This window comes from Flavobacterium sp. MEB061 (assembly GCF_000834715.1).
Classification (GTDB): Bacteria; Bacteroidota; Bacteroidia; order Flavobacteriales; family Flavobacteriaceae; genus Flavobacterium; species Flavobacterium pectinovorum.
Window position 1 is genome coordinate 1 of sequence record NZ_JXQR01000002.1, and the last position, 57,671, is coordinate 57,671.

Sequence of the window (57,671 nt, forward strand, 5' to 3'; positions counted from 1 at the left end):
GCCAATATTGCAATAGGCTCCTTATACAAACATTACAAATCCAAAAACGATTTACTCTACCATTACCTAGAGATGCAGGAGACAGTGTTCTTCTCCAATCTGGAACTGTATGTAAAAGACACAAAAGATCCTAGGGAAAAACTATTAAAATTGATCGATTACCGTATCGCTCTGCAGGAAGATTCCAATTTTTCAGGCTGTCATTTTATAAAAATAAACGCAGAGATGGGAAGAAAAAATCATCGTGTAAATGAACTCGCTGCCAACCATAAAGAAAAACAACGTGCTTTTCTATATAAGATTATAGAGCAGATCGCAAAAGGACCGCATCAAAAGGCTGCTTTAACCGATACTGTATTTTTACTGCTGGAAGGTGCCGTGGTATCGGCGGCCATACAGGGCAATACAAAAGACCTGCAGGCTCTCAAAGAGATTGTGCCGCAACTGATTTAATGTTTTTTCGATAAAAATAGATAGACCTTTCTATATATTATGACACCACACACAAAAAAATGGACAGCGCTGGCTGTCCTTTTATCTGCACATTTACTTACCATCGTTGACATTTTCATTATCAATGTCGCCATTCCCTCCATACAGCAGGGAACCCGTGCCACCGATAGTGAAATACAGCTGATTGTTTCCATATACATCATAGGGCTTGCCTCTTTTTTGATAATAGCAGGAAAAGCAGGGGACCATTACGGCAGAAAAAAACTCTTCTTGCTGGGGATATTTCTTTTTATGCTTACCTCCATTGGCTGCTGCTTTGCCAAACAACCCGGGGTACTCATTGTAATGCGGTTTCTGCAAGGCGTAAGTACCGCTTTAATGTCCCCGCAGGTATTGTCATTTATCCAGGTACTTTTTGCAGATCATAAGGGCAGGACTTACGCTATAGGCCTCTACGGAATTACTATTGGTATTGGCACTATGCTGGGGCAGTTTCTGGGCGGCTACCTTGTCGGGCTGGAACCCGTATTAGTGCAACAGTCCTGGCAATATATTTTTATGGTGAATGTTCCCATTTGTATAGCGGCAATCGCGCTGGGCAAAGCCTACCTTCCAGAGTCAAAAGACCCATCGTCCCTCGGAATGGATTATGCCGGTTCATTCCTCCTTTGTACCGGCCTTGTATGCCTGATTTTTTCGGTAACCATTGGGCGTGATCTGGGTGCAGCCTATTGTTTGGTTTCACTACTGCTTTCATTAATCATACTTACGGCATTTGTCTTTCATCAAAGGGATAAAAACAAGAAAAGCAAGACAACATTACTAAATATTACGCTCTTTAAATATAAAAATTTCAATATGGCCCTGGCTGCCGTCGCCCTTTTCATGCTGATGCTTGACTCTTACTTTTTCATACTCACTTTATTTTTACAGAAAGGATTGCAGCTGTCGCCCATGCAGGCGGGATATTTTGTAGTAGCCCAGGGATTGGGTTTTATTTCAGCCTCGCTGCTTACCGCTAAATTGCTTTTACGATATGGCAAAGCGGTTTTAATTTTTGGTGTACTAATGATTATTGGGGCTATAATTTTACAGTTATTCACGTTTTACCACAACGGATTATCCTTTGTAAGATTTGCAACAATGGTGCTGCATGGCTTGGGTGTAGCTCTGGTTTTACCATTCTTTGCCAGTATTGCCATGGGTGGGTTAACGGAAAATCTGGCCGGCAACGCATCAGGGCTATATGCTACGGTACAACACCTCTTTGGGGCATTTGGAATCGCCTTTACAGGCGCCGTATTCTATCATATGGTTAAGGGCGGTGATAACTTCGGATCTTATTACAACGCCTTTTTGTATGGGATGGGGATTAATATCATATGCCTGATCGGGGTACTTTTACTGCTTGTCTTACTGCCCAAATCAGCACTTCCTGAAGGTGATTAAAAAACTAAAAAAAACATTTGAATAACATCTTCCACTTTCCTGGGATATTGTCACAGCAACACGAGAGGACCTTACGGTTCCCGGTAATGATGCCTGTGCCGTATTAGAGACAAAAGACTGGAAGAATAAAAATACTTTTAATTAAAATGTCAGCCACTAAAAACGGGTTCAATTCCCTAGCCCCGATAGCAGTGGAAATCCTTTTGTGTCAGGGTTCGGCACAAAAGATTGAAACGTATAGCGGGAAGAGCTCCTAAAAAATAGAATTAAAATACAATTGACGATGCAGATCACTGTGAATTAGATTCTGCTAACAATTCTTCATATCCCATTAATTCAGCCTAAAACTAACCTAAACCAAAAGAAACTTTTTTATTTTCCTCTACACTCCCGACAAGGCTTATCGAAAGCACCTCTTCAAGCAGGGATTTGAGCCTCTCAAAACAGCTGGGCTTTACCGCGTAGAAGGTAGCTCCGAGCTCTGATGCCCTGCGGATATTCTCCGGATCACTGCTGGTGGAGAGCATCACAATATTTACTTCTTTCAATTCTCCCTCACTGCTTCTTATCTCGGCAAGGCATTCCAGTCCTGATTTGCCGGGCATATTGATATCCAGGAAAATAAATTCAGGAAGTTCCGGACCCGATAGCGCAAGAAGGTCATCCATTAAATGCATGCCGTCGGGGACCTGCTTTAAAATAACATCGGGGTCAATTTCGAGAACCGCATCAGCAAAGAACTCCCTGTCATCGCTGTCGTCATCGGCCAGGTAAATAAATCTATGGGAATTATGCTTTTCAAACGCCATTTTTACTAAAATTTACATTAAACGATAAAATAGTAAGCTGCTTCGGATCAACGGTATTCCAAAGCCAGGGCCTGCGCAATTTTTAAAACTGCAAAATGATATTCAAATTCGATTTTGGGGCGTAAAGATAATTCAAATTAGGAAAAAACACATTAAAAAAACAATTTTTAACATTTATTGATGTACCCCTTCTCAGCAAAATTTTCGCTGTTTACAGGCTTTCCCGGTGTACGAAAAATTTGATTTCGCAAATTTGTTATAAATTAGAACATACAGTAAATTACTTTTTAAATATTTAACGTTATGACATCAGAGATTATAATCCAATGCAGCGAGGCCATTGCGGCCAAAAGCTGGAATATCGCTTTTGCAGAAAGCGCATCAGGGGGAGAATTAAGTGCTGAGTTTTCTTTAACCCCGCTATTGGGAAAAATTTTAAGGGGGGCGGTATTGTCTGGTATGAAGTTTTTGTTAAAGAGCAGATACTTCTGGTCCCGCATGAACTTATAGAGCAGTATACGCCCGAATAAGCAGAGGTCACCAGTGCCCTTGCCCAGCGGACAGCGGTCATATTCAATGCCGATAGAACCGTGGCCCTGACAGGGCTTACCACTCCGGGAGGAAGCGAGACCGCGGAAAAACCAGTCGGCACTATCTTCTTGTCCATCATTAAGCCTGCAGGGACAATAGACCACAGGGAGGTTTTCCCCGGCAGTCCCGAGCAGATTATCCAGCAGGCAGCCGATAAAGCCGCAGCATTGATCATTGAAAAAATAAAACCAGAGTAAATCGGATCACACGCGCACAAATAAATCAATACCTGCAGCAGCAGATTTCAGTATCTGCCCTTCGAATTAAAATGTAGAAAAAAATCTGCACCAGGTGCAGATTTTTCTGTTAATGTATGTTTTATTTCGAGGGATCAAGCACTACCTTAACGCAGCCATCCTCTTTTTTGTTAAAAATATTATAGGCATGGGAAATCTCAGATAAGGGAAGCCTGTGGGTGATGATATCATCAAGCTGCACTTTTCCCTGAACTACATATTCCAGAAGTTTGTCGATATGTTTATGCGCGGGTGCCTGTCCGCCTTTTAAGATTATCCCTTTGTCAAAGAACTGTCCCAGCGGGAAGTTATCGTAATTCACCGGGTAAACGCCGAGAACCGAAACAATACCGCTTCTTCTAACGGCGCTCATGCAGGCTTCGAGTACTTTAATGGAGCCTTTTTCAAAATTTACAGTCGCTTTAATTTTGTCCGTAACGCTTCTGTCGGGCTCAAATCCGACAGCATCAATACATACGTCCGCTCCGCGCCCGTTGGTAAGGGATCTGATATGCTCCACGACATCCTTGGGATCTTCCCATAAAATAGTGGTAGATCCTGTTGAAACCCTTGCCTTATCCAGACGGTACTGCAGCGTGTCCACGATAATCACCTGCGCGGCTCCCCTGAGCCAGGCACTTTTGGCTGCCATAATCCCGACAGGACCGGATCCGAAAATAGCAACGGTCTCTCCCCCGTTCACTTCTCCCCAGTCTACGCCCGTATATCCGGTCGGGAAAATATCGGTAAGGAAAAGCACCTGCTCATCGGTTAGGTTTTCCGGAACCACGCGCGGTCCATAATTGGCATATGGCACCCGCACATACTGCGCCTGTCCTCCGTCATAGCCTCCATAAAGATCCGTATAGCCAAAAAGTGCCCCTCCTTTTTCAGTTAAAATCCCCCCTTCAGGGCCATAATGCTCGGGATTACTGTGCTCGCAGTTTCCCGGAACGTCATGATTGCAGAAAAAACAATTCCCGCAGGCAACAGGAAACGGAACAACCACCCGGTCACCTCTTTTAAGATGGGTGACAGCCGATCCTGTTTCCTCGACAATTCCCATAAATTCATGGCCAAGAACCATTGGTGATGTCGGCATTGCGCCTGAATATATGTGCAGGTCCGATCCGCATATGGCCGTAGAAGTAACTTTCAAAATAATATCGTCCTGTGCATTGATTTTTGGATCCTCTACCGTATCGTATTTAACGGAGCCCGGTCCGTGAATAACTGCTGCTTTCATGATGGTCTTTTTTAAAATTAATAGACAGCTAAGTAACTATAATTTAGGTCATTAATTTTACAGGATAATTTCAATTTCTTACAAATAAAGCACAATTGAGGACTCTTGATTTATCAAAAAAAACCTGCACCATTAAAAAATGATACAGGTTTCTTAAAAATCAAATCTAATCTTGGAATTGCAATTTGAAATTATTTTTGATCTTCTTCTTTTGCGTCGAAGTTGATCGTATTGTAAGCAGCTTCTGTTAGTGTAACATCGGCTTGTTTTTCTTCAGCGAGCGTTTTCTCAAGAAGCAGTACAGCGTCATCCTCGCCCAGGGTTGTAGCAAAGGCAGCCAGTGTTCCGTAGGTCGCAATTTCATAATGTTCAATTTTTTGTGAGGCCGCAATAATTCCGGCATCTCTTACAGGTCCTGCTTCGGTCTCCTCCATGATACTCTCGCCCTCTTTTATAAGTCCTTCCATCGCGTCGCATTTTTTGGCAGCTGCCTTCTCTCCTACCGATTTAAAAACTTCTTCAAGTCTGGCTACCTGCTCCTGGGTTACTGAAAGGTGCTCATTAATAGCGGTAATAAGATTTTCAGACGTGGCATTTTTGGCCATTTTTGGAAGCGCCTTAACCAATGCTTTTTCAGCCCAATAGATATCTTTTAGCGAATCTACAAATAATTCTCTCAGCCCTTCTGCAGCAGAAGGTTTTGCCTTCACGGTCCCTTTTGGCGCTGTTTTGGACGCTGTTGATTTGGCAGCAACAGTTCCCGTTTTACTTTTTGTATCAGCTGTTTTTTTTATCGCAGTTTTCATAATGATATTTTTAAAGGTTATAAACCAAAATTACAATTCACTGAACTATAATTCCTTACAGCTTTTTTCCTGATCTTTACAGTATTTAAATATTACCAGCAGGATCTTTCGAATAAAATTTTTACCCAAGTGGGGATTTTTGCAGTACTGGTGCTACAGTGCGTCACTTGGCTGCTTGGCAGTGCTATACTCTATTATTTATTAAAAACGCCCGCCAAAATATCTAAATTTGCTCAGTTTTCTGCTCTTGTGGCAGGTCGGAATATAACTCAAATAAATTGTCTTCAGGATCCCTGAAGTGTACCGTCCTAATTCCCCAGGCAGCCATATCTCTCGGCTCATTAATGAACGCTAAACCGCGCGACTTTAGTTCCTCGAAACTTTCGTCCACACTCTGCACCTGCAGAATAATAGCGGTTTTATCCTGTGCCGCTGTGTCTTTCGCCGGCTGGAAATCCTCTACTGCCATAGCCATAAGCTCAGCCTTAAAGATGGAGATACCCGAGGCAATTCCAATATTGAAACTGGCAAAGTTCTCTCCGGGCTGGCCCCATGTGCATTCCAACCCCAAAACTTCATTGTAATAATTATACATTTGGTCGAAGTCATTTACCAAAATCCTAATACTGCTAAATTTCATTTCTTGTGCTTTTAAATTATATGCGCAAAATTACTTATCCTTTAAGGTCTGCAATTGTAAAAATCGGTCGTTTTTATCACACGACAGCTCACTTGGACTGCTTCCGGTATGTTTTTTAAGTGACTTGATGAAATGAGACTGGTCAAAATAATTTTCCTCAGGATAAAGTTTTCCCTGTTGCAGATCTGGATACGAGGCAGCGCATTTTAAAATATTGGAATATGCCTTTAAGGACAATCCGAAACGCTGCGAGAAATAGCGGTTGATCTGCCGGGCCGACCAGAAAACCTCCTTGGAATAATTTTCAATGGTAAGTCCGCCATCACTCTGGTATAAAAGGCCAAAGAGTTTCTGTTTCTTTTTGTCAACTGCTTTGCCGCTCTCTAAAATGCAAACCATCGTTTTATTAAAAAAATCAACTGTAGGTTGAAGCTCGCTAAAATTGTTATGCGCCAGCTGCCAGTAATCATTTTCGAGTTTCATCTCGCCGTTGCAGATCGGTGCTATACTGTGCCCGAAAATATAATCAGCGGCCAGCAGCTTAAAGCGTATTGCAAAAATTTGCGTATCGGGATCAATGCAGACCTCTACCTGTTTTGTCCAGAGTCCGGTGAGTGATACTTCACTTAGAACTCCGCTTTTAAAGTGAACAAGAAGGTCAAAACAGCCGTCAGGCAGAATGGTATAGTGATGATGCTCTGGCCCGGAATGATCAAACCACCAGTAGCATTTGACTAAATCAACCAAGCGTACATCAGGCTGAAATTCTTTATAGATCATGTTTTAATTTTTTTATACCCTTACAATGCAGAGGCCAAATTAAACAAATTTATTGAGACATGATGCTAAACCAAGCGCCTGCATACATGAAACTGGCGACGGTCCGGATCAAACGAAGAGAAAGTTACTTGCGGGCGCTCTGCTGTTAATTATATAATCCGGATTTTCAATTCTGTAAATCGAGGTGCCCTATTTACGCGTAATTTTAAATTACAGAAAAACGTCGATTCACTAAATAAAGCATTTATGGAAAATTTAATCACACAGGAAAATCTTGAAGAAATCAGAACATTGATAGAAAGCAAAATTGCCGATGTACCAGGAGAACTGATACTACTGGGCGCAGTGGGAACATTGCTTGTATCTTCCTATCTGAACAAAAAAGGCAATGTGCAGGCTGCATCAGCAATAGGGTCACTGGCTGTGCCTATAGTGGGTATTGGTCTGGCAAAATATAAAGATGTACTAAAATCTCAGATAGAAAATTTTCAGCAGCCCGATAAGGAAGTTGCCTGAAAATTTCCTGCCGCATACTATAGTAAATGTTATACAAAAAAAAAGCACCTCTCAAAAGACAGGTGCTTTTACATTTTCTTTTGGAAATTAAGCCACTACAACGTTTACCGCATTTGGGCCTTTTTTACCCTCAGCGATATCATAGCGAACTTCATCGTTCTCACGGATAGTCTCCGATAGACCTGTGGCATGGACAAAGATTTCACTCCCGCCGTTTTTCGGTGTTATAAATCCAAAACCTTTTTCTTCATTGTAGAATTTCACTGTACCTTCCTGCATCTTTTTAATTGTTATAATTTTCAAATAAATGTAAGTTATTAAAATTACAATACGCAAAGCACATTCCACTGATTGTGGGTGTTATGAAAATTATATAACATGGTATGGAAATTATATAAACACATCCTTCGACTATTTTGCATTTTTGAAATGTGTCATTTGTTACATTTCACTACTAGTTTTAAGACAGGGAAAATCTCCAGATAATGTATAATTATAATTTTTTGACAGATGCGATTACTTATTTTCACCAAAAGCAAAATAATTATCCTGTTGCTGATTTGCACCTCTCCTGCACTATTTTATTCACAGGCTCAAAAGCCGACACCTAAAGTTATGTTTGCCATTGAAACCTATGCCTACCTTAAAGGACAAAGTGCAGCTCTGAGAACGATAGCCAAACAGTTTCCAGACCTGGTTCCCAAAGTAAGGGCTGCGGAAAATAATGCTGAAAATCCATTTATAAGGGCAGAACGAAATATCGAACGCTTCCTGCAGGATGAGCTTACAGCGACCGAATTTAAGATAGTAAAACGAAATATAGATTCGCTGATCAATGTACAGCTTCAAAACCCAATCGAAAAGCAGAAATATGCCATTGATTTTCTTGAAAAAGTGAGCAAAGGAACTCATCATATTGCTGATACACTGGTATCAAAAGGCATATTGTCATTTGCTTACCACGATTCGCCCCATGAAGAAATCAATGATGGCCATATCAAAACATTTGTAACTAAAAACCACCCTAAAGCGGAACAAACTGCGCTAAAGGTTCCCATACCGCACAGCTGGCTGGCAGAAGAAGCCCATATGCCCGAGACAGTCCAGCAGTTTACCAGTTATTACGGAACGGGCAATGAAAAAATCACCATTGTAGTATTTGACCTTTCAGGGCAGCCTGAGGTTATTCTAAATGAAAAATCAATACTAGAGATGATACCTCCCGAATCTGCGCTTATCCGCACCGATAATGTAAAAATTGACGGTATTCCCGGTATGATGGTCGATGTAGAAAAATCTCTTGGCAATGCTGATGACCAAATGAAAATAAGGATGCTGCAGTTCTTGTTTACCCAAAAACAAAAACTGTACTGCCTGCAGGGCAGCATCGGTCCGGTGGCATCAAAGAAAAATCTTGACTTACAAATTAAAAAATATGAACCGTTATTTCGTCTCATCGCCTCTAAGACGGTGATAGAGGACTAAATTTTCAAGAGCATTAAATAATCTGGAATTTAAATTTTATCGAACTTCCATATTAGATTTAATTTCTTCAAAGACAAAATTGAACCCGATGGTCACTAGCCCCGATAGCAGTGAAAATCCTTTTGCGCCGGCGTTCGGCACAAAAGATTGCAACGTATAGCGGGAATAAGCTCCTAAAAAATAATAATAAACTTAAAAAATAATGTGTAACCTAAAAACAGCATTGTTTACAATTCACCGTAATGATCATTCCCAGTAAGATTCCAGTACCAATTCTTTATTCCCCGAATAAATCAATTCTGCACAATTTCACCCGGCTATACATCAAAAAAGAGAAAACCTGACCTGATGCAGATCAATAGATACATAGTTCAAGAAAATAATTTTGTAAATCCAAAATCAAATATTGTAAAACAAATTTTAATTTGCTGATTAATTTTATGGTGATGCACAAGAGCTTGCCACGGCATATCTCTACATCACTCAGTAAATCAGACTCAGCTATATCCGTCACAGCAATCAAAATATATTGCTTAATAGATGAAAATAGCCGGATCCGAAAAAAGAAATTAACTTTTTAATATAAGGAAATCATGGGAGATACTAAAAATTATGCGCTGATTACCGGAGCAACCGAAGGGATCGGTTATGAGCTTGCCAAGCTTTTTGCCAGCGATGGATATAACCTTGTTATTGTGGCAAGGCACGAAGATGAATTGAAAAACAAAGCTGCCGAGCTGAGCAAACACAATATAGATGTAATTGCCATTGCAAAAGACCTGTTTAACAGAGAAGATGCCTTTGCCCTATGCGCGGAAGTCCAGTCGAGAAACATTACCGTTGATGTGCTTGTCAATAATGCTGGACAAGGAGTTTACGGGCTTTTTAAGGATACTGACGTGGAGCGCGAACTGGGAATTATTGACCTGAACATTGCCTCCACTGTTATTCTGACAAAACATTTTGCAAAGCAGATGATATCGCGCAACTATGGTAAAATACTCAATCTTGCCTCCATAGCCAGCAAGACCCCGGGGCCATGGCAGTCAGTTTACCACGCGACTAAAGCTTTTGTTTACTCCTTTTCCGAAGCGATCAGGCATGAACTGAAAGAAAATAATATTACTGTCACTGCCCTTTTACCCGGAGCAACCGATACTGACTTTTTTAATAAGGCCAACATGCTGCAAAGCGCAGTAGTGCAGGACAAATCCTCACTGGCTGATCCGGCCGATGTGGCAAAGGACGGGTATGACGCCCTGATGTCCGGGGAGGATAAAATTATTTCTGGTTTTAAGAATAAGGCCATGATCGGTATGAGCAATATTCTGCCCGATACTACTGTTGCCGCAATGATGGACAGACAGCAAAAACCTGTTGATGAGCAGTCTGATTCTAAAACATAAAAATGTTCTCAAAAAAAATTGCTTTATTATCAACTAAAAGTACGCTCTTATCACAAATCCACCATAAAAGATGTGTAATTTGTCCTTTCACACCACAGCCAAAAGGCGCCAATTAATCCAATTGGTGCCTTTTTAAGTTGTATATCCATATTACTAGCGCTTAAAAAATTAAAAATAAACAACAAGATGTAATTATTTATTGGGCACCCTAACGACAACTTATTTGTTCTTTTTGATCAAAGCCGGACCAAATGCACCGCTTACCACAAGATCCCCATTTCTAAGGGGATAAATAAACTGCCCGCACGTATTTATTTTATAAGTTTTAGGCAGGCGGATTTCAGCCACCTGCTTACCGCTGTCCCAGTCCTTGCCAATAATAACCTGCTCACCATTCTCAAGTGTATTCAGATAAATTGCATTATCTTTTCGTGAAACAGGACTTAATGTCCAGGTCAGGGATCTGTCTGTATAGAGCCATCTATTCTCCAGCGTGTTGGTTTTGCTGTTCCATGAAAAACATTGGGCACCTTTAGGCCCTTTACGTGTATATCCCATCGATAATAAGGTAAGTGGGAAAACCTGTGTTTTATCAATTAATACAGGATCGGGAAAGTCCGAAGCGAAAGCTAAGACTCCATTTTTATAAACCTGTAATGACCACTCTATGGTTGTCGCCACCGGAAAATCTATTTTTAGGGCAGAAGCCATACGCTTGGTTGCAGCACCTTGTACCTGCTTTGCATCCTTAGGAATTTTATCTCTCCAGAAAGCCATAACCTTAACGGGATTCCCTGCGTCGCTTAAAACCACAAGATGATCTTCATTGTCTCCAAATCCCATAAGTGTTGGTGTTGCGCCTGAACCATGCGAAAGCCAAAGCGCATTTTTGGTTTTGTCATAAGGATAAGGCTCTTTCCACGCGCCGTCCGCTTCATCCAGAGATAATTTCTTGCCTGTCCATACCATTTTGCGCATATATTTATCGGTTACTAAATAAATTCCCCCGTTATCGTCTAAGGTTACTCCGTTATCCACAATCTCTCCCGGAATTGCACATGCCCAGGCTTTCTTTAGATCCCTGCTTACGATTGCCACAATTCCCGGCATGGCCAGACTAAACTGTATAAAAAAAACGTCAGCAATTGAATGCTGACGATCTCTCTTAGTAAATGAATTACAAATATTTAGAAACTAAAACTTAATCTCGCAAAAACAAAACGTCCGTTTTGACCAAATTGAGATACATTTCTGGAATATACAAATTGATTTTGATTGGATAAGTCGATAGCAGTTGCGGCCGGGGCATACGTGACATTTCCAACTGCATCAACACCATTAGCTCTTCTTGCCGTTTGTGGCCCTAAATTTTTGTCCGGATAAATGTCAAGAATATTATTGGCACCAATTACGACTTTGGTAATAGCCGAAATTTTAAAACCAACAGAAAAATCAGTAATAATTTTACCTCCCCAAACAGGATGCTCATTTTCTACGGCTTTGCCATTTACAATAGTCGCGCCTACAAAACCATCACCATTTACATCCGCCACGTTTGGATCTGTAACTTCTCCAAAATAAACATTTCTCAAAAAGAAATCTAATTTTTTATAAGTAAGATTGTTGGTCAGGTTTACTTTTACTCTTGGTATCGCTTCTTCCAAATAAATTCTGGATGATTCAGAAAAATAAGTATTTACCTGACCTGCAGCTTCAAGGACTGGTGAGGCATGAATTTGACCTACCTGACGGGTCTTCGAAAAAGTTCCTGATAAATCATTTTTCAGAGTCATATTTTCATTTAAGTTAAGCTTGTTGGTAATCACAACATCAATTCCTTTTGATTCGGTATCGATGGCATTGGCAAAGAAAGTTGCCGCATTCGCACCCGCCTGATCATATAAAGGCTGCGTAACTGGTGTTGGAGTAAATTGATCTGTAAGTACAACTCTGTCGTCTATTTTTATGTAATAAGCATCGGCAGTTATGGTAATATTCGCAGAAGGAATTTTAGCCGTAAATCCGGCGCTGTAACTTGTAGATTCTTCCTGTTTCAGTTTAGGAATTCCCAGAAGTTCGGCAATTTTAGAATCATTACTGAAAGTTCCTACTTCAAAAGGAACGCCTCCTGTAAATTGTGTAGCTGTTGATTCGTAATAAATTTGGTGTAAAGACGGCGCCCTAAATCCAGTTGAAAAAGCACCACGTAAATTGATATTGTCTGTTAATTTATAACGAGTTGCTATTTTATAATTGGTTGTATTTCCAAAATCAGAATAATTTTCAAAACGAACAGCGCCATTCAATAACCACTTATCTGTAATGTCCCATTCTAAATCTGTGTAAAAAGCATAACTGTTTCTGTTTTCTTCTTTTGCATTTTCTGCTCTGTATCCCGGAAAAACCTGAGCTCCTCCAGGCCTTGCAGCGCCAAAGAAGTCAGTAACCCGAATATTGGCTGGAGTTGTTCCTGTAACGACATTTCCATTTATATCATATTGACTGTAAGAATCAGGAACTCCGGCATTAATTCCGTATATTTCATAACGGTATTCAGCACCAAAAGCAACGTTTAGTGTGCCGAATTTTTTACTCATATCAAAATTCGTAGTGTTTTGGGTAAAACGCAAACCTCCAGCATCAAATTCATCGGGAGAGCCCTCTCTTAAGGTTGCATTTACGGTGTTTTCTATATTATAATCAAAGGCATTTCGACCATACGTATTACTTAAATCAAAATTCCAATCTTTGAAAATGGTTCCTCTTAGCCCTGCTGCCGCAGAAAGATCATTTATTGTCGAATGAATTTCAGGTAAAAAACCATCTAAATACAAGCCTGTGTACGATCTGGATTGATTAGGTCTTCTGTAAAAGCCGGCAGATTCACCTTCTCTGTAACTGGTTCCTCCAAATACATAAACTTCCAATTTGTCATTTATAGGATAAGCAGCATTCAAAAAGAACTGAACACTTTCAAACGAAGACTGGCCGATTCTCATATTAAAATTCTTTCTTTCAAGATTTCTATACGCCAGTTCTCCATCGGTGGCATCAAAGTTTAAAGCGGTTTGCAATTCCGGAATAGTGGTCGCATTGCTGATCGCAGTTTGTTGTGCCCCTGTAAAGTAGCTTACTTGCGGTGCATATCCTTTTATTGTATTGATGATTTGAGTAGAATTGGGTGTGTTAGAAATGTTGCCAAAAAGAGAATTGATATTAATTCCGTCTTCGGAAGCTCTTTGTTCAATAGCGTTATAAGCATTGTAAATTGTACCTGTTGCATCATTAGCCCTGCTTGTTGCATCGCGTAATTGTAAACTTCCTGTTAAGTTAATAAAGCTTTTTTCTTTACCTAAATTTGTACCATAGTTTAGATCCAATTGATAATGGTTACCGTCATTACCGCCTCTGTGATCGTTTGCATTTCTCGAAAAATTACTTCCTGAAAAGAGATTGATATCGAGTTTTTTAGTGTCTTTTTTTATATTAAGATTGATCACGCCCGCAATCGCATCTGATCCATATTGAGCAGAAGCTCCATCTCTTAAAACTTCAATTTTTTCAAGGGCAAAAGACGGAATAGCATTCAGATCTGTCCCTACCGATCCTCTTCCCGGCGTCCCGTTAATGTTTACCAATGATGAGGTATGTCTTCTTTTTCCATTTAATAAAACCAATACCTGATCAGGACCTAAACCTCTTAATTGCGCAGGGTCAAGATGGTCAGTTCCATCAGCTACAGTTTGGGTATTGGAAGTAAACGAAGGTGCCACCATATTCAAAATCTGATTTAAATTGGTTTGTGCGCCTTGCGTAGCAATATCTTTCATTGCAATTACATCTATAGGAACGGCTGATTCTGTTACTGTTCTGGTAGGGTTACGCGAGCCAATAACAACTACGTCTTGCAGGGTTTCACCACTTCCTCCCGATAATGTAATATTTACAACCGCTCCGGTGACAGTTAGGGTTTTTGTTTCTAAACCTACATACGAAAATTGCAGAACATCACCAATTTTGGCTTCAATAACATAATTTCCGTCAATATCGGTTACAGCTCCTTTTTTGGTACCAACTACCAAAACGCTAACACCAGGTAAGGAAGCGCCAGTTTCGTCAGTAACTTTTCCTTTTACAAGATCAATTTCTTTGTTTTTAAAAGTTGAATTTCTGTTTTTTTTTCTGTCTGAATTCTCAGCAGCGTTTACACTAACATCAGTCAAAATAGCAACTACAATAAATAAGGGAAAGGTTGCTTTTTTGAGTCGAAAGAACATTCTGTTTGTCAATAAATCGTTTTTCATAATTTTTATATTTGTTACTTATTTTAATCTTGAATAGAAAAGCAAAAAAGATGTATAAAGTATTTCTGAAAACTTTATAATTATAAAAAATGAGGATTATAATTATTTTTGAAATCTATTTAAAAAAACAAAAATTAAGAGGGACTTAAAATAGTTTTGTTTTTCCAATATTTTAGGATTGTTTTCTTAACAATTGTTTGTATATTATTCATGCTATTGTATTAAAACTACACTAAAAATACTACAGTTCGAATTATAAAAGTATGACAAAATTCTTAATTTTTGTTAAAAAACTACATTATTTTCAATTTTAGTTAAAGCGAACACGGACAAAGACAATAGAACAAAATTATTTACGACTTGCGGACTGATGTTGCTTAATATTCCTGTAATGTTTTTTACTGTTGGGTAACTATAATTTTGCTCAACGCAGTGAGAATTACTTTCGCAAACTCGACATAAACAACTTTGACAAACATAAATGTCGTTGGTTGTGGTGATGGACACATTGACAAATTAGAAAGTAGAGAAAGTGAAACAGTTTGGGTTGACATAACTGGCGATTGTTCAATAAACATTGAATATTTATACAACGGAAAAAGGAAGTGTTGCCGGGTATGTGACAAGCAGTATGGGACAGAAAATGAAACATAATATTGGCGGACAAAACCAAGAACAATTTTGATAACAATACGACAAATATCAGCGGTAGACCAACCCCCACATGCTAACAGGCGTTTGGAAAGATTCCGGATTTTGTAGTAGATTCACCTTTACGTTTCGCAAGAAATCTTATATTAGCCAAAAGTACTCAATTAGAAGTTTGCAACCTCGCCAAGCGCCAAAACGTTAGAGGTATAATTAGAGCTGAAGTTGAAAAAGAAGTAAAAGCTGCACGTACCTACTGCTGATTTTACAGCAATTACCATAGGAAATCGTGCGAAATATCAATTACGATTTTAGCTATGTCGGTAAAAAACTAGAAATTCAAAAATATGACGTAAACTGTAAATAAAGCATTAAATTGAAATAGAAAAGTTAAGATATAAATACTTTTTCGTATCTTCGGTTAAAGCTGTTTTTTTATGGAAGGTAAAATTGAATTATTAGAAAAGGTGCTCAAAATTCTTGCTCAAAACCCTAGTAAGTCATACAGTTTAGAAGAATTAACGATGGCTTTAATTCCCTATGACCTCTTAAATCACGATATTTCTTTAGAAAGAGAATATCAAGCTCGAGTTCTAAATGCGCTTATAAGTTTAGATGATCAAAGCATGATAGCACTAAATCCAAATACTGATGAAAGCTCTATTAAGTTGGAATGGCTTTCAAGAGTACAAATTGATAATTTTGTAAGTTAAATCGCTTAAATTTGTTTTATTTTTATATCTTTGATAATGTGTTCTTCGCATTAAGAAATAAGACAGAATTATCCCAAACATTATAAGCCTGTGCAAAGTAATACAGAATATTATTTAAAATCAGACATCGGGCTACGATTTTAATTGATTTTAAATAATATTAAAAGAGCAAATAGAAATATTTGCTCTTTTTTGTATTGGCATCTATTCCTTAATTAAACGAAATATCTTAGTTGTTTCACCTTTTCAAAGGTGGCATACTGGGTATATTATTACCTAAAATTATTACTGAACTTAGTGGAGCAAGTTTGGTTTCAAATATAACCGTATTTTTATAAAGATGACGTGCCACGGATTGAGAGATGGTCATTCCAAATCAATTTGCCAAAAACTTTCGTGGAATCAGTCAGATTTGAATCTACCGGATTAGATCAAGAATAAGATACTAAGGGCAAATTTTCCATTGTTCTTTATCGTGCAGTTTTAATTGGAAGTTGATAAATATATATTCATATCCTCGTCTGAATGACTTGAATTACTGAATCATTATATGTGCGATAATAATTACATAAAAACTCTTCACAACCTAAAACCTGGGTCATACTACCATACCTGAATTCCGGTATTTTTCAAGGTTTAAGATCTCATATTCAGCAATATAGGGTTTTATAAAAAAACTTAACATTTTAAACACAATATTTTTCTTACTTTTGTGCTAAATTTTAAATTAGGTTAGACATAATTAACTAATTACTAAACCATTACGCATGAATAGAAAACTACTTATTGGCTTGCTATGTGTTTTTAGCAGTTTTTCACTATTTGCAAAAAAAAACAATTTAAATATTCCTGTACCAGATTCCGAATATCAGGCATTGGTTGATTTTTATAGATCCACAGGGGAATCTAACTGGAGTAATAAGTGGAATACCAAAGAGAATAATCTTCATGAGGTGCCATGGTATGGTATAACATTGGAAAACGGCCATGTTACAGGTATTAATCTGAATAATACAAGTGGGATATCTGGTACAATTCCTGTCTCTTTCGGAAATTTGAAATATCTTAAAACACTTTCACTCTACGGTGCTAGTTACAGCAAAGATTTAAATACTACTGATTTAAGTGTTTTTTCTGGTTTAGAAGAACTCGAATTTCTCGATTTACGATATTGTAAATTAAAAGGAAGCATACCGGCATCATGGAATAAACTAAAAAAACTCAAAACGCTTTATTTGAGTGGAAATTCTATTACAGGCCTTCCACCTGAGTTTGGTGAACTGACAAGTTTGGTAACAGCTGATTTATCTGAAAATCAAATTCAGGTTCTTATAAAAGAAGTAGAAAATTTAACGGCACTTACTTCTTTAAATCTTACGAACAATAAACTCTCAACAATTGTTGGCTTACTGAAAAATGAGGTAAGCCTGGAATTAAATTCCCAAATAATAAATATTGAGAATTTGACTTATAAAGGCGTCGATTTAAAGATTGATAATCTGCCAAATGTGATGCTTTATAACAGAACCAAAAGTGATTTTTCTGCCAGAAGACAATATACGGTTTATGTGCGCGGTAGCCAGATTGGAACCGCGATAACCATCGCAGAAGATGGCAGTTTAACCGTTCCGTCATCCTATTTGGCAAGTATAAAAAATGGCGACGAAGTCTATTTATATCAGCAATATGATGGTAGTGCTGGCGCTGCATACTACAGCCGTTTTTATTTTTCTAATATAAAAGTAAGCCAGCCAGCAGTTTCTACGATCGAATACCAGGCGTTGGTTGATTTTTACAATGCCATGAACGGCAACAATTGGAGCATTAAATGGGATGTAAACGAAAATAATCTTAATGAAGGCGCGTGGAATGGCTTAAGTATTGAAAATGGACATATTACAGGAATCAATCTTAGTAATACTAGTAATATTTCCGGTGCAATTCCAGCATCTTTCGGGAATTTGAAATACCTGAAAAACTTTTCGCTTTATGGTGGAAGTTATTCCAAAAACCTGAGTACAACAGATTTAAGCGTTCTGTCAGAATTGAATTCTTTGGAAACAATCGATTTAAGATATTCTAATATTACGAGTGCAGTTCCTTCTTCGTGGAGCAAATTAAAAAAGCTAAAAACAATGAATCTTGGTTATAATACAATCAAGGCCTTACCAGAAGAATTGGGAGAAATGGAAAGTCTGGTAACGCTGGATATGACATCAAATCAGATAAAAGCAATTCCGGTTTCAATAGGAAATCTTGATAATTTAATGACCCTAAATTTATCTTCTAACCAAATTGAAATTTTGATTAAAGAACTGGAAAACATCAACACTTTAAAAACATTAGATCTTTCGAGCAATAAAATTTCGACTATTGTGGCGCTTTTAAATTCGCAGGTTTATCTTGAACTGAATTCGCAAAGCGTCAGCATGGAAAACTTTATTTATAAAGGAACAGATGTTAAGCTTGAAAATTTTCCGAATGTCGTTTTATACAACAGAAGCAAAAATGATTTTTCGTCCAGAAGAACATTCAATTTGTACTTACGCGGAAGTCAGGTGGCAACTGGTTTACAGATGCAACCAGATGGAAGCCTTACTATTCCGGTAACCTATCTGGCTTCGTTAAAAGCAGGAGACGAATTGTATTTGTATCAAAATTATGATGGCGTAGGAGCTTATTATTCCCGAATTTATTTTCCTGATTTAAAAGTAGATCAGCCTACAATTCCAGATGTTGAATATCAGGCTTTGGTTGATTTTTATAATGCAATGAATGGTGCCAACTGGAACAATAAATGGGATGTTACACAAAATAATCTGCATGAAGGTGCATGGTTTGGAGTAAGTATCGAAAACGGACATATTACAGGATTAAACCTGAACAATAATTATAATGTTGCGGGCGCAATTCCGGCTTCTATTGGAGATTTAAAATACCTGAAAAACCTTTCACTTTATGGCGGAAGCTACAGCAAAAATTTGAGCACGACAGATTTAACTGTTTTATCTGAATTAGAATCTCTGGAATCTCTTGATCTAAGATATTCACAAATTAAAGGAGATATTCCGGCAAGCTGGAGCAAATTAAAAAAACTTAAAACGGTTTATATAGGTTACAATACACTTACCGCTTTACCGGAAGATATTGGAGAAATGGAAAGTCTGGTGACACTTGATGCGACCTCAAACCAAATAAAAACTATTCCGGCATCAATCGGCAATTTGACAAATTTGGTAACGCTTAGTTTATCATCCAATCAAATTGAAATTTTGATCAAAGAACTAGAAAATATCACGACTTTAAAAACTGTAGATCTTTCGAGCAATAAACTTTCGACAATTGTGGCATTGTTAAATTCTCAGGTATATCTTGAACTTAACTCGCAAAGTGTAAGCAAAGCCGATTTTATTTATAAGGGAACTGATGTTAAAGTTGAAAATTTTCCAAATATTGTTTTATATAACAGAAGCAAAAATGATTTTACGTCAAGAAGAACATTTAATCTGTATTTAAGAGGAAGCGTCGTTGTGAGTAATTTACAAATGGCACAAGACGGAAGTATTATAATCCCAGCAACTTATTTGTCATCATTAAAAGCGGGCGATGAGTTGTATTTGTATCAAAATTATGATGGCGCAGGAGCTTATTATTCCCGAATTTATTTTACCGATTTAAAAGTAGATCAGCCAAAAATTCCGGATGCAGAATATCAGGCGCTTGTTGATTTTTATACCGTGATGGGCGGTACGAACTGGAACAATAAATGGGATGTTTCTGTAAATAATTTACATGAGGGAGCCTGGTACGGAGTAAGCATCGAAAACGGCCATATTACAGGATTAAATCTGAATAATAATTATAGTGTTTCAGGAGCAATTCCTGCTTCTATTGGAGATTTAAAATACCTGAAAACGCTTTCGCTTTACGGTGGAAGTTATGGTAAAGATTTAAACACCACAGATTTAGCTGTTTTATCAGAACTTGAATCCCTGGAAACTTTAGATTTAAGATACACCAAAATTAAAGGCGCAGTTCCGTCTTCGTGGGGCAAACTAAAAAAGCTAAATAATCTGTATTTAGATCATAATGCACTTACTGCTTTGCCGGCAGAATTTGGCGATATGGAAAGTCTGGTTACGGCTAGTTTATCTGGAAATCACATAACAGCAATTCCGGCTTCGACGGGTGATCTGGCAAATTTGGTTACACTAAATTTAGCCTCAAATCAAATTGAAGTTTTGATTAAGGAACTGGAAAAATTAACTGCTTTAAAAACGCTCGATTTATCAAGCAATAAAGTAGGAACGATTTTAGGATTGTTATCCAGTCAGGTATATTTAGAAATGAATTCGCAAACCTTAAGTATCGAAAACTTTTTATATGAAGGTACCGATGTTAAAGTGAGTAATTTGCCCAATTCGGTTTTGTACAATAAAGCTTCAAATGATTTTTCGGCACAAAGACAATTTAGATTGTACATAAAAGGAAGCCAGGTTGGAAGCAATTTAACCGTTGCAGGAGACGGAACAATTACAATTCCGGCAGATTATCTTGCGACTTTAAAAACCGGAGATCAGCTGTATTTATATCAACAATATGATGGTGCTCAGGGCGCTGCTTACTATTCGAATATCTATTTTACGAATGTGAAAGTAGATCAGCCAATAATTCCGGATACAGAATATCAGGCTTTGGTTGATTTTTACAACGCAATGGGCGGTAACAACTGGAACAATAAATGGGTAACTGCCGAAAATAATCTGCACGAAGGCGCGTGGTATGGCATAAGCATTCAAAACGGACATATTACAGGACTTAACCTTAACAATAACTCTAATGTTACGGGAGCAATTCCGGCTACTTTTGCAAACCTTAAATACTTAAAAAACCTATCGTTATACGGCGGAAGTTATACAAAAAACCTAAGCGCAACTGATTTAGGAATTCTTTCGGGATTAGAAGCTCTAGAATCTGTTGATTTAAGATATGCAAAGTTAAAAGGAGTTATTCCATCTTCATGGAATAAGTTGCAGGCTTTAAAAACTTTATATCTAAGCAACAATAATATAGAAGATATCAGTGAAGTTGTAGCGGCTTTACCCCTTTTAAAAACGGCTGATTTCTCTAATCAAACCATTACGATTCCTACGATTGAAGTTGGTGCAAACGAATTAGTAATAACGCTTCCAACATTAAGTACGTTTTTATTTACTTCGAATGGCGGCGTTATCAACAACAAAAATAATTTTACGCTTTATATAAATGGTGTAAACAAAACATCAAATTATTCGAACAGTGAAGGAAAACTGATCTTTAAGGATATTGCTTTGTACGGAATTAAATTAACAGATAAACTTAGAATTGTACAAAACGACGCAACGGCCCAAGGCACCTCTATCAACTACACTCAAGTTGTTTTTGGAAAACCATTAACCGACGAAGAATTTGAAATTCTGAAGAAAATTTACGCAAGTACAAATGGTGCACAATGGACTCAGAAATGGGACATTAGCCAAAATAAACTGCATGAAGTAAGTTGGTACGGCGTTGGCACAAAAGAAGGTCACGTTGTATCGTTGAGTTTGGCAGGAAATAATCTTTCAGGAACGCTTCCTGCAGAATTGTCTGATTTGGCTTATCTGGAAACACTGAATTTACAAACAAATGCAATAACTGGTTCGCTTCCTGTAAACTTGGGAAATCTTCAAAATTTGAAAACGGTGAATTTACAATCTAATAAATTTGAAGGGAATTTACCAAATTTATCTGGAATTTCAGGATTAAAAAAACTATCGATTTCGGGCAATTTATTTAAAGGAACAATTCCGGGACATTTGAATAATTTCGACAACATCGTGCAAATCGATCTTTCAAACAATGGTTTTGATGCCTTAGAAAAACCATTTACTTATAATCTGGATCAGGTTTATGTAAACCTTAGAGGTCAGACTATTATAAAAGATGAATATCTGTATTTGAGAGGCGATGAAATTGTGGTGGATCTTCCTTCAATTACTACTTATAATGAAACGGATCAGGATTATAGTGGACATTATTTATTTGAATTACAAGCCAATAATTTCAAAATATCCGAAGCTACGACGGTAGATAATACACTTACGTTTCCGAATATCGCCATTTCGAGTATTCCGGCCGGAGCCAAAATTACGATTTGGCAAAGAACAGGAACTTCACAAGGCACTTATTTACAGTTTAAAGGAATTGCAGACGGATCTGAAACACCATTAATCGCTGCAGAATACGATGCTTTGATTGCCTTTTTTCAGGGCGCGGGAGGATCAAGCTGGAAAGAGCCTTGGGATATTTCGTCAAACAACCTTCACGAGAAAAAGTGGAAAGGCGTTATCACAAACGACGGACACGTAATTTCGATAAATCTTACAGATAATAACCTGACGGGAAGTATCAGCACAGAATTAAGTAAGTTTACAGAATTGCAAAACCTTACTTTAAACCGTAATAAGCTGACAGGAACAATTCCAGAGAGCTTAACGAAAATTTCAAAATTGAAATTGGTTGATCTTTCTGAAAATGAATTGACAGAAATTGAGGCAGTATTTCCAGCCAGCGTAACTTTTAAAATTGATCGTCAGAAAATTAATTTGGGAGAATTGCCATTAACATTGACTGCGACCCTAACAGACAAAAAAATCAATCATTACGATCATACGAATTCGTTGTTTAACGCTACACAGTCGTACAATATGACTTTGAAAGATTATTTCCAAATGGTTACAATCCCGCAAGACGGAATAAAATTGACCAGTATTTTGAACGAATGGAATGTGCCAAATAATCAGACTCTTGAACTAAGACAAATTGCCGGATCAGCCAGAAATAGTGTTTTAACGTACACCATTACATACAGAGAAGGCGATGCAAATCTGGACGGAATTGTGAATATTCTCGACATACAATCGTCATTGAATTATACATTGAGCCAAAAGCCAAAATTCTTTAATTACGGCGCGGCAGATTTAAACAAGGATAAAAACCTGAACATTCTGGATATCATTCTGCAAATTAACAAAATTCAAGACGGAACGCAGGAGAAAAAAGCGAATACAAGCAAACTGGCTTCAAAAGAAAATACGATTTTAAGTATTGAAAATAACACTTTGTTTATCGAAAGCGAAACCAATTCAGCCGCAGCATTTGATATTCGTTTAAAAGGAATTTCGAAAGCGCAGGTAACAGAATTACTTTTTGCGATTGGTTACACGGCATCAATTGCAGAACAAAATGGCGAAGTAAGTATTATTGGTTTTTCAATGGATAAAACGTTATCCGGCAAACAGGCGATTGCAACATTAACTCCAAATGCAACAATTGTTTCGGCTATGATTTCTGATCATGACGCAAACGAACTTAGTTACAAAATTAACGATAAAACGCTTGGAGTGGATAATTTTGATTCTGATTTAGCGAAAACAAATACAGTTGTAAATTTCCCGAATCCGTTTAGAGAACTAACTACCATACAATATTGGCTTGCAGATAATGCCGATAAAGTAAGCCTGAAAGTTTATGACACTAAAGGTCAGATTGTTCGTGTAGAAGAAAATTTAGAAACTTCAAAAGGAAAACAAGAGCTGAACTTTTTGCAAAAAGAACTTGCTTCAGGAATCTATTTTTATACGATCGAAGTTCAAAATTCGAACAAAACAAAACGATTAACCGGAAAAATGCTAATACAATAAACGTACTGAAATGATATATAACAAACCCGAACCAATGAAAATTAAACCATTTCTTTTATTTCTATTTTTATTTCTGGCGACGTTTACTTTCGCGCAAAACAGCCTGAAAGTGGTCAACACAGCTGCCGGACCCGGTGATAAAGCTAAGATTTTGATTGACTTGACAAATTCTGCTGAAGTTGTTGGAGCCGAATTTACTTTAACCATTCCACAAGGATTGATTGTCTCTGAAAAAGAAAGCAAAATCATCGAAAGCAGAAAAGGCGATCATGCCATTTATGTCAATATCGAAAAGAATAATCCGCAAAATTATCACTTTATAATTCTTTCGCTGACAAGCACTTCTTTAAAAGGAAACAGCGGTACTTTATTAGAAATTCCGATTGAGATTCCGTTAAATTATATCGAAGGACAAACGCACAGCCTGAGTCTTTCTGGCGTTGTTTTAAGTTCTAAAAATGCCGTAGATATTGGCTCAAACCATACCAACGGAATACTGACCATTGCAACGGCACAATTTCCTGATTTAACGATTTCGGGAATAACAGCAAACGAAACAAAAATTACTCCCGAAGGAAAAATTACTGTTTCATGGGGCGTTGATAATATTGGAGAAAAAATCGCTTCTGGCGGATGGATCGAGCATGTGAGTATTGTATCTGACGCAACCGGATTAGAATATAATCTGGGAACAGTTTCCTACAATGAAGATTTGGATAAAAAGAAATCTGTAAACCGAAATGCAACTTTTAATCTGCCTAAAGTTTTAGGAATTGACGGAAATGTAAAAGTAAAAATCAACCTGATTGCTAATACTTCTGTAAAAGAACCTGAAAGTTTAAAAGACAATAATAAGGTTACTGCAACGAGTTCTATTGTATTGGAAAAAGTATTATTTTTAACGTTGGACAAGAAAAGCATTGCAGAGAATTCAACAGAAGTTATTCGTGCCACATTAACCCAAAGTGGCGAAAGAAGTACAGATAAAACCTATGATATTGTAGCGTCTCAATTGAATCAATTGGGATTTGATACCACCGTAAAAATTGCAAAAGATCAATCGTCTGTTGTTTTTTATATTAAACCAATAGACAATACTGTAACAGACGGAAACAGAACCGTAAAACTGACCTTATCCGGAAATGATTACACAGCAGTTTCGGATAATATCGAAATTATTGATAACGAATTTTCGGTAATTACGTTAACGCCTTCAAAAGTTGCGGCTACAGATGGCGATGTGATTACGGTGACTTTAGAAAGTGATTTTGCGAAAACTACTGATACGAAATTCACGATTTCTGCCGATCAGAATTCACGTTGGATTGTTCCTGCGGAAATTGTACTTCCTGCGGGAAGCAAAATTGTTTCTTTCAATATAACAGTAAAAAACAATAAAGTTCCTGAAGCAACCGTAACTGGAAAGCTGACTTTAAGAGCCGAAGGTTTTCAGGCAGGAAATACAGAAGTTGTTTTAAAAAGTTCGAATGTTCCGGCTTTTGAACTGGAAATAAGTCCAACAACAATTTCAAAAGCCGATGGTGTTTATGCTACTTATGCGACAATCAAACGTTTAGACAAATCAGATATTGCGACAAATATTCGTTTAAAACCGAGTATTGCGAATGCATTGATTTTGCCGGATGTTATTGATTTTCCTGTCAATGTAAATCAGAAGAAATTTAACATTGGCGCGATAAACAACGGAATTGTCGATGGAACAAAAACGGTAAATGTTGCCGCCGAAGTGTTTATTGCATCTTGTAATTGTACCGTTCCTGCAGGAAGCGGTGGAAGTACAATTAGTAAAAACATCACCATTCTGGATAGTAATGGCCCAACTTTGATCCTGAAAGCAAATCCGTCTACGGTAAAAGCGGGAACAGAGAATGTTGCTAAAATTACAGTTGCCAGAAATACTGTTGATACGTCAAAAGCGATTTTAGTAAACCTGTCAAGCGATTCGCCAACCATTGTTACGATTCCTGCGACAGTAATAATTCCGGTTGGAAGTGAAAGCATAGAAGTGGCGATAAGCACCAAAATTGATGTGAACAAAAAGGGCGATCAAACGGTACGTTTAACTGCCGAAGCCGACAGTTTTGCATCTGGTTTTTCATGGATATTAGTTACCGATCAAAACAAACCTGATGCCGTAATCAATACCGTAAATACCGTAACTGAAGCAGGCGGTGGAGAAAATATCGAAATCGCAGCAACACTAACCAATCAGGGATTTGCTGTTTTAACTAAAGGATCAAAATTAGATTTTTACCTTTCTAAAGATAAGATGGTTAAAAACGGAACTCTTTTGGTAAGTACAATACTTGACAAAGATATTGAATCAGGAAAAAGCCTTGATTTAAAACAGTCGATAAAACTTCCGCAGCAGGCTGGAGATTATTTTGTAATTGTAACTGTTAATTCAGATCAAAAAGTAAATGAATTATCATATGCTAATAATGAAAATTTTGCTGCAATTGAGCTGCACGCCAGTTATTCTGCAACAGCAACAGTAGCAAAATCAGTGTATAAATCGGCGGAATTGGTTAATATTAGTGGATCTGCAAAAATGCTGAACAATTCTGTCGCAGCAAATAAAGAAATAGAAATCACCATTACAAACGGAAGTTTTGTTCGTTCGTTTATTGTAAAAACAAACGTTTCTGGAAATTTTGCTTACGATTTTGAACCTTTACAGGCCGAAAGCGGACATTATACTTTGAGCGCAGGATATCCCGGAACGTTTAATGCAACACAGGCGGAATTTGATATTATTGGTTTTGAATGGACAAATAAGCCTGACTATTTAAAATGGGATGTTGTGACCAAAACACTATATAAAGGAGAATTCAGATTAAAGAATAACAGTAAAACAACCTTAACCAATATAAAAGTTGATCTTCCTGCAGATGCCGGATTTACAGTAGAAACAAATCCTTTGACCTTATCTTCCGGAGAAGAATCTGTTTTAAGTTATACCATACTTGCTGAGAATCCTTCGGCAGAACAAAAATATTATCAGGTTAATTTTAATATTGTTTCAAATGAAGGAGCAATATTACCCGTTTTAGTATACTATCATGCGAAAGCTCAAACGCCTAAACTGGCGGTAAATCCGGTGAGCATCAATACCACGATGATTAAGGGGAGTTCTCGTTTTTATGAGTTTGCTGTTACAAATACAGGAGGTGTAGATGCCGAACAGGTAAAAGTTGATGTTCCGAATTTGGAATGGATGAAATTAAAAAGCCCATCTATTGTCGAAAAAATTGCACCAAACGAAGTTGTAAAAATAATACTAGAACTAGCACCAACAGACAAACAGCAATTAAACGTTCCGTTATCGGGCAATTTAGCGCTGAATCCTTCTAACGGTGGCGGAATAAGTATACCTTTTAAAATAGAAACTGTTTCAGCATCTACAGGTTCTTTATTGGTAGATGTTGTAGATGAATATACGTATAACACAGAAAATGCACCGCATGTTAAAGGAGCGAAAGTAGTAGTTCGTCATCCATTTTCGGGAGTTGTTTTAGCAGAAGGTATTACAGATGATAGTGGAGTTTTTCAAACATCCCAAATTCCTGAAGGTTATTATGCAGTTACCGTAACAGCAGATAAACACGATACATACCAAAATAATATAGTAGTTGATCCGGGTAAATTAACAACTCAAAAAGTATTTATTTCCTACCAGGCCGTTAGCTATGAATGGGTAGTAAAACCAACGGAAATTGAAGATGAGTACCAGTCTGATTTGGTGGTTAAATTTGAAACCAATGTACCAAAACCAGTAATTGTAATTGACATTGATAATCCGGTTCTAGATTTAAATGTCGGCGAAAGCAGAATGAGCTATGCTACCGTTACCAATCATGGATTGATAGCCCTATCAAATGTGACTTTTAATATAGACAGCCAGCAAGACTATAAGTTTAAGCCGATGATAGAAAGGCTTGACGTATTAAATGCTAAAACGACAATTATTGTTCCCATACTTATTACAAGAACAGCATCATCTTTAAAAATGGCAGCTAGCGAAAATTGTTCTTATAATTTAATAACAAAAGGTACTTATGTATGTGAAACAGAACAGGATTTGGCCGCATTTAAACCTTATTACAAATTGACCTGTTCAACCCCAAGTTCACCAGTTGCAGGTGGAATACCTAATTTTAACGGAGGCGGTTTTGGAGGATTAATTCCTATTGGAACGGCAATTGGAAACATAGTTACTTCGCTTCCTACTATTTGTACGAATCCATGTCTTACGTCAGTATTCGGAATGGTTATCGGTTGTGCTGGTGGACCTGTAGGAGCTGTTGCGGGATGTCTACTGGGTCTTGCGACTGTAAATGGAGAGGTATTCAATCAGATTGTTGCAGTTGCCGGATGTGTTCCGGATTTTATACCTTATGTGGGTTGTGTTGCAAGTATGGTAGCGACATTAAAAGCGTGTATTTATGATCCGATAGTATCTGGAAAAAAGGCAAAAAATAGTTTCCTGGAAACCATGTATAATGATTTTTATGTCATGGATAATGCGCAAGTTGCTTTAAGTAACAGGCTCAAGGCATACCTCGGTAATGATAAGATTTTACAAAGTTCTAATTTTCAGAATTTCATGAAAGAAGTTGCCTTGCACTTAGATGGTGAAAAAACATTTTCTACTGCAGATGTTGCAAGAATTAAAGCTAATCTTTCGGGTACCGATATAACAAATCAGGAAATTGATACTTTTTGCAACAGATGGAATAAAACTTTGGAAGCGTGGAATAAAAACATTAAGGTTCCTAATACAGAATATCCTCAAATCATCAACAAAAATGATATAGCAGAATACGACAGAATACGACAATTATTAGTAACTCTTGTTAGTACGAGAGGTTTTGAATCTGCTGAAAAAATGTACAATCAGGACATGACAGATTTAAAAGAATATATTGAAGAATTATCTTCTCAATCTTCTGTTTGTGCGAGCGTAACGGTAAAATTCTCTCAGAAAATTACCATGACCAGAGAAGCTTTTGAAGGAACGTTAACCATGAATAACGGAAGCGATGGCAATACAATTAAAGACATCAATTTAGATTTATTGATTAGAGATGAAGCTGGAAACGACATGACACATTTGTTTCAAATCAACAAAGATGCTTTCCTTAGCGGAACGGGAATTGTTGGTCCGCAAAGCAGTAAAGCTGGAACAGTGATTTTTATTCCAACAAAAGAAGCAGCACCAACGGTGGCTAAATCATATTCTTTTGGTGGTACATTATCATATACAGATCCAAATACAGGAGATAAGGTTACAGTACAATTGTTTCCGGTAACGCTGGAAGTAAACCCAAGTCCTGACTTAGTAATGCATTATTTTATGCAACGTGATATTTTGGGAGATGATCCTTTAACGGATAAAATCGAGCCAATTATTCCGGCAGAAATGGCTTTATTGATTAAAAATGAAGGCTACGGAATCGCTAAAAATGTCCAGGTAGAATCTGTTCAGCCAGAAATTATCGAAAACAAAAAAGGGCTTTTAATCGATTTTGAAATTGTTGGAAGCAACTTTAACAACGAACCAAAACAATTAGGTTTATTAAATGTTGATTTTGGAAATATTGAACCTCAGAAAAATGCTTTGGGACAATGGTGGTTCACAAGTTCATTGTTGGGTCATTTTGTAGAATACGATCTTCAAATCAAACATTTAAACAGTTACGGAAATAAAAATCTGAGCCTGATTAAAGCGTCCTATGTACACGAATTGATCAAAAGCGTAAAAGCGTATCAGGCAGGACATGATAATGTTGGTGATTTCTTAGTAAATGATATTACCGATACAAAAGATACGCCGGATGCTATTTATTATTCAAACGGAGAAAGCGATGAAGTCTATAAAGTAAACACAGGAACGGTTTCTAATGTGATTTCGCCAAGTCAGTTAACTACAACATTAACTATGAATTCATCTCAAACAGGATGGAATTACGGTAATCTTCCTGATCCTGCATCAGATCGATACAAACTATACAGAGTAGTTAGAATAAGTGATAATCTTGAATTACCGCTGGAAAATTTCTGGCAGACATTTGTAACGTTAAAAGACGGATTAGAACCTAAATACGAGAACAATCTTCATTTTCTTGATAAAATATCAGGATTAGAGAAATATACGCTTTATTATACGCCGATAAACACAAATGTCCCAAAGGTAATTTCGTTTGGAAATGTGCCTTCAACAACAACAAAAGCGCTGGAATCTGTCCAGGTAAACTTTAACAAGGCGATAAACCCGAGTACGTTTACATCTCAAAATATCACTTTAATTCACCAGGGCAAAAAACTAGATTTTGATGATAGTTTAATTGGAAAAATTAACGATTCTACTTTTGTTTTAAATACCAAAACAATTGCAATTGCGTCTGGTTATTATGAATTAACGGTGCAATGTGCCGGTATAAAAGATCCGGAAGGAAATGAAGGAACGGAAGGAAAAAGTATTTCGTGGATTCAGATTATTGGCGAACTGGGAATTGTTCAGTTTAAAAACGATCAAACACAATCACTGGCCGTAAATAGTGTCGGAATTTTGTTTAATAAATTGGTTAAACCAACACAGTTTACAAAAGATAAACTGAAATTAAACGGAAATGCAGTAGATAATATTTCAATTGTAACCGATGATAATCTCAAATATACCATTGTTGGATTAAGCGAATACAACAGAGAAAACGGCAATTATGAATTAACTGTTGATTTGCCATCTATAAAAGCAGAAGACAATACGGTTGGATTAATTGTTCAGTCTCAAAAATGGAAAGTAGATATTCTGCTTCCGGAAGTTAAGACTTTTACGCCGCAATATCAAGGCGCTGTAAACAGCCAGAACGTAACCGAAATGATTGTCACTTTAAACAAACCCATAAATACTTTTGATAAAAACTGGGTGAGCTTATTTAAAGGAAGTGTCAACCAAAACGCAAATGTAAGCGTAACCAAGCAAGACGAGTTGCATTATATAATTTCTGGTTTGGGAGAATATACACAAACGGCAGGAGGTTATAAAATCGAAATCGGCCAGTCAAACTTTGTGGATCTTTCTGGGAATTTCGGAAACGGAACGTCAAGTACAAATTGGACTGTGAAATTTGATAAACCGCTTGCGCCGATCAACCTTCGCGTAACGCCGGACAGAGGAATTTCTGCATCTGATAACATTACATCCGGCAACGATTTACAAATTGCGCTTACCACAATAGAAAACAAACAAAATGTCGAATTGTATGTCATAACGCCTCAAAGCAGAATTTTAGTAAGCAAACAATATTTAGGAACGACAAAAGAAATATTTGTTCCGATAAAAGGATATTTTGGCAAAAACACCTTTGAAGCTATTGCGTATGACGAAATCGGTAACGCAAGCGATGCCGTTCGTATAGAAACATATCTTGATAACGTTGATCTTGGCGCTACAATTTCGCATTTAAGTTTAAATAATAGCTGTTCAGAAACAGATGCACTAGCAGTAATATTCGACAATGAAATTACAACTTCGGCATTTACAAAAGACGCCTTAATGGTTAAAGAAGGCGGAATTGCTGTTTCGAACGAAAAACTGACGCTGACTAAAATTTCAGATAAAGAATTTGAAATTTCCGGAATCGAAAAACTAAACGGCGATCACACTTTCGGAATTGATTTGTCAAAACTGAACAAAAAATCGAGCGGTCTGCCAGGAAAAGGAATTGTTTTGGCGAGCGTTGAAAGTTCTGCTGTAATTTCGGCAACAATAATTGGAGACCTGATTATTAATGAGGCAAATTCGATTACGACTTATACGGCAACGCAGAACATGATAGAATACCAATGGAATGTAACCGGTGGTGAAATTGTTGACCAAAAAGAAAATACGGTAACCATAAAATGGAATGAAAAAGGAATGCAGAATCTGTCACTTTCTTATTCGACATCGGCATCGTGCAGCAAAACGACTACTTTAGAAGTAAAAGTAGATGCAACATTAGGCGTAGATATTCCGGTAACGGGCAAAAATGGTTTAATTATGTCCCCGGTTCCAAATAATGGGAACTTTACTCTAACATTGCCAGATGGTGAAGGTTTTTTTGCATTAACCGTATATGATATAAATGGGCGAGCTGTCTACCAACAGGATAAGGTACAACTTTCGGATACAAAAAGTATTGTTTATACAAACTTACGTTCAGCAGGGATGTATTATTTGATCATCCATAACAGTGAGAAAACTTATAAAGTTAAATTCATGATCAAGTAGAAATGAAAAAAATATGTTTATAACCCGCCCAAAAAAGGTAATGTTTCAGTTTAGTGATATGAGGTTTTCAGTTGAATATTGTCTGGATGATAAAATTGAAAAAATTCGGACTCACCATACTTAAGGACGGCAAGTTAACATAACATTTTTTCATGGTATTCGCTCTTAGTAAAGGTTGGTTTGAAAATCAAAAAGCGCCTGTTTCAATGAAATGGGCGCTTTTCTTGTCATGTTTTTGCAGGTTAAATTTTAAGTCCGATGAAAGTTGATTTTTATTTGAATATCGATATGCTTTCTCCTAAATTTTCTCTGGCAATAAATGATGTAATAAATTCCTTTACTTCTTGGGCTGTTCCTGGCTCAATATCAAATGAGTTGATATGAAATTCATCATCATGATCTGAAATGTGTATGATTTCTGTGTAGCCCCTAGAAATTAAACTTCCTTTTAATTTTATGATATTTGACTGCTGCCTGACATCCAGTTCTTTTCGAACTTTTAACTTCATCCCCTTCTCCATTGTAATTAATTAAATATGACGCTAATTCTCTATCAAATGTAAGAAAAATATTTGTATTATTTAATAAAATTTGAACTTTCCATCTCTATTACTAAGTATTATTGTTTGTATAAAACAATATAAAAAACAGGAATAACATTACTATTTATCGAGAATTGATGACATAAAAAAAGCTCTATATTATGGGCTTCAAAGTAAGAGGCATAAAATTTAATATTAAAACTTTTTAAAATTTATAGAAATTTGTCCCGTCAAGGTCACCCTACGGGACATGAAAACAGTAAATGCTTACAGAAAAAAAGCGCTTCAAAATAATAAAAAAAAGTCATAAAAAAGTCCATTTTATTAAATGGACTTGAGGGTAATAAAAGTTTATATGCTAATTTCACTTCCAGGAAATTAGTTTTGTACTATTAAATAATATAAAATGCTTTTAAAGTACATAAGATACAGATTCAAAGATTATTACTAAGGGCAGAAAAGATACTTGAAGTTTGTGGCAGAATCGGGTGTTTTGAAAAATAGAAACTAAGCAAAATCAGTACCTAAGAATTTAGGTTCGAAACTTTATAGGTTTAAAACAGCAGGTCTCTCCCGTCTACCACTTCTATGTATGTTTTTGGGCACTTTGCGGTGGTTAAAAATATAATCACCGCAAAAATGCGGTTTAAATTTAAAATAATCACCGCAAATATTGTAAATGCGGTAAATAAACAATAAATTTACCGCAAAATTGCGGTGAATATGTACATGCATCAAAAAAAAGAATGGCCAGTTTTTAAATGGAATTCAGAAGAAATTACAGTCATACTAGGAAAAGTCAGATATCGCCAAGGAAAAATCCTTGGACAGATGAAAGCACTTGGTTTTAAACTTCAGGAAGAGACTATGCTGCAAACACTAACTTTGGATGTTATAAAGTCAAGCGAAATAGAGGGTAAATTGTTAAATCATGATCAAGTACGTTCATCAATTGCTAGAAGATTAGGAATTGATATCGCTGGTACCATCAAGGCTGAACGAGATGTTGAAGGTGTTGTTGAGATGATGCTTGATGCAACTCAAAACTATTCAAACGATTTAACAGCAGATAGAATTTTTGGCTGGCATGCTTCACTTTTTCCAACAGGAAGGAGTGGTATGTATAAAATCATCGTTGGGGATTGGCGTAAAGATATTATGCAGGTTACTTCAGGTCCTATGGGCAGAGAGATAGTCCATTTCGAAGCGCCATTACCTGACATAGTTGATCAAGAAATGCAGGGATTTTTAAAATGGTTAAATAGTAGAACTGAAATTGATCCAGTTTTAAAAGCTGCAATTGGCCATTTATGGTTTGTTACAATACATCCTTTTGATGATGGAAACGGAAGAATAGCTAGAGCAGTCGCAGATATGCTTCTGGCTCGAGCAGATCAAAGTAGACGGCGGTTTTATTCAATGTCTGCACAAATTCAAAAAGAAAGAAACGAATATTATAACATTCTTGAATCAACACAAAAAGGAGATCTGGATATTACCCCCTGGCTGGATTGGTTTTTAAATTGCTTATTTCGTTCAATGGAAAGCACAGATATTACAATTGAGAAAATACTAGAGCGAGGACAGTTCTGGGAATCTCATAGAGATAAAACTTTTAACGTCCGTCAGCAAAAAATGCTGCAGGCTCTTTTAGATTCATTCTTTGGAAATCTAAATGTATCTAAATGGGCAAAAATGACAAAAACGTCAACAGATACTGCTTTAAGGGATATCAAAGATCTAATAGAAAAGGACATTTTAATACAAGAGGGAGCTGGAAGAAATACCAGCTATAAATTAAAAAATCACAATTTTTAATCGATATCAGAAACACAAAATTCAGCATTTTCATAGCAACACTTATTTTTATCCATCTTTATTTGGATAAAACACTTAATTTCGACTTTTAAAATATAAATTATAACACTCATTTTAAACAAGTTAAGCCAAATACGTAAACTAAAAGATTTAAAAAATGTTATTTTGAGTTTCGTGGCAAAATCATGGCACACCAATATTGGAAGGGATACCTTTTTTACCACAAAAAGTTAAGGCAGTTTTAAACGTCATTTAACATTATAAAGTTTTGTGGCAATATCGTGGCACAAAGTACTTCGAAAAAGTAAAAATTGAGTATTGATGAGTGATATAACAGCTAGGTTCGAATCTGCAGTTCATCGCTAAAAAGTGATATTGTAAAAATAATTTACTGTAGTTTTTTTAATTTAAAAAGACCATTTAATAAATTGGTTGTCCTTGTAATTTAAATTGTGTCCGCAGTGCGGACATAATTGGATCTAAAATTATTCAGACAGGTATTTTCATCGTAGCTTATAACTATATGTCAGAAAGTTGAACAATTAGGTTCGAATATCATTTCTTCACTACTTCCATAATCCAGCTTTGTAGATACTAAATAGATATTACTATGAGGAGCTGTAGATATTATTTATATATAAAATCTACTTTTTTCCCTAATGCTATAACTACTTTTGATAAAATTAAACCATTATTCAGAACACTTTCAAATATTTTGAATAGTGGTTTTTATCAATGTCAAAATTTATAGATTATGAAATCAAGTCCGGAGTTAGGTACGTTTATACGAAAAAGCGCAGTATCAAAAGCATTTCTTTATTTTTCATATGTTATACTTGTTTTATTTACAGCAATAAGTCTGTTTATTTATTTTAAAGCAATTATACCTGTTAATAAAGGTACTATGAACTTTTCAGGAGATGTTAGTATACTATATTACTGTATCGTTTTTATTATGGCACTCGGCCTGATTATATTTACAACAGCAATTTATCTATCAAAAGGATCTGTTTTTTATTTATACCAAAATGCTATTGTTATAGAGAATAAAGGCAGTAAGGAAACTTTATATTTTAAGGATATTCAGGATGTTTATTTGTTTACTTCAGGCAAACGTATATTTGACATCAACAATGTTGCGGTTCGAAAAAATAATACAGCTCAGTGGCATCCCATTTCTGCAAGATATTCAGATATTTATAAAGTAATTGCCTTTGTACGATCAACACACCGCTTTGTTAATGTGCCCATACTTTTGAAAAAACTCGAAGAAGGTGAAAGCGTGACTTTTAATTATGTCGATTTTAAAGATTTGGCCATGAAACAATTTATGGTTTTAAATACCAATTCGTATTTAAACATAAAAACGAAAAAAATATTCTTATTTCAGGATAAATTAGTTTTTGATTCGCAGGTTATCTATTTTAAAGAAATTCACCATTTTTCTATTACTGATTTGACAAATCAAATACAGCTTATCAATAGTGATGACGAAACAGTGTTTAAAAAATCATACAATTCTGTTTTTAGCGGCGATACTTTTACAGCACTTTTGGATGGATTAATCAATAAGAATAAATAAAAACACTAATAAATCACTCCAAAACATCAATTGATTTATTAGGACTTAAAGAATTTAATTTTCCCTAGACGAACTTATTTCCACAATTAAACTCAGAACATACATGCTAATTTTCATTTATCAAATTATAACGAAGCCTTTACAAACCAAATCAATCATTGACGAAGTCTGTCCTGTCTGCGGCGATAAAGACACTATATATTTAACGCTGTACATGAGATATATTGCGATGGGAATACCGCTTTTTGGTATGGGCAGACGGACCGGCGTTGTTTGCACTAACTGCGCACATATTCTTAAAAGTCCAGATAGTTCAATATTCGCCAAAAAAAAATATTCCGCTAACGTAGCTCAGGCGATTAATGATATCAGGCACAATCATAAAAGAACCTTGTGGCAATTGGTCTATCCGTGGTCAATTTGGTTTGTTATGCCATTCCTGATTTTAATATTATGGGGAATTACTTCGATAAATAAAAAAAGAACCAGCGAAAAAGCAAAAGAATACAAAGCATTGCTAATGCATCCAAAACCGGGAGATATTTATAAATCAACATGGGTAGAAAATAGTATGTCCACAGGAGTATTGATAAAATTAATGCGTATCAATGGTGATACAATGTATATCGTTAAAACCAAGAAAAATATTCCGTTTAGTTTTTCTGAAGACGAATGGAATAAGCTTGAGACAGATCCCGGGTCATTTGAGGGTAAGGAATATAAAGTAAAGAAATTTTCGGCATTAAAGGAGGAAAATTATGGTGACTTTTTCATGTATAATAATGATGAAAACGGACGAGAATACCCTAAATATCTCGGCGCAGTACTTAATAGTGAATGCGAAATGGACCTTGACTTTGAAACTATATATCGCAAATAAATTTTCTGTTATTTAAGTAGACATTTGGAACTTCAATAACTTTGTCAAGAGAAATTGTACGCAGCAACATTGCAATTAATGGCAGCGGAGAATTAAACGGTGTCCTGAAGATCCATGAAAACCTGGAATAAAATTTTTAGACTTAGCATCTCACTGTTTAATCATCACGTGATTAAGTTTTTCAATAAAATTGCCAAATAACTTAATAATATCCGAATCAATTTCATCATTTAAAACATTACCACAGTCTTCACAGAGTATAGAATTAGTGTTCCTAAGATTCCTTTCTCAATTATATGCATATAGTGTTTAAATTTAATTTTAGATGAGAATTAAGTTTTTTCTTTGTCAGAGTTCTTTCCTCCATCACTTCATTATTAATCAGGCAATTTTTCATGATTTCTTAAATTCTATTAATTTTGGCTTACGAACATAAGACATTAAATAATAACGGAATTTGTGATTAAGAAATTTAAAATAGCTAAACTGTTTTCATTTAATTGGTAAATATTCTGGTTTAGACTGATTCAAATCATAGGAAGCTAGATCTCCCTCCTGTTGGCAAGATGAGTTTCAATCACTTTATACCTTACACACACTAAACATTATTTTAATACCTGTTTTTGATATCAAAATTTAAAATTCAAGGTTGAAAAAACCTGAAAATTTGTACTACCGATTTCAAGACAAAATTGTGGTATATCGGTTTTTAAAGAATTAGAAATCAGCACTTTCAAGGTTTATCTAACTACAGTTTGAATCTACGGCTTTCCACAAAAAAGTCCTAATGAAAATTAGGACTTTTTTTGACTAAAATTTAATGTTTGGATTTTTTCTAAAAAAATTAAAATAGGTAAAAAAAACTTTCAATTCTTACTTTTATCCGTATCTTTTAAAAATTTAATTAAACCTTTCATGTAGGTTTGCTGGTCATCATACATACTCATATGACTTCCTTTATCACAATACAAATACGTTCCGTTTTTCACCTGTGTCGCAATCCATTTCATGTGTTCCGGATTCATCGTATCATATTTTGCACCAATAGATAACGTTGGTACAGTAATTTTAGGAAGTTCTTTTGTAATATCCCATTTTTCGAGTTTTCCCGAAAGACCAAATTCACTTGGACCTTGCATGGTAACATACAGCGATTGGTTAATTTTACTAAAAGCGCGATTAACGGGTTCCGGCCAAAGGCTCGCATCTAAACGCAAAATATGTTTAGAATAAAAATTAGGTACAAGCAATTCCATATATTCAGGATTTTCAAAATCTTTGTTTTTTTCTATTTCTCTTATTCTGGCTAAAACCTTTGGGTCTAATTGTTTTGCCAGCACTTCTTTTGCATATTTATCATATTCTATAGCACTCATCATCATATTTGAAATGATCAGCCCTTTTATATTTTGTTGATATTTTAGCGCATATTGTGCTGCTAAAATTCCACCCCACGAATGACCCAATATATAAAAATTGTCCTTATCCAGTTTTAATGCCTGACGTACCTGCTCAATTTCTTCTACAAAACGTGGTAAATCCCATAGTGAAGGATCATTTGGATTGTCAGAATTACCGGTGCCTAACTGATCGTAATAAATAAACTCGATACCTTCTGCAGGCAAAAAACTTTCCATACATTCAAAATACTCGTGAGTTGCTCCCGGTCCTCCGTTAAGAAGCAATAACTTGATTTTCGGATTATGTCCAATTCTTTTTGTCCAGACATTGAACTTCCCTTTTGGTGTAGTAATTTGCACAACCTTTACACCACCCGTTCTAATACCCGAAGTGGTATCGGTCAGGTAAGTACTGGTGTTTTTATTTTCTAAGGTATTCTCTTTATTACATGCATTTAAAAAAAATGCAGCTAAGGCCAGTAAAAAAATGTTTTTGTAAGCGATCATGGGGATTGTTTTAATTTATTTATGTTTCTCTAAAAATTCTTAATTAATTTTAACCAAATGTTTTTCAATACTAGCTCTTTGAAACTCGTACTGCTCAGGAAGTTTTAAGTTTTGACCTAATTCTTCTAAGCTTTCATCTACTGTAAATCCGGGATTATCTGTTGCGATTTCAAATAAAACTCCGCCTGGTTCCCTAAAATACAGAGAGTAGAAATATTGTCTGTCAATCTGTGGCGTAATAGACAATCCGTAAGCTTCGATTTTTTCACGGAAGTGCATTAAAATTTCATCATTTTGCACCCGGAAAGCCACGTGATGTACAGATCCGTTTGCTACATGACCCTTTTTTTCGTCAGCCAATTCTACAAGGTCTACAATGGCCGCATTTTCTACAGCTTTTGTTGCATAACGGTAGCGGTTTACGTCCTGATTAATCAATTTATAACCAAATATTTCAGTTAAGATCGCAGCAGTTGCTTTTATACTGTTTAAAGTCAAAGTGATGTTATGGAATCCTCTTGTTGCCACATCTGCTTTTACTTCGTCTGTTTCCCAAGGTTTTCTGTTATCGTCTGTTTTAGATTCTATTAATTCTAATTTTAAACCATCCGGATCTAAGAAAGTCAGGTATTTTTCGCCGAATTTTTCAGCTGGTTTGTTATAGATTACATTGTATTTTTCAAAACGTTCCTGCCAGAAATCTAGACTTCCTTTTGGAACAGAATATCCAATTTCAGTTGCCATTCCGGATCCTTTTCTTCCCTGCTGAATTCCTTCTCCCCAAGGGAAAAAAGTTAAGATTGTTCCCGCGCTTCCCACTTCATCGCCAAAATAGAAATGGTACGTTTTCGGATCGTCAAAATTCACGGTTTTTTTGATGAATCTTAATCCTAATACATTGGAGTAAAAATTGAAATTACGTTTAGCGTCGCCTGCAATTGCAGTGATATGGTGTATACCTAAAATTTGATTTTCCATGGTATTTATATTTAAGTTGTTTTTGATTTTCTTCTACAAATTTACTTTCCTCTTTCTGCCCATCCATTAATCTGGATTAAGAAATAAAAATTGTTTTTCCTATGTATTACCGTCAAATAATAATGTTCATTTGAAAAAAACTTTTAAATCCAGAATTAGTTTTAGTATTTTACTTTTTTGAAAGAAGCGCTTCTAAATCTTTAATTTGCTGTTCAAGATCTGTAATATGTTTTTTTTGAAGATCAAATACTTCCTTGATTTCCGCAACTGTATAGCGCTGCGTGATGTGCTGCGGACAATTCCAGTCATAGGCTTTAATTTTAAAAACCATCATTTGTTCCGGCTTAAACTTATAATCTTCGGGTTTGAGTTTTTCATATAATGCATTGTTTCCTTCAACATCTAAGATTTGGGCTTCTGCATAAATTTTTAAGCGTGCCCTTTGCGGATAAGAAACCATGATAATGGCAACTTTAGGATTTTTTGAAATATTTCCTGCCGAAATATATTGGCGATTTCCAACAAAATCTACAATTCCGATCGTATTTGCATCTATAATTTTTACAAAACCCTGTGGCCCGCCCCGATGTTGTATGTATGGAAATTCATTTTCTCCATAAGAAGCCATATAAAAGCTGTCCTGACTTTCTATAAATGCCATTTCCTGTTCTGTCAGACCATCTGTATAGGACATTTTTTCCATTCTGGCATAACTGTTCCGGCTTCCTTTTTTTTCCTGAATTTCTTTTATGGCGTCGCTAAAAGCTAGTTCTTGATAATTCATCGCAAATTTATTATTACATTAAAGTTCCTGAATCTGTCTGACCATTTGATTTGTAAATCCTCATTCATTATCGTACCAGGCCATAACTTTTACTAAATCTCCATCTACGACTCTTGTCATTTCAAGATCTACAGTTGCGGCATAGGTGCTTTTAATTATGTCGCTCGAAACCAATTGTTCGTGACTAACCTCAACGACTTTGTTGTAACGTGGCGTTTGAGCTTCTTCGGTTAAAATTGCATTAATTTCTTCTATTGTAGTTGCTCTTTGCGTTACAAAAGTAATATCAGATATTGACCCAATTGGTACCGGTACACGCACGGCAATACCATCAAATTTGCCAACAAATTCAGGTAATGCTTTTGTAACAGCTACAGCTGCACCAGTAGCAGCAGGTGCTGAATTAAGTCCGGCTGCACGTCCCATTCTGGGTTCCTTTTTAGAGGGAGCATCGACTAAAGTCTGAGAGGCCGTATAAGCATGTGTCGTATTTAAAATTGCCTTTTTTATACCAATACGTCTTCCCAGTATTTCTATAATCGGGCCAATATTATTAGTGGTACAGCTTCCGCAGGAAAAGATTTCTATTTTACCTTCATCTGTATTTACACCATGTACAATTGTGGGAGTATCTTTTGTAGGACCTGAAATAACCACAAATTTAGCGCCCGCCTTCAAATGTTTTTCTGCATCTGGTTTATTGGTAAAAAAACCAGTACTTTCAATTACAACATCAACACCGAGTGATTTCCACGGAAGTTCTGACGGATCCTTAATTGTTGTGTATTTAATTGCCTTTCCTTCAATGAAAATAGTATCCTCTCTAAACGATACTTCCTTTTCATATTTTCCGTAAATACTGTCCCTTTGCAGTAAAAAAACAGCATTTTCAATACTCATTAGATCATTAATCCCTACGACTTCCTGTCCGGGTGTATCGGTAATAATTTTCAACGCGGCTCTGCCTATGCGGCCAAAACCATTAATTGCAATTCTTTTCATCTGATAGTGTATTTAATTTATAATAAGAAATAAAGGGTGACTGTTGCTCCAATAACAATTGCATTTTTTTTCACCCTTGCTATATTAATTTTTTCTTTGAATGCATTTCCCAAATAACCTCCCAAAATAGATCCCGTTATCATTACGAGTGCAAAAGGCCAAAAAATCAACCCTGAACAAATAAAAATAAGAACTGCTATTCCATTATTCGCTCCAACTAACAACAACGCTAATCTTTCCAGAGTTTCATTGTTTTTGATTCCATAAAAACTGTATAGAATAAAAATGATCATTCCCATACCTGCGCCAAAATATCCACCATAGATACCTAATAAAAAGATCGGAATTAGTTTTTTATGCGAGTATCTAAACTCTTTTTTGACTGCAAACTCGGCATTAAAATAATGCTGTATCTGATTATAAAACGTAAAAAGAATCCACGAACATAACAACAGAAAAGGCGCAATAGTTTCGAACACCTTATGCGAAAAAGCGACGAGCAGAAAAGCTCCTGTAACTCCTCCTATAGTACAGGCTAATACCATATAATTGAAATGCCTTTTAGAAATCTCTTTAGTTTTCTTTATAGGTTTTGATGAAACAAGAAAACCGGATAAAAGAATTATGGTCGTAGTTGCAGTTCCTGTTACAGGCTGTATACCTCTAAAAATCAAACTTGGAAAAATAACAAACCAGCCTCCTCCTATAGTTACGTTAACAGCACCCCCTATGATGGCCATTAAAAATAAAAAGAAAAGTTCAAAATAAGTACCCATAATAGTTAAAAGTTTAAATACCAATATGTTACTATCTCTTCTGTTATGTCATTTCCAAATTCCTCAAGTGCAAAATGACCTGTAGGATAAAATAAAAGTTTTGAATCAACAAGGTCTTTCTGGAGCATTTCCGCACCTTCCTTTTTGAATACTTCATCATTCTCTCCCCACACAATCAATGTCACGGGTTGCAGATTTTTTAAAAAATCCTGCCAAACCGGATAAAACGCTACATTGGACTTATAATCACGCTTTAATTCCATCTGAATCGTTTTAACTCCCGCCCGCTCCATTAAAAACTGATCTAAAAAATAGGCCTCTGGAGCTATATTAGAAATATCCTGCGTTCCATTTGTATATTCCCATTTGGTATAATCTAATTCAAAAAACCTTTTTAGTTTGCTGTAGCTTTCAAAATCATCCTTTCTATATAATGCACTAACTTCTTTTAACACATCACCCACCCCTTCATTATAAATATTTCCATTTTGAAAAATAAGCATCTCTATCATTTCGGGACGCTTGATGAATAAACGCATTAATATAGGGGCACCGTAGTCAAAAAGATAAAAACTCGCTTTAGTGATCTTTAACTTTTCAAGAAAATGGGCAACAATATCAGCGTAGTTTTCGAAAGTATAACTAAACGTTTCTAAACTTGGAACATCACTGAAACCGAATGCAGGCAGATCAGGAGCAATAACATGAAAATGTTTTGATAATTTAGGTATCACATTTCGAAACATATGTGAAGAAGATGGAAATCCATGAAGTAATAATAAAATAGGATTTACATGTTCTCCGGCTTCGCGATAGGCAATTTTTATTGAATCTATGCTTATAACCTTATGACTTATTTTCGTTTCCTTCCTACTCCCAAAATCCATAACATTTTAAATTTTAAAAAAGTTCATAATACATGAAATCATTTTTGTTCCTGATCCTCCTAATTTCTTTAAGCATTTCTACACCACAAACTTAGGTATTGGTTTCGACTGCATTTCTGTTATATTCTTACCAAAAATTATAAAAAATAAAGATTGAGTACAGTTCTTTACTCTGTAAATGAAAAAGAAATAAAGAAGGAAGTAACTAGTGAGCTCTTCTAATGCAAAATGATATCCGAAAATTATTATGGCTTATAAACTTCCAATTCTATCTCTATCATTAATTCGGGAAATGCCAATTCTTTGACACCAAGCCAAGACCCTGTCGGAAAATTTTTCTTGTAGATTTCTTTTCTGTATCCTGAGACTTCAAGAAATAACGGCATGTTGGTTGTGAAGACATTTTCCATAATTACATCATCAAATGTGCAGCCATAATGTTTTAATATTTTATCCAAATCCGCGTAGCAATTTTTCATTTGCTGCCCTAAATCACCTTTTGCTGCAGGCTTGCCTTCATCGTCAAAACTCACGGCTCCTGAAATCTTAATAGTATTACCTATTTTTACTGCATGTGAATAACCATAAGACTTTTCAACTTCCGGACGCAGTAAAAAATATTCCGGTTTTTCATTTACAATAATTGACTTCTTTTTAGTTTCACTTTCGAATTCTTTTTCTTTTTGACCACAACTTTGAATTGTAAATGCCAATCCAATAGATATTGAGATTAATTTTACTTTTTTAAATACTGTTTTCATAATGATAATTTTATTGCGCCTACTTTATTAGGGTTTCGGCTTTCCCTTTTATTAATTTTATATCCCTTTCAGATATGATAAACCAAAGACATATCTTATTCATGACTTCTTTTTAAGGTTATAAATCCACCTTCTCTTTTTTATTTCAATCAATAGAAATAAAGAAAAAATTGGAATTTAATAAAAAGAGTAAAAATGAACTTCTGTACTTGTTGAAGCAAAATTATAACGAATGAAAATTTCATTCTCTGTGAATAATTTACTAATGATTATAAAAACCTAAGATTTAATTATTTATTCCCTTTTAGATTAGCAAACCTTATTTTTCTTTAGTAAATATGCACTATGTAAGAAGCTGAAATATAATATTTTATTAAAAAAGAACTAAAAATTAATTGGCTGTGATAAACATTTCCGGAATAAAAAATTAAAAGAAAACCAACTTTTTAAAATAGACACATTATTATATTATCTGTTTAAGTAATTTTATATTAAAAAAATCAATGGAAAAGCAAATACCTATATTTAATACGCTAAAAGAGATTAGCGATTGGTTCGGACTGCCTTCAACTGAATTAGTAGGCGATGATTTTATGCTTACGGAAATTAACCAATGGAACAAAAATAAATTACTGAATGTTCCTGATAATTATAAAGCCAATTTCTTTACCATTTTTATAATTAATGAAGGCAGTGCAACACACCTATATAATGATGAAGTAATACAATTAGAATCATCAAGTGTATTTGTAACTGGTCCCGGGCATTATCGTAATTATAAATTCGATCATTTAACGGAAGCCTATTTTATCTGCTTTACCGAAAAATTTCTTGCCAGCTATTGCTTTTACGATATATATAAAGAATTTCCGTTTTTACTTTCTGAATCGTTTATATATAAAAAAGCAGATCCGGAAAACTACCTTATTATAAAGAATAATACAAACGAGATTAAAAGAGAAATTCAACGTACTCAGGATCAAAAAATGATAATAATTGGTAATATGTTAGAATTTCTGCTTATTAAGATTACAGAACTTTTTCAAAATCAGATACACCCTTTTACTGATAATAACAATTCAATCGTCAATACCTTTTATAATGATTTAGGAAACTATTTTAATAAAATTGTAGAGGGAAAAAAGCCGCAACAATTAAAAGCAAAAGATTTTGCAGATTTACAATTTTTAAATGAAGATTACTTTTCCAGAATAATAAAAGCTAAAACCGGAAGAACCCCAACTGCCTGGATTAACAGCAGACTCTTGGTTGAAGTTAAAACGTTATTAACAGAAACATCAATGCCAATAGCAGAAATTGCAGAAATATTTCAATTTACAAACAGTCGATATTTTAACTTTTATTTTAAAAATCAGACTACACTCACCCCCACTTATTACAGGAAAAGTTTGAATGTAAGTTAATATCTTTAAATTTTATAACTAAATGTCAATAATAGATTATAATTGAAAATTTCATATCCGATATCTTTGAAAAATAAAAGTCCCCAATTCATCATTTAAAAATTGTCTAACTTTATTTTCCAAAATTATGATACCAAAACTCACCACAATTAGCAAATATAAAGACCAGATTGATTTTTTAAATCTTCCTTTTCATGATTATATAGATAACGACGAGTTTTCAATAGTGAAGGTTCACGAATGGGATTTGAAATTTCCTTTTCATTCGCCAACTTTTAGATCTGATTATTACAGTTTCACTATTGTCACTAAGGCAAATGGCAGTTTTACTGTGGGTGATAATAAGTTTGAATTGCGTGATAACCATGTGGTTGTAACCTGTCCTGATTCCTTTTTTAAAATTGACTGGACAAATATGGAAAAAGTTTACAATATAACATTCTTAAAATCTTTTATCTTAAAATACTTCCCTGGCGGAATTAATAATATTCTAGACTTTAATGCTAAAAATGGTTATTGCTGCCAACTTCCGGAAGATACGATGGATTATTTTGAGAAAACTTGTCTCGAAATATATAATATTGCAACTTCTGATGCTTGTTATAAAGAAGAGATCATGGCAAACATGGCACTTAATCTCTTGTTTTTAGTGCAATTAGAACAGGAAAATGAAATAAATTTTAAAAAAAACAACGAAAAAAACAATAAAATTATCATCGCCTTTCGTCAGAATATGGAAAATAATTTTAACGAATTGATTAATGGTAATTGTTGCGTACTTATGCGTATTAAGGAACACGCGCAAATACTAAATTTAGACGAAAATTATTTATGCAAGATCGTAACAAACTGTACCAAAAAAACGGTAAACGAATGGATAAACGAAAAACTTATAGACGAAATTAAGTATCTTCTAAAGCATTCCGAAACATCGATGAAAGATATCGCCTTCCTTTTTGATTTTAATGACCTGAATTATTTTTATAGCTTTTTCAAAACTCAAACTTCTTATGCTCCGGGAGTTTATAGAAAACAATATCAGAGGTCGATCTCCTGATTAATGTTTTTCTTAAAGCAAAAATGAAAATACATATAATGCTGAATAATAATTAAAGATGATTAAGTATCATTTTTAAAGAAGATAAATCAAGTCAATATAAACTATCAACAGAGTCTTACATTTTAAAAAAGATGGCTAAAATAAAGAATAAGGAAACATACGATTTCTACGATAATGTAAAAATCATGGGAAGTGATTTCTCTGAAGGGCACATAGGTGATGACGATTTTTCATTAATAATTTCAAAAATAATACACCCAAAAGAAAGACTTCCGTGGACCTATCCGGCGCATCGTGCTGCCCATTTTATAATGGGAATTGTTATTGATTCTTATGGTTCAATACAATACGAAGATTTAACCGCGAAAATTGAACCGAATATGTTATTTATTCACAAACCCGGAACTTTGCAAGAGTTAACATTTAATGAAGTAACAGAAACTTATGGTTTATTATTTTCTGAAGAGTTTATTGTAAAATATGCCGGAATTTCGATTTATAAAACGTTTCCCTTTTTGCTATTTGAAAGACATTTACCACTGCACACCACTCCCGAATTTCAACAAGAGCTAAGAACAATCATTCAGCTGATTTACCAGGAACTAAAAAAAGATACACCGCTTAAAAAGAAATTATGTGCCAATCTGCTTACCCGGATTTTACTTAAGATAAAACAAGAATTCTGGGAAGGGTATAGTATAAATATACAATCCCGAAATCCTGATATTTTGAACGATTTTATCCAAAATATGGAGTTCCACTATGATCAGCTGCTCAAAGGTAAAGTGAAGAACGTACTACATATAAAAGATTATGCGGAAATGCAACAGCTTCATGAAAACTATCTGTCCACCATCATAAAAGAAAAAACCGGAAAAACAGCTGGTCAGTTAATTTCTGAAAAAACGCTCTCCGCAGCCAAGATTTTAATTCAGGATTCCCAATACACTATGAAAGAAATTGGATATATGTTAGGATTCAGCTATACCTCCTATTTTAGCATTTTCTTCAAAAAACATACAGGACTTACTCCTTTGGATTACCGTAAAAAAAATTTATAAGATGTATATTTTTTTTGTGTTATATAATAGAAGAAAATTGCATTACACAAAACATTCTCGATAAATTAACTTAGCTTACCAATTAGAATAAATCTTAAAAAAACTTCATTATAGTTTTGATACAAAATAAAAATAATTGAGAATGTTTACACAGATTAATATCGCCATTTCAAGATATGTGAACTTCACAAAAGAGGAACTTGATATATTTAATTCTCTATTGTATTTCAAACAAATCAAAAAGAAAACCATAATGCTTCAAAAAGGAGAGAAATGTACTTTTGATGCATTTGTAGTTCGTGGATGTATCCGAAAATATTATATCGATGAAAACGGATTTGAAGTAATCTTGCAATTTGCAGTCGAAAATTCATGGATCAGCGATATTTCATTTAGCATTTATGAAACGGAGGGCAGTAAAATTTTTATCGAAACCATAGAAAACTCTGATCTTTTGCTCTTTACGCCAGAGACCAAAGAACAGCTTTTTGAACGGGCGCCAAGGTTTGAGCGTGCTTTCAGAATTTTAATGCAGCGTCATTTGGCCGTTACTCAAAATCGTCTTCTTCATAGTATCACCTGTACGGCAGAACAAAAATATGATGAATTTTTGCAAACGTATCCCACTATACCATTACGTGTACCACAGCATTATATTGCTTCTTATCTGGGGATTTCTCCTGAATTTTTATCAAAAATCCGAACCCGAAAACTGAAATCCTAATGGTACGAAAATCTTGTCCTGGTTCAATGCACAGGTTTAATTTATAGTAGAAATTTGCAGCGAACCCAAACACACAACAACTATGGACAGGAAAGATTTTCTCAAAAAAGGACTTTTAGGAACAGGAATGTTTGTCGCCTCGGCAGCAGTTGCCAATATCATGCAGAATGATATTGACGAAATAAAACCACTCGAACCTGTAGGTTTTAATCATCTGCCAGTTCTTGACACCCCTGTAACAGGAAACAGCGTTTTACACAAGGCCGAATCAAGAGGTCATTCCAATCATGGATGGCTTGATACACATCAGACTTTTAGTTTTGCCTCTTATTACAATCCCAACAGAATGCATTTTGGCGTACTCAGAGTTCTCAATGATGATGTTGTAGACCCTTCAAAAGGATTTGGCATTCATCCTCATGACAATATGGAGATCATATCGATTCCATTAGAAGGCGACCTGGAGCATAAGGATAGCATGAACAATGTGGCCATCATCAAAAAAGGTGATATTCAGGTCATGAGCGCAGGTACGGGAATTTACCATAGTGAATTTAATAATAGTTCAGATAAACCTGTTAAGTTCCTTCAGATATGGCTTTATCCAAATAGAAAAAATGTAACTCCGAGATATGACCAGATTACTTTAAAATCAAAAGACCGTCATAATAAGTTTGAACAAATTTTATCTCCAGATGCTAAAGATTAGGGTGTATGGATTTATCAGGACGCCTGGTTTCATCTGGGAGTCTTCGATCATGAATTTACCAGTACATACAATATTAAAAAGAAAGGCAATGGTGTTTATGCTTTTATTATAAAAGGAAGTTTTCTGGTAAACGGCACTTTGCTCAACGAAAAGGACGGAATGGGAATTTGGGATCTGGCTTCTATTGAAGTAATTTCTCAATTAGATGGTTCTGAAATGCTTTTGATGGAAGTACCAATGACGATGTAAAATTATCTTTATTATGCACATTCGACTATTAGTTTTACGATCAGGAAATCCTAAAAAGCTGGCGGATTTTTATTCACTATTTGGATTAAGTTTTGAATATCACAAACATGGAAATTCGCCCTTCCATTATAGTGCTTCAATGGGAAAAACAATTTTGGAAATTTATCCTTTAACAAAAGAACAATCAGAACCAGATGTAAATTTACGCTTGGGTTTTGAATTTGAAAACTTTAGCGGAACTATCCAGAAATTAAAGGAGAATAATGTGACTTTTTTTTCTGAGCCTTCCCTGACAAATTTTGGATTTATGACAATAATTGCTGATCCGGAAGGCAGAAAAATTGAAGTTTATGATCAGAATAGTACTCTTTGAAATCCTGCTAATCTCTTAAATTCCAAAAATCAATAGCATCCTTATTCACCATTTAATATAAATATAACCCAAATGATTAAAATCAAACTAAAGCCTGTAAAGTGGGCATTGTCTTTTTCTATTTTAGCTGCTGCAACGCTCTACAGCCAAAACACTTCAAAAAACAATTTGAAAATGTATAAAATTCATGGTAGTATCAAAGGCGATATTACAGATAATTTTGCCTATTTATATTATAATAATGTGGAGGACAGTGTGAAAATTGTCAATAATAATTTTGAATTTAAAGGCATAAGTATAGATACTGTAAGCGCTCAGGTTTATATAAAATCTGCAGAGAATGCTCCACAATTTTATTTGGATAATAATAATATTGAGATGCAGATTAGCGTAAATAAAGTCCATAAAGATGGGAAATCTGTAGAGACAATGCATATTGACGAAATTAAAGGATCTCGTTCGTCGCAAATACAGACAGAATATTTAAATTTTTATAAATTAAATTCAGAAAAAAAAGACTTCAATAAACTGTTATATTCAAAATTAACCGTCTTTTTGAAAAAACATCGCAGCCATCCGTTTAGCGGTGCAATTATGGCCGAATTGGCAATGGTAAATCCTATATTGGGCAAAAAAGAATTGAATACCCTGTATGCTCTTTTAGATATTACAAAACAAACCGAGCAAGACCTCAAATTCTTTAAAAAAGGAATGGACAGGCTAGGTACTTACGGTGTTGGAAAACCTTTTATTGACTTTGCATTGCCAGACCAAAATGGTTCTCTTGTTGATTTTAAAACATTTAACGGAAAATTTATACTTGTTGATTTTTGGGCTTCCTGGTGTGGGCCGTGCAGAAAAAAAAGCCCTGAACTTATTGCCTTAAAGCAGCAATTTGCAGGAGTCAATTTTGAAATTGTTGGAATTTCAATAGATAAGAATAAAGAACAATGGACTGCAGCTATCGCAAAAGATAAGTTAGATTGGGTAAACCTATTGGATCAGGAGCAAAAAATAAAAAACAGTATCGGAATAGAAAACATTCCTTATAACTATCTTATTGATGATAAAGGTATTATCATCGGTATTAATCTTTCGGCAACAGAAATAGAGAAGATTTTATCAGCCAATACCAAAAAAACATAAAGCTATTTTTGATGCTTTAAATTGTATAAAAAAAGATGGGGCAGTTAAACGCCCCATCTTTTACCACTTCATTATTTCCCCGTTTTTCTTAAAAGGAAATCTTTGATAAGTGCCCCCATTTCACTACCAAAACTTTCAAGTGCAAAGTGTCCTGTGCTGAACAAATGAAACTCTAAATTTTTCACGTCTTTTTTAAAAGCTTCCGCTCCCACACCTGGAAAAATATAATCATCTTTTCCGTATACAATCAACATTTCAGGGTTGTATTTTCTGAAATATTCCTGCCATTCCGGATACAAGGGCACATTGGTTCTGTAATCATAAAAAAGTGCCAATTGAATATCACCATTTTCCGGGCGTTCTAAGTGTCTTAAATCAATTTCCCAGTTGTCCGGCGAAATAACCGAAGTATCTGGAACATTGTGTGTATATTGCCATTTCAATCCGTCAGGAGCATGAAAAGTACTTAATGTAGCTGCTGCTTCTTTGTCATTTCTATCTTTCCAAAGTGCTCTAAATGGATCCCAGAAAGTTTCAAGACCTTCTTCATAAGCACAGCCATTTTGTACAATCAGCGTATCTATTTGACCGGGATTTCTGCTTGCAATTCTAAAACCAACTGGTGCACCGTAATCCATTAAATAAAGACTGAATTTCTTGATATCCAATTCATCCAATAATGTTTTTACAATATTGCTGAAATTTTCAAATGTATAAGCAAAATCCGCCAATGGTGGTTGCTCACTTCTGCCATAACCCGGATAATCTGGTGCAATTAAATGAAAATCATCTGAAAGATCATTTATTAAATTTCGAAACATGTGTGACGATGTTGGGTATCCGTGAAGCAACACTAGTGTTGGCTTGTTTTTATCTCCGGCTTCTCTGTAAAAAATCTCTACTCCGTTGATTTTTCTTGTATGGTAACTTGTTTTCATAATAATGGTTTTTTAATTAAATTTTTACTTTTTAAACTCTATTTTCTAATTGATTAAATTAATTTTCTCTCACTTTCCTGAATTGGCAGATCGTTTATACAAGCAAATCTTCTCTGCATTAATCCTTCTTCATTAAATTCCCAGTTTTCATTTCCGTACGCTCTGAACCACTGTCCTTCTTCATTATGATACTCATATTCAAATCGAACCGCTATTCGGTTATCTGTATGCGCCCAATATTCTTTTTTAAGTTTGTAATCGAGTTCTTTTGACCATTTTCCTGTCAGAAAAGTGATAATTTCTTCGGTGCCATTTATAAATAAATGACGGTTTCTCCATTCGCTGTCAGCGGTATAAGCCTGTGCAACTCTATACGGATCTCTGCTGTTCCAGGAATCTTCTGCCAATTGAATTTTCTCAATTGCCGTTTCTAGTGTAAAGGGTGGAATTGGATATTTTTTCACCATGTTTTATATGTTTAAGCATTTCTATACCACAAACTTAGGCATTGAATTCAGTTGCATTGCTGTTATATTCTTACCAAAAATTATAATAAATAAAGATATTGGAGTGAAGTTTTTTATTCTGAAAATGAAAACAAATTAAGGTGTCAAATCACACAGAAAAACTGATTTTTAAAAAAGTGTTTTGCTTGCTAAAAAGCCATCTGAATTTGAATTTTATATAGAATTTTAACAAGTATCACATACCCTAAAATAAAAAGCAGCATCCAATAGAATGCTGCCATTTTAAAAAGCGAATTAATTTATTAACCCTGTTGTTTTTCAGCCTAATTATAACCTTTCATTTTTAATTTGAAATATAATCACTACTTAAAAATTAGAATCGTGATCCTGAAAAATCTACATTTTTGTTCACTTTTCTCTGCTGATATAATGATCTAACGAATATTTACCTGCGCCCATAAAGCATATCAGTAAAAAACAAAGACTGTAAATCAGGGGAACATCTTTTACCAGAGCCGGATCGTTTAAATGCAGTACAAAATAACCTGTCAGGGTAACCGCTAAAATAGGTAAAGTGGCTATGCGCGTCATTAAACCAAGTATGATAAAAATGGGCATGACAAGATTTGCTGTTGTTGCAAAAGCTTGATTTAATGCTTCTGGAAGACTTAAAGGATTAGGGACAACTTCTGCAAGTGCCGTCCCAATTCCTATTTTTTTTAGACCATGAGCATAAATAAGTTCACATGAAATGGCAATCCTGAAAAAGAGCAAAACAATGTTATTTAATTTATTCCCCAAATTGGAACGTAAGAGAGAAAAAAATACATCTATCATGATTTCTATTACGATATTAATGTTTAAGCATTGCTCGGCCGTATTGAACACCAATTCCATATGAACCACCATATTTTTGAACCAAATCTGTCACCGCTGTATAGGTTTCTGATCTTGACCAGTCACGTTGCAACTCTAATAAATATTGCATAGAAGTAATTGGTCTTGCTCCTGCCTGAACCATACGTGTTACGGCTTGATTATGAGCTTCATCTGTTACATCTCCACTTGCATCAGTAATAACATAAACCGTGTAACCGTCATTTATAGCTGATAATGCAGGTCCTACAATACAAACAGAAGTCCATAGACCACCCATTACAAGTGTTTTATTTCCTTTACCTGTTACTTCTTTGTAAGCATTGGCATCCTCCCAGAAATTCATACTGGTTCTGTCAAAATACTTAGTGCTTGCTTTTGGATAAAATTCCTGAACTTCAGGAAAAACCGGTCCACTAAAAGAACCTTCGGCCACCGTTGTAATAACTGTAGACACTTTAAAAATTTTAGATGCTCCTGCAACCAGCGCAGTATTGGTTCTTAGCTGATCAACCGGAATATTACCCACGGCAAATGCCATCTGGCTTTCGTGATCTACTAAAATCAAAGTATGATTTTTCGGTGTTAAAAGCTGTGGACTTGGTTTTTGTGCAAATGCATTTAAAGACGATAATGCTGCTACTGTTGCTAAAATTAAATTTTTCATAATAATTCTGATTTAATGGTTAATTGTTTTTTTAATATTTGATTTGTATACCCCGTGTTTTGAGTAAACTTTGGATTATTTTTTTAAATAATTATCTACTCTGAGTTCTTCTATTTTACTTTTTTATTTAAAAAGTTTAAGATCAGTTTAGATATTTCTAAATGATGTTCTTCTAACGCAAAATGACCTCCGCTTAATAAATGAATTTCAGCATTAGGGCTGTCTTTTTTATAGGCATTTGCACCAGCGGCAGTAAAAAACTGGTCATCTTTTCCCCAGATAACTAACATGGCTGGCTTGTATTTAGCAAAATACTGATGCCATTTCTCATAAAGTGCTATATTAGATCCATAATCGCGAAACAAGGCGAGTTGTATAACATCATTTCCTTCTCTGTCCAGGTAATATTGATCAATACTATAACTGTCCGGCGCTATTTTTTCAGGAGCCTCTGCACCGGTTAGATATTGCCATTTTGTAGCATCGATAGTCAGAAAAAAACGAGCTTCCTTTTCAGTTTGGGCATTTGGATTTTCAATATAGGCTATCAAAGGTTTTAAAACTTCACCCAATCCTTCAACATATGCATTTGCATTTTGAATTATAAGTGATTGAATCAGTTCAGGTCTTCGTGTTGCTATTCTCATACCAACAGGTCCGCCATAATCCTGAATGTAAAGACTAGTTTTGGTGATTTTTAATTTATCAATAAAATGCTCCATTGTAACGGATAAGTTATCAAATGTGTATTGATACTGTTGCGGAGTTGGAGCACTGCTTTGCCCAAAACCAGGATAATCCGGAGCAATTACATGGTAATTATCAGCAAGTTCATTGATCAGGTTTCGGTACATATGTGATGATGACGGAAATCCATGCAATAAAATAATTGTCGGTTTAGTTTTTTCTCCCGCTTCACGGTAAAAAATTTTTAAACTATCAACGAGTATTGTTTTGTATTCAACAGCATTTTTCTCTCCACAGGATTTTGCATAAGATTTAGAGCCTGTTAAAAAAATAATTATTAAGGCTGACATTATAATTTTTGTCTTCATTTTATTTGTTTTAGATTTTTCATAATTGTCTCTTGAATATTCCCATTTGACCAGAAAATTAAGACTGAATATTTCTAAGCAATGTATCGGAAATTACTTTTTTTGATATCCCCCATAAAAATTAACCGGTGACCAGTCCGGAATTGCTTTTTCAATTGCAGGATTCATTTTTGCAAAGTCTTTGTCACCAAACACAACATTACCTCCTACTACTGTTAAAACAGCCGATAAATCTTTGATTTTACTTTCCGGTACGCTGAAATAATCATCTGATAATAGTATGAAATCAGCAAACATTCCTTTTTCCAAAGTACCTTTTACCGTTTCTTCTTTTGATACCCACGCGCTACCCTTTGTGTATAATAAAAGTGCTTCCTCGCGAGTCAGTAAGTTCTCCGGAGCACTTAGCTGTAATCCTCCCACTGTTTTACCCGAAACCATCCAGTATAATGCAGGCCACGGATTATAACTGGCAACTCTTGTTCCGTCAGTTCCTGCGCCTACAGGAATTCCCATTTTGATCATTAATTTTAAAGGCGGTGCATATTTTGCTTTTGCAGCTCCATATCGATCCACAAAATATTCTCCTGCGTACGCCATTCTGGCCTGAATTGCAATACCTCCGTTCAGCGCTTTAACTCTTTTTAGCTGTTGTTCTGTAATGGTTTCTGCGTGATCAAACAGCCACCTTTGTTGGGCTAATTTTCCATTCGTTTCATTATTCACTTCTTCAAGAACATCCAATATATTAGCAATGGTTTCTCCATAGGTTGCATGAATTCTAAACGGCCAACGGCTATCAACATGCAAACGAATCACTTTTTTGATGTCATTTCTCCACGAAGGTCTGTCTTCTAACATCGGTTGCGGTGCTAAAAAATTCTCAAAATCACCTGCACTCCATGTCAGAAATTCTCCCCCTCCTTCTAATTCATATCCATGATCCAAATGAATTTCTCCATTATTTCCGACTTTATTGGTTTTAATCCAATTTTGAAATTCTGCGAACTCTTTTCCTTTATTTTGAGGAAATAAGTAATACGACAACCTTATAGGCATTTCTCCCTCATTGGCAAGTTCTTTGGTCGCGACATAATCTTTAGGAAACGCATGTCCTCCACCTCCTGCATCGATTCCGCTTGTAATTCCATATCGATTCAATTCTCTGTAAAATTGTTTTGTAGAATTCAACATTTGCTCATTATCCATAGGAGGCAGCGCCCCAATTGCAGCATACAGGATTGTCGGATTTGGTTCTGCCAATAGCACTCCGGTCAATTTACCATCTGGTCCTTTTTCATAGGAACTTCCCTCAGGCGGTTTTGTGTTTTCATCTATTTTAAGTGCTTTTAAACCACTTTTATTCATCCAGCCGCGACTATACAGAAATAATACAAATGCCGGTACGTCTCCTGTTGCTTCATTAATTTCCTCGGTTGTTGGAAATCTTTTTTCTTCGAATTGAAACGGGCTCCATCCTCCGACCACTCGCACCCACTGGCCTTTCGGTGTTCTTGCTGCTTGTTCTTTTAGCATTTTTAATGCTATTTTTAAAGAGGTTACCCCATCCCATCTTAATTCAGCATTATAAAAACGTCCTCCTCTGGTTAAATGCAAATGAGAATCATTCAGTCCGGGAATTACTGTACGTCCGTTCGCATCAATAACTTTGGTTTTCTCACCTTTTAGCTTTAGAATCTCTTCAGTAGTTCCATACGCCAGAACTTTGCCTTTTCTTACTGCGATCGCTTCGCTAATGGTTTTGTTTTTATCCATAATGGCTATTTTACCATTGGTAACAATTAAATCTGCCGTTTCAGCATTAGTTTCTTTTTTGTCTTTCTGACAGGAAATGAATAGTATTATTAGTACTACCAGGAATATAGAATTTCTCATTGTGACTGTTTTTATAAGTTATTAATTGTAAATAATTAATCAATTTTAGAAGCTGAAATAATGACATCTGCCACTGATTCAGGCTGGGAGATATAAACCGCATGACTTCCTTTGACATACGTGGCAATTGTTTTGGAACGTTTGTACATTGCTTCCTGGATTTCTGGCGGAATACTCTTGTCCTCGGTTGCAATTACGCCATATACAGATTTTGATTTCCAAGCTGCGTTTTTAATTGGTGTTGCAAATCCTTTAGCATAAAATGCACCTTGCGAAGCATACATAAAATTGGCATCTTCTTCACTTAAATCAGCGCAAATTCCCATATGGTATTTATTTTTTTCATAATAAATAATACCATTTTCATCCGGAGGCAGGACTCCATTTTCTGGCTCCGGTGGAGCAGTTTGAATCCAATGTAAGGCTGTTTCGCCATCTCCCGGCTGAAATGCAGCTACATAAACTAATGCTGCAACATTTTTATGGTTACCAGCCTCAGTAATTATAACTCCACCGTATGAGTGTCCTACAAGAACAGCGCTTTCGCCTAGTTTATCTAAAGCTATATTCACGGCCTGAACGCCATCTTCTAAAGACGTTAATGGATTATGAATCACTGTTACATTATATCCGTTTTTATCCAGTATATCATATATTCCCCTCCATCCTGAGCCATCTGCAAATGCACCATGGACAAGGATAATATTTCTAATTGTTTTCATCTTGATATTTTTTAGAGATTATAGAAATCATTATTTTTTGTAACTTTTTAATAGTAGAAATAAGGAATATTTCTTTTGTAATTTGTCACATTCAAGCTTGATAACCGCATCTTGGAAATTATGGAATTTGACGTATGATAAAAAACCAAAAATGGATTCCCTTATTTGCTGAAACAAAATTACATTTAATGAAAGCGTGCTTTTCTGTGAATAATTCACTAAAAATTATAATAAACTAAGATTTGAAAAAGTTCTGTCACTTTATATTGGTAAAACCTATTTTTA

Annotated in this window: 42 protein-coding genes and 1 pseudogene; 20 read left to right on the forward strand and 23 right to left on the reverse strand. The window is 35.5% G+C overall.

Going from position 1 to position 57,671, the window contains the following annotated elements; genetic code table 11:
- Together RT99_RS25215 and RT99_RS00100 are read left to right on the forward strand one after the other, a co-directional pair.
- On the forward strand, positions 1 to 453 hold a 453-nt coding region (locus tag RT99_RS25215; RefSeq protein WP_042562696.1), incomplete at its 5' end, for a TetR/AcrR family transcriptional regulator.
- Positions 454 to 492: 39 nt separating this feature from the next.
- Positions 493 to 1,902: an MFS transporter gene (locus tag RT99_RS00100; protein ID WP_042562697.1), complete on the forward strand. Its 1,410-nt coding sequence runs from the start codon at positions 493 to 495 to the stop codon at positions 1,900 to 1,902.
- Between the two features lie 347 nt (positions 1,903 to 2,249).
- On the opposite strand, the gene RT99_RS00105 is transcribed toward RT99_RS00100, so the two are convergent.
- Positions 2,250 to 2,711 carry a response regulator gene (locus RT99_RS00105; protein ID WP_042562698.1) on the reverse strand — a complete coding sequence of 154 codons (462 nt, stop codon included), beginning with the start codon at positions 2,709 to 2,711 and terminating at the stop codon, positions 2,250 to 2,252.
- 303 nt (positions 2,712 to 3,014) lie between these two features.
- Here RT99_RS00105 and RT99_RS25525 point away from each other — a divergent pair, with 303 nt between their 5' ends.
- Both RT99_RS25525 and RT99_RS25875 read left to right on the forward strand, forming a co-directional pair.
- The gene (locus tag RT99_RS25525; RefSeq protein WP_207384870.1) at positions 3,015 to 3,221 is read left to right on the forward strand and encodes a hypothetical protein; all 207 of its coding nucleotides are present in this window, start codon (positions 3,015 to 3,017) and stop codon (positions 3,219 to 3,221) included.
- An 80-nt stretch (positions 3,222 to 3,301) separates the two neighbouring features.
- Positions 3,302 to 3,499 carry a CinA family protein gene (locus tag RT99_RS25875; protein ID WP_371197926.1) on the forward strand — a complete coding sequence of 66 codons (198 nt, stop codon included), beginning with the start codon at positions 3,302 to 3,304 and terminating at the stop codon, positions 3,497 to 3,499.
- 121 nt (positions 3,500 to 3,620) lie between these two features.
- Here RT99_RS25875 and RT99_RS00115 read toward each other — a convergent pair whose 3' ends face one another.
- The 4 genes from RT99_RS00115 to RT99_RS00130 form a co-directional block, all read right to left on the reverse strand.
- Entirely contained in the window at positions 3,621 to 4,784 is a 1,164-nt protein-coding gene (locus RT99_RS00115) for a zinc-dependent alcohol dehydrogenase (protein WP_042562699.1), read from the reverse strand.
- A 191-nt stretch (positions 4,785 to 4,975) separates the two neighbouring features.
- Positions 4,976 to 5,590 (reverse strand): ferritin-like domain-containing protein, encoded by a 615-nt coding sequence (locus RT99_RS00120; protein ID WP_042562700.1) that lies wholly within the window; start codon positions 5,588 to 5,590, stop codon positions 4,976 to 4,978.
- A gap of 223 nt (positions 5,591 to 5,813) precedes the next feature.
- Positions 5,814 to 6,230 (reverse strand): VOC family protein, encoded by a 417-nt coding sequence (locus RT99_RS00125; RefSeq protein WP_042562701.1) that lies wholly within the window; start codon positions 6,228 to 6,230, stop codon positions 5,814 to 5,816.
- 30 nt (positions 6,231 to 6,260) lie between these two features.
- Positions 6,261 to 7,010, reverse strand: a complete 750-nt coding sequence (locus RT99_RS00130) for an AraC family transcriptional regulator (protein WP_042562702.1) — start codon at positions 7,008 to 7,010, stop codon at positions 6,261 to 6,263.
- A 246-nt stretch (positions 7,011 to 7,256) separates the two neighbouring features.
- Here RT99_RS00130 and RT99_RS00135 point away from each other — a divergent pair, with 246 nt between their 5' ends.
- Positions 7,257 to 7,526: a hypothetical protein gene (locus RT99_RS00135; RefSeq protein ID WP_042562703.1), complete on the forward strand. Its 270-nt coding sequence runs from the start codon at positions 7,257 to 7,259 to the stop codon at positions 7,524 to 7,526.
- 87 nt (positions 7,527 to 7,613) lie between these two features.
- On the opposite strand, the gene RT99_RS00140 is transcribed toward RT99_RS00135, so the two are convergent.
- A complete protein-coding gene (locus tag RT99_RS00140; RefSeq protein ID WP_042562704.1) occupies positions 7,614 to 7,805 on the reverse strand; it encodes a cold-shock protein in 192 nt (63 codons plus the stop codon).
- Positions 7,806 to 8,036: 231 nt separating this feature from the next.
- Between RT99_RS00140 and RT99_RS00145 the strand changes: the two genes are divergently transcribed.
- Positions 8,037 to 9,011, forward strand: a complete 975-nt coding sequence (locus RT99_RS00145; RefSeq protein WP_042562705.1) for a hypothetical protein — start codon at positions 8,037 to 8,039, stop codon at positions 9,009 to 9,011.
- 593 nt (positions 9,012 to 9,604) lie between these two features.
- Positions 9,605 to 10,417, forward strand: a complete 813-nt coding sequence (locus RT99_RS00150) for an SDR family oxidoreductase (protein ID WP_042562706.1) — start codon at positions 9,605 to 9,607, stop codon at positions 10,415 to 10,417.
- 219 nt (positions 10,418 to 10,636) lie between these two features.
- On the opposite strand, the gene RT99_RS24500 is transcribed toward RT99_RS00150, so the two are convergent.
- Together RT99_RS24500 and RT99_RS00160 are read right to left on the reverse strand one after the other, a co-directional pair.
- Positions 10,637 to 11,527 (reverse strand): hypothetical protein, encoded by an 891-nt coding sequence (locus RT99_RS24500; RefSeq protein ID WP_052483428.1) that lies wholly within the window; start codon positions 11,525 to 11,527, stop codon positions 10,637 to 10,639.
- 77 nt (positions 11,528 to 11,604) lie between these two features.
- Positions 11,605 to 14,721, reverse strand: a complete 3,117-nt coding sequence (locus RT99_RS00160) for a TonB-dependent receptor (protein WP_082036887.1) — start codon at positions 14,719 to 14,721, stop codon at positions 11,605 to 11,607.
- Positions 14,722 to 15,806: 1,085 nt separating this feature from the next.
- Between RT99_RS00160 and RT99_RS00170 the strand changes: the two genes are divergently transcribed.
- From RT99_RS00170 to RT99_RS00180, 3 genes are all read left to right on the forward strand, one after another.
- The gene (locus RT99_RS00170; protein ID WP_042562708.1) at positions 15,807 to 16,082 is read left to right on the forward strand and encodes a hypothetical protein; all 276 of its coding nucleotides are present in this window, start codon (positions 15,807 to 15,809) and stop codon (positions 16,080 to 16,082) included.
- Between the two features lie 767 nt (positions 16,083 to 16,849).
- Positions 16,850 to 23,806 (forward strand): leucine-rich repeat domain-containing protein, encoded by a 6,957-nt coding sequence (locus RT99_RS00175; protein WP_042562709.1) that lies wholly within the window; start codon positions 16,850 to 16,852, stop codon positions 23,804 to 23,806.
- Between the two features lie 10 nt (positions 23,807 to 23,816).
- A complete protein-coding gene (locus tag RT99_RS00180) occupies positions 23,817 to 32,102 on the forward strand; it encodes a T9SS type A sorting domain-containing protein (protein ID WP_042562710.1) in 8,286 nt (2,761 codons plus the stop codon).
- 272 nt (positions 32,103 to 32,374) lie between these two features.
- Here RT99_RS00180 and RT99_RS00185 read toward each other — a convergent pair whose 3' ends face one another.
- On the reverse strand, positions 32,375 to 32,623 hold the full coding sequence (locus RT99_RS00185) for a hypothetical protein (protein ID WP_042562711.1): 249 nt from the start codon (positions 32,621 to 32,623) through the stop codon (positions 32,375 to 32,377).
- A 744-nt stretch (positions 32,624 to 33,367) separates the two neighbouring features.
- On the opposite strand from RT99_RS00185, the gene RT99_RS00190 reads away from it, so the two are divergent.
- From RT99_RS00190 to RT99_RS00205, 3 genes are all read left to right on the forward strand, one after another.
- A complete protein-coding gene (locus RT99_RS00190; RefSeq protein WP_042562712.1) occupies positions 33,368 to 34,462 on the forward strand; it encodes a Fic family protein in 1,095 nt (364 codons plus the stop codon).
- 754 nt (positions 34,463 to 35,216) lie between these two features.
- Positions 35,217 to 36,044, forward strand: coding sequence for a DUF6585 family protein (locus RT99_RS00200; protein ID WP_042562714.1), 828 nt, complete (start codon positions 35,217 to 35,219; stop codon positions 36,042 to 36,044).
- A 103-nt stretch (positions 36,045 to 36,147) separates the two neighbouring features.
- Positions 36,148 to 36,924, forward strand: coding sequence for a hypothetical protein (locus RT99_RS00205; RefSeq protein ID WP_131494884.1), 777 nt, complete (start codon positions 36,148 to 36,150; stop codon positions 36,922 to 36,924).
- A gap of 866 nt (positions 36,925 to 37,790) precedes the next feature.
- On the opposite strand, the gene RT99_RS00210 is transcribed toward RT99_RS00205, so the two are convergent.
- The 7 genes from RT99_RS00210 to RT99_RS00240 all read right to left on the reverse strand — a co-directional run bounded on the left by RT99_RS00210 (position 37,791) and on the right by RT99_RS00240 (position 44,019).
- Entirely contained in the window at positions 37,791 to 38,831 is a 1,041-nt protein-coding gene (locus RT99_RS00210; RefSeq protein ID WP_042562716.1) for a proline iminopeptidase-family hydrolase, read from the reverse strand.
- Between the two features lie 39 nt (positions 38,832 to 38,870).
- Positions 38,871 to 39,809 carry a ring-cleaving dioxygenase gene (locus tag RT99_RS00215; protein WP_042562717.1) on the reverse strand — a complete coding sequence of 313 codons (939 nt, stop codon included), beginning with the start codon at positions 39,807 to 39,809 and terminating at the stop codon, positions 38,871 to 38,873.
- A gap of 169 nt (positions 39,810 to 39,978) precedes the next feature.
- Positions 39,979 to 40,593 (reverse strand): pyridoxamine 5'-phosphate oxidase family protein, encoded by a 615-nt coding sequence (locus tag RT99_RS00220; RefSeq protein ID WP_042562718.1) that lies wholly within the window; start codon positions 40,591 to 40,593, stop codon positions 39,979 to 39,981.
- 60 nt (positions 40,594 to 40,653) lie between these two features.
- The gene (locus RT99_RS00225) at positions 40,654 to 41,595 is read right to left on the reverse strand and encodes a type I glyceraldehyde-3-phosphate dehydrogenase (RefSeq protein WP_042562719.1); all 942 of its coding nucleotides are present in this window, start codon (positions 41,593 to 41,595) and stop codon (positions 40,654 to 40,656) included.
- 17 nt (positions 41,596 to 41,612) lie between these two features.
- Positions 41,613 to 42,371 (reverse strand): sulfite exporter TauE/SafE family protein, encoded by a 759-nt coding sequence (locus tag RT99_RS00230; protein ID WP_131494885.1) that lies wholly within the window; start codon positions 42,369 to 42,371, stop codon positions 41,613 to 41,615.
- Positions 42,372 to 42,376: 5 nt separating this feature from the next.
- The gene (locus RT99_RS00235; protein ID WP_042562721.1) at positions 42,377 to 43,258 is read right to left on the reverse strand and encodes an alpha/beta fold hydrolase; all 882 of its coding nucleotides are present in this window, start codon (positions 43,256 to 43,258) and stop codon (positions 42,377 to 42,379) included.
- 245 nt (positions 43,259 to 43,503) lie between these two features.
- Positions 43,504 to 44,019 (reverse strand): RidA family protein, encoded by a 516-nt coding sequence (locus RT99_RS00240; protein WP_042562722.1) that lies wholly within the window; start codon positions 44,017 to 44,019, stop codon positions 43,504 to 43,506.
- A gap of 503 nt (positions 44,020 to 44,522) precedes the next feature.
- Between RT99_RS00240 and RT99_RS00245 the strand changes: the two genes are divergently transcribed.
- From RT99_RS00245 to RT99_RS24510, 7 genes and pseudogenes are all read left to right on the forward strand, one after another.
- Positions 44,523 to 45,443 carry an AraC family transcriptional regulator gene (locus tag RT99_RS00245; RefSeq protein ID WP_042562723.1) on the forward strand — a complete coding sequence of 307 codons (921 nt, stop codon included), beginning with the start codon at positions 44,523 to 44,525 and terminating at the stop codon, positions 45,441 to 45,443.
- Between the two features lie 127 nt (positions 45,444 to 45,570).
- Complete coding sequence (locus tag RT99_RS00250) at positions 45,571 to 46,500, forward strand: AraC family transcriptional regulator (RefSeq protein WP_042562724.1); 930 nt, start codon at positions 45,571 to 45,573, stop codon at positions 46,498 to 46,500.
- Between the two features lie 134 nt (positions 46,501 to 46,634).
- Positions 46,635 to 47,564, forward strand: coding sequence for an AraC family transcriptional regulator (locus RT99_RS24505; RefSeq protein WP_052483430.1), 930 nt, complete (start codon positions 46,635 to 46,637; stop codon positions 47,562 to 47,564).
- A 142-nt stretch (positions 47,565 to 47,706) separates the two neighbouring features.
- Positions 47,707 to 48,288, forward strand: coding sequence for a Crp/Fnr family transcriptional regulator (locus RT99_RS00260; RefSeq protein WP_042562725.1), 582 nt, complete (start codon positions 47,707 to 47,709; stop codon positions 48,286 to 48,288).
- An 82-nt stretch (positions 48,289 to 48,370) separates the two neighbouring features.
- A pseudogene (locus RT99_RS00265) lies at positions 48,371 to 49,246 on the forward strand (pirin family protein).
- Between the two features lie 13 nt (positions 49,247 to 49,259).
- The gene (locus RT99_RS00270) at positions 49,260 to 49,619 is read left to right on the forward strand and encodes a VOC family protein (protein WP_042562726.1); all 360 of its coding nucleotides are present in this window, start codon (positions 49,260 to 49,262) and stop codon (positions 49,617 to 49,619) included.
- 72 nt (positions 49,620 to 49,691) lie between these two features.
- Complete coding sequence (locus RT99_RS24510) at positions 49,692 to 50,765, forward strand: TlpA disulfide reductase family protein (RefSeq protein WP_052483432.1); 1,074 nt, start codon at positions 49,692 to 49,694, stop codon at positions 50,763 to 50,765.
- 71 nt (positions 50,766 to 50,836) lie between these two features.
- On the opposite strand, the gene RT99_RS00280 is transcribed toward RT99_RS24510, so the two are convergent.
- The 7 genes from RT99_RS00280 to RT99_RS00310 form a co-directional block, all read right to left on the reverse strand.
- Complete coding sequence (locus RT99_RS00280; RefSeq protein ID WP_042562727.1) at positions 50,837 to 51,703, reverse strand: alpha/beta fold hydrolase; 867 nt, start codon at positions 51,701 to 51,703, stop codon at positions 50,837 to 50,839.
- A gap of 53 nt (positions 51,704 to 51,756) precedes the next feature.
- Entirely contained in the window at positions 51,757 to 52,170 is a 414-nt protein-coding gene (locus RT99_RS00285) for a nuclear transport factor 2 family protein (protein WP_042562728.1), read from the reverse strand.
- A 408-nt stretch (positions 52,171 to 52,578) separates the two neighbouring features.
- Complete coding sequence (locus RT99_RS00290) at positions 52,579 to 53,007, reverse strand: DoxX family protein (protein ID WP_042562729.1); 429 nt, start codon at positions 53,005 to 53,007, stop codon at positions 52,579 to 52,581.
- A 16-nt stretch (positions 53,008 to 53,023) separates the two neighbouring features.
- Positions 53,024 to 53,713 carry an isochorismatase family protein gene (locus RT99_RS00295; protein ID WP_042562730.1) on the reverse strand — a complete coding sequence of 230 codons (690 nt, stop codon included), beginning with the start codon at positions 53,711 to 53,713 and terminating at the stop codon, positions 53,024 to 53,026.
- Between the two features lie 110 nt (positions 53,714 to 53,823).
- The gene (locus RT99_RS00300) at positions 53,824 to 54,768 is read right to left on the reverse strand and encodes an alpha/beta fold hydrolase (RefSeq protein WP_207384871.1); all 945 of its coding nucleotides are present in this window, start codon (positions 54,766 to 54,768) and stop codon (positions 53,824 to 53,826) included.
- 93 nt (positions 54,769 to 54,861) lie between these two features.
- Positions 54,862 to 56,664 (reverse strand): amidohydrolase, encoded by a 1,803-nt coding sequence (locus RT99_RS00305; RefSeq protein WP_052483437.1) that lies wholly within the window; start codon positions 56,662 to 56,664, stop codon positions 54,862 to 54,864.
- 35 nt (positions 56,665 to 56,699) lie between these two features.
- The gene (locus tag RT99_RS00310; RefSeq protein WP_082036890.1) at positions 56,700 to 57,386 is read right to left on the reverse strand and encodes an alpha/beta hydrolase; all 687 of its coding nucleotides are present in this window, start codon (positions 57,384 to 57,386) and stop codon (positions 56,700 to 56,702) included.
- Positions 57,387 to 57,671: the final 285 nt, after the last annotated feature.

Coding starts and splice junctions, on each gene's coding strand:
- RT99_RS00215 (WP_042562717.1), bottom strand. CDS start 39,809: ATGGAAAATCAAATTTTAGGTATACACCATATCACTGCAATTGCAGGC.
- RT99_RS00270 (WP_042562726.1), top strand. CDS start 49,260: ATGCACATTCGACTATTAGTTTTACGATCAGGAAATCCTAAAAAGCTG.
- RT99_RS00230 (WP_131494885.1), bottom strand. CDS start 42,371: ATGGGTACTTATTTTGAACTTTTCTTTTTATTTTTAATGGCCATCATA.
- RT99_RS24505 (WP_052483430.1), top strand. CDS start 46,635: ATGGCTAAAATAAAGAATAAGGAAACATACGATTTCTACGATAATGTA.
- RT99_RS00185 (WP_042562711.1), bottom strand. CDS start 32,623: ATGGAGAAGGGGATGAAGTTAAAAGTTCGAAAAGAACTGGATGTCAGG.
- RT99_RS00130 (WP_042562702.1), bottom strand. CDS start 7,010: ATGATCTATAAAGAATTTCAGCCTGATGTACGCTTGGTTGATTTAGTC.
- RT99_RS00220 (WP_042562718.1), bottom strand. CDS start 40,593: ATGAATTATCAAGAACTAGCTTTTAGCGACGCCATAAAAGAAATTCAG.
- RT99_RS00160 (WP_082036887.1), bottom strand. CDS start 14,721: ATGAAAAACGATTTATTGACAAACAGAATGTTCTTTCGACTCAAAAAA.
- RT99_RS00305 (WP_052483437.1), bottom strand. CDS start 56,664: ATGAGAAATTCTATATTCCTGGTAGTACTAATAATACTATTCATTTCC.
- RT99_RS00200 (WP_042562714.1), top strand. CDS start 35,217: ATGAAATCAAGTCCGGAGTTAGGTACGTTTATACGAAAAAGCGCAGTA.
- RT99_RS00135 (WP_042562703.1), top strand. CDS start 7,257: ATGGAAAATTTAATCACACAGGAAAATCTTGAAGAAATCAGAACATTG.
- RT99_RS00295 (WP_042562730.1), bottom strand. CDS start 53,713: ATGAAAAATTTAATTTTAGCAACAGTAGCAGCATTATCGTCTTTAAAT.
- RT99_RS25525 (WP_207384870.1), top strand. CDS start 3,015: ATGACATCAGAGATTATAATCCAATGCAGCGAGGCCATTGCGGCCAAA.
- RT99_RS24510 (WP_052483432.1), top strand. CDS start 49,692: ATGATTAAAATCAAACTAAAGCCTGTAAAGTGGGCATTGTCTTTTTCT.
- RT99_RS00250 (WP_042562724.1), top strand. CDS start 45,571: ATGATACCAAAACTCACCACAATTAGCAAATATAAAGACCAGATTGAT.
- RT99_RS00300 (WP_207384871.1), bottom strand. CDS start 54,768: ATGAAGACAAAAATTATAATGTCAGCCTTAATAATTATTTTTTTAACA.
- RT99_RS24500 (WP_052483428.1), bottom strand. CDS start 11,527: ATGCCGGGAATTGTGGCAATCGTAAGCAGGGATCTAAAGAAAGCCTGG.
- RT99_RS00240 (WP_042562722.1), bottom strand. CDS start 44,019: ATGAAAACAGTATTTAAAAAAGTAAAATTAATCTCAATATCTATTGGA.
- RT99_RS00260 (WP_042562725.1), top strand. CDS start 47,707: ATGTTTACACAGATTAATATCGCCATTTCAAGATATGTGAACTTCACA.
- RT99_RS00210 (WP_042562716.1), bottom strand. CDS start 38,831: ATGATCGCTTACAAAAACATTTTTTTACTGGCCTTAGCTGCATTTTTT.
- RT99_RS00310 (WP_082036890.1), bottom strand. CDS start 57,386: ATGAAAACAATTAGAAATATTATCCTTGTCCATGGTGCATTTGCAGAT.
- RT99_RS00235 (WP_042562721.1), bottom strand. CDS start 43,258: ATGGATTTTGGGAGTAGGAAGGAAACGAAAATAAGTCATAAGGTTATA.
- RT99_RS00125 (WP_042562701.1), bottom strand. CDS start 6,230: ATGAAATTTAGCAGTATTAGGATTTTGGTAAATGACTTCGACCAAATG.
- RT99_RS00280 (WP_042562727.1), bottom strand. CDS start 51,703: ATGAAAACAAGTTACCATACAAGAAAAATCAACGGAGTAGAGATTTTT.
- RT99_RS00100 (WP_042562697.1), top strand. CDS start 493: ATGACACCACACACAAAAAAATGGACAGCGCTGGCTGTCCTTTTATCT.
- RT99_RS00205 (WP_131494884.1), top strand. CDS start 36,148: ATGCTAATTTTCATTTATCAAATTATAACGAAGCCTTTACAAACCAAA.
- RT99_RS00190 (WP_042562712.1), top strand. CDS start 33,368: ATGTACATGCATCAAAAAAAAGAATGGCCAGTTTTTAAATGGAATTCA.
- RT99_RS00245 (WP_042562723.1), top strand. CDS start 44,523: ATGGAAAAGCAAATACCTATATTTAATACGCTAAAAGAGATTAGCGAT.
- RT99_RS00115 (WP_042562699.1), bottom strand. CDS start 4,784: ATGAAAGCAGCAGTTATTCACGGACCGGGCTCCGTTAAATACGATACG.
- RT99_RS00290 (WP_042562729.1), bottom strand. CDS start 53,007: ATGATAGATGTATTTTTTTCTCTCTTACGTTCCAATTTGGGGAATAAA.
- RT99_RS00225 (WP_042562719.1), bottom strand. CDS start 41,595: ATGAAAAGAATTGCAATTAATGGTTTTGGCCGCATAGGCAGAGCCGCG.
- RT99_RS00140 (WP_042562704.1), bottom strand. CDS start 7,805: ATGCAGGAAGGTACAGTGAAATTCTACAATGAAGAAAAAGGTTTTGGA.
- RT99_RS00150 (WP_042562706.1), top strand. CDS start 9,605: ATGGGAGATACTAAAAATTATGCGCTGATTACCGGAGCAACCGAAGGG.
- RT99_RS00170 (WP_042562708.1), top strand. CDS start 15,807: ATGGAAGGTAAAATTGAATTATTAGAAAAGGTGCTCAAAATTCTTGCT.
- RT99_RS00120 (WP_042562700.1), bottom strand. CDS start 5,590: ATGAAAACTGCGATAAAAAAAACAGCTGATACAAAAAGTAAAACGGGA.
- RT99_RS00180 (WP_042562710.1), top strand. CDS start 23,817: ATGATATATAACAAACCCGAACCAATGAAAATTAAACCATTTCTTTTA.
- RT99_RS00145 (WP_042562705.1), top strand. CDS start 8,037: ATGCGATTACTTATTTTCACCAAAAGCAAAATAATTATCCTGTTGCTG.
- RT99_RS00175 (WP_042562709.1), top strand. CDS start 16,850: ATGAATAGAAAACTACTTATTGGCTTGCTATGTGTTTTTAGCAGTTTT.
- RT99_RS00105 (WP_042562698.1), bottom strand. CDS start 2,711: ATGGCGTTTGAAAAGCATAATTCCCATAGATTTATTTACCTGGCCGAT.
- RT99_RS00285 (WP_042562728.1), bottom strand. CDS start 52,170: ATGGTGAAAAAATATCCAATTCCACCCTTTACACTAGAAACGGCAATT.